Origin of the sequence: Kineosporia sp. NBRC 101731 (assembly GCF_030269305.1) — a bacterium.
Taxonomy (GTDB): Bacteria; Actinomycetota; Actinomycetes; order Actinomycetales; family Kineosporiaceae; genus Kineosporia.
In genome coordinates this window covers 173,015-230,685 of sequence record NZ_BSTC01000006.1, presented here as the reverse complement: position 1 = coordinate 230,685, position 57,671 = coordinate 173,015, and the positions used below count along the sequence as shown (strand labels likewise).

Sequence of the window (57,671 nt, the reverse complement as noted above, 5' to 3'; positions counted from 1 at the left end):
TCGTGCCGACATCGCGGTTGAGCCCGTACCGCACCCGGCCCTGTTCCGGGTCCGGAGCCGTCAGCAGGTCGTCGTCGATCGTCGCGCGGTCCACGATGTGCACGTAGAGGTTGTAGTCCGCGCCTGCCTCGTTGGACGTGAACGTGACCTCGCCGTCCAGGTAGTAGTACTCCCAGCCCCACATCTGCTGCGCCCCGGCCGGCAGAACGGCCTGACCGTGCTCCGGGTCACCCATCCAGGTGTAACCCTCCGGCCGGTCGGGGATCTGGTCGTCGAGACGGTAACCACGACCGGACGCGACATGGAACAGCTTGCCCCGCAACCCGGTCCACGACGGCATGGTCACGGCGCCGACGCGCTCGGTGATCGCCATCGCGGTCTCGACCCGGACGTACCCGCGTCCGCGGAAGGTCACCCACTCGCCCCGGTGCACGAGAGACGTCACGTCCGGCCGGGGGTCGAGGTCGCCGCTGGCCGCGACCTCGAGGGTGCCCTCCGGGCGGACCGGCAGCGGCTGCGGGCGGACGTTCGCCGGCGGTGCCGGTTCGGCGCGGTCCACCGTGGTGCCGTAGAGCGGTAATGGTGGACGCGGGTCACGAGCCGTGGTCGTGCGGCTGGGTGACGGCTGCGCCGTCGTGGGCGTGATGGATGTGGCCGCCGTGACCGGCGTGGCCGTCTGGGTCGGCGTGACCGCCTGGGTCGGCGCGACGGCGACCGGAACCCGGTCGGGCCGGCCGGTGGTGGGCGGATCCCGATGCGTGACGACAGCAGCCCCGCCCGCGACCACCGCCGCCCCGGCGACCACCGCCACGAGCTTCCCGACCACCGAGCCGCCCAGCCAGCCCCCGGCTGCCCCGGTTGATGCTGCCCCGGTCATGGACGAATCGGCCAGGATCGCCGGCACCGAGGGCAAGCCGGTCAGCGAGTACGCGAGGGGAAGCATGACCAGCCCGGCCAGGAGCCGCTCCGGCGGTACCAGCGCCGGGCGATGACCCGTGCAGTACCGGCAGTCCCGCAGATGCCGGGCCAGCCGCTTGCGCCACACCGGACCGGGTACGCCGTCCCAGCCGTCCAGCCGGGCCGGCAGGTCCGGGCATCCCGGCCGGGTCTGCAGCGCGCCGACGATCTCACGGGAGGTCTCCAGTTGCTCGCGCATGCGCCGGACCCGCACGGCCGCGTGGCCCGCGCTCGTGCCCAGCGCCGTACTCAGGTCGGCCCGGGTGATCTGCCCGATCAGCTCGAGCCACCACAGCGACAGCACGAACCGGGACTCCGGGTCCAGCCAGTCCGACGCCTGGGCCACCTGCCGGCGCTGGCCGGTCAGGCCCAGCCGCAGAATCGCCAGCTCGGTGAAATCCGATCCGGGATCAGCCACCGGTGCGGCCTCGTCCAGCACCTGGCCGCGCTCCGCCGCCACCCGCCGGCGCCGGAGGTGGTCGGCGATCTCCCGCCGGGCGATGGCCAGCACCCATCCGGAGAAACGCTCGGGCTCCCGCAGCGACGGCAGGTTCTCGACCACGCTGATGAGCGTGTTCTGCACCACGTCGTCCACGTCGGCGTGCCCGCGCAGGGCCCGGCCGGCCACGTTGTAGAGCATGACGAGGTGCTCCCCGATCAGTTCCCCGAGAACGTCCCGGTCACCCCTCTGGGCCGCCCGTACCCGGTCGGCCAGGAGGAGTACATCCGAGGTCGGTGCCCGCTTCGTCATCTCGTCGAACCAATCCGCAGTCGTGGTGATCACCGTGGTGGGCCTGGTGCCCGTGCTGATGACTCGCCCGAAGGCGCAAGAATGACGGAAATCTCCGGCCCGGAATCCGGGCAGGTCCCGGGATTTTTCCTGGATGCCCCAGACGCAACTTAAGCTCACGCGTGTGGACATGGCGCACGACGGTAGACGTGAAGGGGTCAGACCGGGCATCACGACGCCCTCGGCACAGCGCATGCTGATCGGGAGCGCGCTCGATCCGATGGGCGCCGGTGTGATCGCGCTCGCCGTCCAGCCCCTGCTGCGGACCGGTGAGAGGATCCGCGCCATCGTCCCGGAGGACTACTCGCAAAGCCGTTTCCACGTCGTCACCCAGCAGCGCTGCATCTGCTTCGACCGCCGGCAGAACACCATCGCCGCCGCGTTCGAGGTCCGCACCGTGGTCCGCGCCGAGCTGGCCCAGGACGACCTCAGCCACCGGGCCGACGTGGAGTGCTCCACCGGCAACTTCGTCGAACTGCGGACCCAGGGGCCGGATGACGCCCGGATCCTGGGCACCGCGGTGCTGCGTGCCGGGCAGGAGGCGCTGCACGATGTCGAGACCCTGGCGCCGGCCGAATCCTCCGACCGGCGGGCCGACTCGATGATCGCCTCCGGCCCGGGACGCTGGTCGGTGGTGGTGACGCGCGACCAGGTCCGGGCCCGCGACGTCTCCCGCGTGCTCCAGGCCCTCACCCCGATGCTGAGGAGTCCTCTGCTCGCCCGGCTCTGTCTGGAATCGGTCGTCATCACCGTCGACGGATACGACGAGACGGAGCAGGAACTGTGGGAGATCGCCGAGGTGCGCACCTTCGTGCAGCACCTCGATCTCCAGTTCCCCTACTGGTTCTACTTCCTCGACAAGGAGGAGCCCGGCCTGCTCGCCGTCGTCCGCAGCGTGCTGCCGGTCGACTTCACCGCCGACGAGATCGGCGAGCGCCTGACCAGCTGGTGGGTGCCGTCGATGAAGCAGGTCACGCAGTTCGCCGGCCTCGACGAGGGCGACACGGACATCACCGATGTGATGATCCAGCGCAGCCTGTCGTACCTGCGCCGCGCGCCCGGCGAACCGGTGACTCCCCCGCTGCCCGCACTCGCGGACCCGCTGGACGAGCCGGTCCCGGACGACGCGCCCGAACCCCTCGACCCCGTCGCGGTGATGGGCGACCTGGCCGGGCTCCTGGCCGGACTGCCGTCGGCCCGGTGGCCCCAGCAGCAGAACGACCTGCTGGTCTTCTTCTGGTCCGTACTCAAGGAGAAGGGCCGCCTGCGGCAGCAGACCCAGGTCGAGCACGTCCGGGCCGTGGCCTCGCTCCTGGCCCTGCACAAGCTCAGGGCGCTGTTCCGGTTCCAGGCGTTCGGCGAGGGCGGGTCCGAGGAGGCCTACGCGTTCCCGTCCGCCGACCTGGTCGGTGCCTACCCCCGGGCCGAGCCGTTCTGGATCGGGGTCCACGCGGGGGCCGACGCCACCTTCGACGCCCGGATCGACACCCGCGACGGCACCTCCTGGGCGGTCGAGGCGCTGAACGATCTGGCCGACGGCCAGTACGACGAACTGGTCTCGGCCCTGCGCCGAACCCTCAAGGAGAACGCCTTTTTCGTCACCCTGTGGATGTCGGGCGACCAGGACGCGGTGTACCCGGTGCCCGACGCCGTGGTGAGCGAGGTGGCGGACGGCGACCTGGACGGCAGCATGGCCGACGCCTGGGACTGGCTGGTCGACCAGGGACGCTGACGGTCCCGGCGCCGACCCGGCGGCCGGTCGGCCCGCGGCCTTCTGCCAGGAGTACCCGGTCGGCTCAGGCCATCAGGCCGGCGAGCGCGTCCCGGACGGTCGCCGGCTCCCGGCCGATCAGCGTCTTCAGCAGGGGGTCGGTACCGGCGAAGAAGCCCTGCTGGGCCGCCTGGTACATGCCGAGCAGGAACCGCACCATGAATTCCGGCTGCCCACCGGCGGTCCGGGCGGCGACCCACGCCTCCGGGTCGATCACCTCGCAGGCGATGGCCCGGCCGGTCAGCTCCGAAGCGATCATCGCGATCTCCTCGAAGGTGGGGGCGGCGCTCGCCGTGATCGTGGTCGGGCCGTCGTAGGCCGTGCCCGAGGTGAGAATGACCGCGGCGGCCTCACCCTCGTCCTCACGCGAGGTCCACGACACCGGACCGTCGCCCGGGACCGTGATCCGGCCGGTCTCCTGCCACTGCCCCAGCAGCCAGGCGAGACTGTGGGCGTAGAAGCCATTGCGCAGCGAGGTCCAGGCGACCCCCGAGTCGGCGAGGATCTGCTCGGTGGCGAAATGGTCGCGCGCGGGGGCGAAGGGACTGTCCGGCGCGGCGCCCTGGTGGCTCGTGTACAGGATGCGACCCACCCCCACCCTCACGGCCGCCTCGATCGCCGCGCGGTGCGCAGGGACGGCGGGGCTGGCCGGGTCGCTCGAGGAGACCAGCAACAGCTGGTCGGCACCCTCGAAAGCAGCTGGCAAAGAATCCGGTTCGTGGTAGTCGCCCGGGCGGACGGCGACTCCCCGCTCGGCGAACCGCTGGGCCTTGGTGACGTCGCGGGCCACCACGGCGATCTCCTGGGCGGGAACGCGGTCGAGCAGGTGGTCGACGGTCGAGCCGTTCAGGGCGCCGGTGGCCCCGGTGACGATGATCATGATCAGCCTTTCGTTGATATCAGCGGTAGCGACATGACAGTAACGCTGGAATCAAGTCGATAGCAAGGCGTCGTTATCGTTGTTATCATCGGTACGTGACCGAAGCCCCCAGCCGGCGTAACGACCACCGCGCCAAGATCGTCGAAGTGGCCGCACGCCTCCTGCGCGAGCACGGCGCCGCGGCAGTCACCACCCGCGGGGTCGCGGAGGAGGCCGGCGTGCAGGCTCCCGCGATCTACCGGCTCTTCGGCGACAAGGACGGCCTGCTCGACGCCGTGGCCGAGCACGTCATGGCCACCTTCGTGGCAGCCAAGGCCGCGCGTGTCGAGGAGGTGTCGGCGGCCAATACCGATGCGCTGGAAGATCTTCGGGCCGGCTGGGAGACCCAGATCGACTTCGGTCTCACCAACCCGTCCCTGTTCCGGCTCCTCAGCGACCCCGACCGCGTCCTCCATTCGCCGTCGGCCCGGTCGGGCCGGCGCGTCCTGGAGGCACGGGTGCACCGGGTGGCCCTGACCGGGCGGCTGCGGGTCAGCGAGAACCGGGCCGTCGGCATCATTCAGGCGGCCGGGATCGGCACCATCCAGCTACTCCTGACCACACCGCCCGAGCAGAGGGACGAGGGTCTCGCCGGGAGCATGTACGAGGCGGTGCTGCGGCAGATCCTCACCGACGCGCCGGCTCCCCCGGAGAACGGGCCCCTGGCCACGACGGTCGCGTTCCGCGCGGTCGCTCCCCAGCTCGGCATGCTCAGTGACGCCGAGCAGCGACTCCTGGGCGAGTGGCTCGACCGGGCGGTGGAAGGGCTCGGCTCCTTGTCCCAACCCTAAAGCTGCCCCAAATGAATGCCCTCTGATTCTCCGGCCGTTCCCACGGCCCGGGCTCGGGGATACCCTGACGCGCCGCCACCCCGAAAATGGCGGCGCATCCCGGTTCCCCCTGACGTCCGGAGATCAGATCATGCGCCCACCCCTGGGTTTCCTGAAACGCCGCGCCTCGAGGAGAGTGCTCCCCCTCGTCGCCGTCGCCGGGGCCGTTGCCCTCGCCGCCGCGTTCACCGTGTCGCAGAGCGCCAGCGCGACGGTGCCCGCCACCCCGTCCGGCTTCACGCTCACCTGGAGCGACGATTTCGACGGGGCCGCGAACACCGGCCTGGACCAGAGCAAATGGAAGTACGACACCGGCCCGGGCAGCAGCTTCGGCACCGGCGAGATCGAGACCATGACCAACAGCACGTCGAACGTGTACTACGACGGCCAGAGCCACCTGGTACTGAAGGCGAACCACTCCGGCTCAGACCCGGCCTCCGGCTGGACCTCGGGCCGCGTCGAGACGCAGGCGGCCACGTTCGGCGCCGCCCCGGGCGGTGTGGTCCGGATCGAGTCCCGGCTCCAGCAGCCCGATGTGACCACCGCCAACGGTGCCGGCTACTGGCCGGCGTTCTGGATGCTCGGCGCCCCGCTGCGTTCCGGGGTGACGTGGCCGAAGTCCGGTGAGATCGACATCCTGGAGAACATCAACGGCCGCCCCTCGGTGTTCTCCGCCATCCACTGCGGCGTCAACCCGGGTGGCCCGTGCAACGAGTCGACGGGGATCACCTCGGGCGAACGTTCCTGTGCGGGCTGCTCGACCGGGTTCCACAACTACGCCGTGGAGATCGACCGCTCGACCTCACCCGAGCAGGTCCGGTTCTACCTGGACGGCAACAACTTCTACACGATCAAGGCCAACCAGGTAGACGCCACCACCTGGGCCGACGCCATCGATCACCCGTTCTTCATCATCTACGACCTGGCGATCGGCGGTGGCTTCCCCAACGCCTTCGGTGGTGGGCCCAACGCCTCCACGGTCTCGGGCGGCAAGCTCGTCATCGACTCGGTGGCCGTCTACAACAAGGGCGCTTCCGGCGGCGGCACGGTGACCGGCAAGACCATCAAGGGCCCCGGTGGCAAGTGCGTGGACGTGGCCGGTGACGACACCGGGGGCGACGGCACCGCGGTACAACTGTGGGACTGCCAGTCCGCGGCCAAGGACCAGCACTGGACCGCCGGCGGTCAGACCCTGCAGACCCTGGGCAAGTGCCTGGACATCGCGGGCGGAGCCAGTGCGGCGGGCACCAAGCTGCAGCTCGCGAACTGCAACGGCGGCGGCTACCAGAACTGGGTGGCGCAGTCCGACGGCTCGATGAAGAACCCGACGACCGGGCGCTGCATCGACTCCCCGTCGGGAGCCACGGCCAACGGCACCCGGCTCCAGATCTGGGACTGCAACGGCTCTGCGGCGCAGAAGTTCTCCCTGGTGTGACGAAGAGCTGTGGCCCGGTCCGCCGGGGCCGGGCCACAGCTCAATCCGCTCCCGGCTCCGTGAGCAGCCGGTGAGCGAGATCGAGCCGGGCCTGTACCTGCCCTTCACGTAGGCGTCCGCCGGCGTGAAGGGTGGCCAGACCGTGAAGGACCGACCAGGCGACCTCCGCCCGGGTGCCGTCGGCATCCGGAAATGCCTCACGAATGACCGAGAAGGCCCGCCGGAGCGGCGCCGGGGTGTCGTCGGCCGCGAAGGGCAGGCCTGAGGGCAGGGAGAACATCGCCTCGTAGACCCGCGGGTGGGCGGCGGCGTGGTCGAGGTACGCGCGCATCCGCGCCCGGGGCGAGGGGTCGACCGCCGCCAGGGCCGCGGCCAGGTCGGCGAATCCTTCGAGCGCCACGGCGTCGACGAGTGCCTGCCGGGAGGCGAAGGCCGAGTAGAGCACCGGCTGGGTGACCCCGAGATCCCCGGCCAGACGGCGCATCGTGACGGCCCCCCAGCCCTTCGACTCGGCGAGGGCCCGGGCGAGCTCGATGACCTGATCACGCCGCTGCTTCAGGTCCGGAGCCGGTCGAGGAGACATACCCGTAATCTAGCATGGTTAGATAACGTTGCTAGATAACTACGGGAAGGACCCCTCATGCATGTCACCGCCCTGGTGATCGCGATCCTCGGTTGCGTCGCCATCATCGTCATCGGCACCCGGTTCCTCCTCCTGCCCCGGCAGACGACACTCGACTTCGGCGTTCCTGCTGACAGCCTCCGGGCGCTGACCGCCATCAAGGGCGCCCGCGACATCACCTCCGGCGTGGTGCTTCTGGTGATCTGGGCGGCCACCGGCAGCACCCCGTTCGGCTGGGGCCTGATCGCCGCGGCCCTCACCCCGGTCGCCGACGCCGTCATCGTGGTCACCAACGGCGGAAAACTCTCCACCGCCCTGGGCATTCACGGGATCACGGCCGCCGTGCTCGTCGTGGCCGGCCTGGTACTGGCGCTGGGGTGAGCGAAGAGAACCCCACGAAAAGAGCCAGACCCTGAGGTAGACCGGCAAAATGCGGGAAGCTCGAAGACTGGGCTTCGAGCTTCCCGCATGTTGAGCGGACGGCGAGGATCGAACACGCGACCTCCACCCTGGAAGAGTGGCGCTCTACCAACTGAGCTACATCCGCTTGCACCCAAGAACCAGACCGGCGAACCGTTCCCGTCCTTCGACGTACGGAAATCTAGCAGACTTCCGGAGTGCTGCGCACATCGGTCAATGGTGGCCGATGCGGGCCCGAGGGCATCCCAGAAGAACTGACGCTCAGTACGTTTCGCTATGGCCAGGACGACAGTTCCGTCAGCGGCCGGAATACGGCCAGGTCAGGTCGATCGCCCGGCGCAAGGCCACCATGGACGCCGACTTCACGGCCGCCGTCCGGATCACGGCGTCCCCGACCCCGGCCCCGGGGTGGTCCCTTCGGTGAGCCACGTCAGGCCGTGGCACCCGGACCCGCGTCGCCTTCCATCGCGGGCACCAGCGCGCTCAGCCCGGTCGCGAGCGCCTCGACCTGGACCTCGCTGAGACCGCCCAGGAGACGCTGGTGACGCATCCGGTGCGTGGCGTCCACCCGCACCGCCACGGCCTGCCCGCGCGAGGTCAGGAGCAGCCGGACGAAACGCTGGTTGGAGGGCCGGCGCTCGCGGGACACCAGCCCTCGGCGCTGCAGCCCCGCGACCAGGCGGCTGACCGAGCTCTTCTCCAGACCGAGTCGCACGACCAGGTCCTGCTGGGACATCTCACCGGCCGTGTTCAGCTCGACCAGGGCGAACCCCTCGGACAGGGTCAGTGGGTCCCCCTCGTCGTCCACCTCGGTGACCGACAGCTGCATGCGCCACGACGCGCGGACCAGGCGGCTGAGGAGATCGTGGACGACGACGGCGTCGCCCGCCGGGCGGGCCGCGACGGCGTCCGTCTGCTGTGCGTCCATCCGCTCCCCTGATTCCTGCCCGATCGGGCGACCATAGTTGCACGGCTCAACTGTACGGAATAAGCTGGGCCGACATCCTAACCCAGCACATTTCTGGGGCGATGCGCGGCCCTGCCGTGCGTCCATTCTCGCGTTCTGAAGTGCATTTTCCGCGAAATCTGTCCGCTCCTCGGGATCCCGGTCCCGGGCCCTGCACCGAAGGACTGCCGTGTCAGAAGGATCCAGCTCCTCGGCACCGACCCCGCGCGGCGCCCCCCACCGCTGGTGGGCCCTGGCCACCCTCAGCTTCAGCCTGCTCGTGGTCATGTGTGACACCAGCGTGGCGAACGTGGCCCTGCCCGCCATCGTCCGCGGCACCGACGCGACGTCGGCCCAACTGCAGTGGATCGTCAACTCGTACGTGATCGTGTTCGCCGGGCTGATCATGACCGCCGGCGCCCTGGGCGACCGGTTCGGCCGCAAGGGGGTGATGTTGATCGGCTACGGCGTTTTCGGCGTGGCCTCCGTCGTGGCCTCCGTGGCCGACGGCGCCTCCCAGATCGTCGTGGCCCGTGCCCTGTTGGGGGTCGGCGCCGCCCTGATCCTTCCCGCCACGCTCTCCATCCTGCCCACGATCTTCCCCGACGAGTCCGAGCGCGCCCGCGCTTACGGGGTCTGGGCCGGGGCCTCCGGTGTCGGGTCGGTCCTCGGGCCCACCCTCGGCGGATTCCTCGTGGACAACCTGGGCTGGCGCGCCATCTTCTGGATCAACCTGCCCTTCCTCGCCCTCGTCGTCCCGGCGGCCCTCCTGCTCGTCCCCCGGTCGCGCGCCGACCACCCGGTGCCGCTCGACCCGTTCGGGGCGCTCCTGTCCACCGCCGGCCTGGGGGTCACCCTGTGGGGGGTCATCGGCGCGCCGGGCCGCGGCTGGGCGTCCACCACCACGATCGCCACCCTGATCTTCGGGTTCGCCCTGCTCGCCGCCTTCGTCGCCCATGAACTCCGCACCCCGGCCCCGATGCTCGATCTGCGGGTCTTCCGCAGCACGGTCCTCGGGGCGGCGGTCATCGCCATCGGTATCGGCTACCTCTGCCTGGGGAGCTCGCTCTTCTACACCACGCAGTACCTCCAGTTCGTCCTGGACTGGCCGGCCATGACCGCCGGGGTCGCGGTGATCCCGTTCGCCGTCGCCGTGGGCATCAGCGCGCCGGCCAGCGCCCGGTTCAGCCGCCGCTGGGGACTGCGCATGGTCACGGTCACCGGGCTGGCCCTGATCACCGTGGGGCTGGGTCTGCAGGCCGCGCTGGCCGACGGCAAGACCTACACCTCGACGTTCCTGCTGCTGGTGTTCGCCGGGGTCGGCATCGGCCTCGGGACCGCGCAGGCCACCCGGGTGATCATCGCCTGCCTCCCGGAAAACCGGGCCGGGGTGGCGTCCGCGATCAACAACCTCACCCACGAGGTCGGCGTGGCCATCGGGATCGCCGCTCTCGGAACGCTTCTGGCCACCGGGTACCACACCCGGCTCGACCTCGACACCATCGGTGCGGCGCTGACGCCGGAGCAGGCCGAGCGCGCGCAGGACGGCATCTCCGGGGCCCTGCGCACGGCCGACCAACTCGGCCCGGCCGGAGCCGGTCTCGCCGATGCGGCGCGCAGTGCGTTCGTCGACGCGATGACGTCCGGGCTGTGGGTGGCCGCGGTGGGCGCCCTCCTGGCCACGGTGCTGGCGTTCCGGCTCCCCCGCCGGGCCCCCGGCGACGACCCGGTCCTGGTCGTCGAGGAGCCCGTCACCGAGGACACCGAGGACACCGACGCCGGGCGCCGGAAGGTCCAGGCGGACACCGCCTGACCACCGCCTGACCACTACCCGATCAGCTGCCGGAGGCCTTCACCCCTGGAGGGCCTCCGGCAGCGGACGATGGTGGACGACGGTCAGGGTGCTCACGGCCCGGGTCAGGACGACGTACAGCCGGCGCAGGCCGGTCCGCAGGTCCGGCTCGGCCTCGGCGATGCCGGCGGGTTCGACCACGATCACGTGGTCGAACTCCAGCCCCTTGGCCACCGAGGCCGGCACGAGACTCAGCCGCGGCGACTCGGCCGCCAGCGCTTCCAGCGCCTGGAGGGCATCCTGCTCCGGATCATCGCCACCCACCGGGCCCGGTTCCGGACTCCCGGCGGAATTCCTGCCCGGACCGAGGGTTACGAACGCCTGCGACAGACCGGCCAGGGCGATCTCGGCCGCATCGAGCTGGTCGTCGGCGACGATGAGACCGACCGACCCGGCCCGTTCACCCACACGCCGGAGGGCCGCGACGGTCTCGGCCCACACCTGGGAGCCGTCCAGCACCGCCAGGAGGTCGAGACCACCCGGGTCGTCGCGGACCGATTCGGGTGCCGTCAGGCCCGGGGCGATCAGGGGCAACAGCCGGGCGGCGAAATCGATCACCGAGGAGGGGACTCGGAATCCGCGGGTGAGTTCCTCGATGTGGCCGTCGCCGTGCCCGAGATGGCTCAGCGACTCCTGCCAGGAGGAGGTGGCCCACGCGGTCGTGCCCTGGGCGATGTCGCCCAGCACGGTCGCCGAGCCGTTCTCACAGCGGCGCCCGACAGCCCTCAGCTGCATCGGTGACAGGTCCTGGGCCTCGTCCACCACCACGTGTCCCAGGCTGGGAAGACGTTCGATCAGGCCCTCGATCTCGTCCAGGAGAACGCTGTCGGCCAGTGACCACCGGGCGGAGCCGGCACTGCGCGGCGGCTTCTCCCAGCCGAGCGTGTCCAGTTCGGCGCCGGTCAGCACGCCACCGGCCCACTCCGCCCGGGCGGTGGGGTCGGACAGCAACTGGTGCAACACCTTACGTGGCACCAAGGCCGGCCAGACGGTGTCGGCGCAGCGCCGGACCTCCCGGGAGCGGGCCACGGCATCCTGGACCCGGTCGTCCGGTGCCTCGCCGGCCTCTTCCATCAGCGCCAGCAGGGCATGAGCCAGACGGTGCGGGAGCATGTGCCGGGCGGAGCCGTAACGCACGCCCCGGCAGGTCAGTTCGGCGACGATCTCGTTGATCTGGGAGGCCGGCAGCCGCCAGCGGCGTGAGCCCCGGGGCAGGATCAGCGCCTCGGTCGCCCTGCCCACATGCGACCAGACCGCGCGTCGCAGCACCTCGGCCATCCGGGCGTCGCCCTTGAGCACGGCCCGGGCGACCGGCTCGACGCCGCGCACCGGCACGGAGGCGGTGAGCCGCTCGATCGTGGTCTGCCGGACCTGCAGCTCACCGAGACTCGGCAGTACAGCACTGATATGGTCAAGAAAGGCGCTGTTCGGGCCGACCACCAGGACGCCACTGCGACTCAGCCGCTCGCGGTAGGTGTACAGCAGCCAGGCGGCCCGGTGCAGGCCGACCGCCGTCTTGCCGGTACCCGGGGCCCCCTGAACGCACACGGTGACATCGCCTGCTGAACGGACGATCTCGTCCTGCTCCGGCTGGATGGTCGAGACGATGTCACGCATCGGGCCGACCCGGGGCCGCTCGATCTCCTTCTCCAGGAGGGCGCTGTGGAACCCCGCGGTCGCCTGCCGGCCCAGCCACTCGTCCTCGAAACCGGTGATCCGGCCACCGTCGAGACCGAACCGGCGTCGCCGGTCGATCCCCAACGGCTCACGACGGCCGGCCCGGTAGAAACCGAGAGAGACGTCGGCGCGCCAGTCGACCACGACGGGATCACCGTCCTCATCCGCCACATGGCGCCGCCCGACGTACCAGTGCTCGCCGGACGCCGTGTCGATACGACCGAAAAACAGTGGCGTCTGAGGGTCGTCGAGGAGGAGCTCGGCCCGGCGCCGCAGCACGGAAGCCAGCAGACGGGAGTGCGTGCCGTCGACCCCGTGCGCCTCCAGGGACAGTACGTTCTCACGCATCCTGGCCAGGTGGCCCCGGGCCACCGCCAGGTACTCCTGTTCCGCCTTCAGGACGACATCGTTTTCCCCCGGCACGAACACTAAGCCTACGGCACCCGCTCCCCCTCCACCGGGAACTCTCCCCAAAAGGAACCGGGGGTTGACAGGTGGACGTACCGGTGATGCCATGCTTTTCGGCTCCAGTCAAGGATTCTCCTGCTCAAAGCACCAAAGATTGCGTTCTGGTTGAGGACTCATCCATCAGCATCAGCGCCCTGCCTCGCCGAGGAGGACCAGCGAATGCTCGCGAGCCGATCCCCTGGACCGGACGATGCCGGCGGCCCCGCCGTCATCGTCGACCCGTACTCCTCCGGAGCTCTCCTGGCCGGCGAATTCCGCGCCGCAGGGGTCCCGGTGGTCGCCGTTCTGACCGCCCCACAACCCCCGTCGGTGTTCGCCGGTACCTACCGGCCGGACGACTTCGTCGATAACATCTATTCCAGTGGCGACGATTTCGACCTGACGGCCCAGTTACGCAGATGGCGCCCCCGATGCGTACTCGCCGGTTGTGACACCGGCGTCGAGCTCGCCGACACCCTGGCCGCCGAGCTGCTGCCGGACCTCGCCCACGACCCGCGCCTGGCCTTCGCCCGTCGGCACAAGGGCCGGATGGCGGGCGCACTCGCCGCGGCCGGGGTGGCGGTACCGCGGCAGATCACCAGTAACTCGATCGACGAAGTCGAGAAATGGTGGACCGCGTCCGGTCTCGAGGGCAGTGACCTGGTCGTCAAGCCACCCGAGGGGGCCGGTACCGACAGCGTGAACCGGGTTGCCGCGGGCACCGACTGGCGTCCCGTGTTCACCGGCCTGCTGGGCACGGTCAACCAGGTCGGCATCGTGAACGAGACCGTTCTGGTCCAGGAGCACCTGACCGGGCCCGAGTACGTGATCGACACGGTGAGCCTGGACGGCCGGCACTCGATCGCCTCGGCCGGGCGTTACCGCAAGGCGGACAACGGCCCCTACATGGCGGTCTACGACTTCATGGAGTGGCTACCCCCGGACGCCCCCGAGGCCGAGGAGGTCTTCGGGTACACCCGCTCGGTGCTCGACGCGCTCGGCTATCGCTACGGTCCGGGCCACGCCGAGGTCATGCGCACACCGGCGGGCTGCCGGCTGATCGAGGTGGCCGCCCGGCCGCACGGCAGCGAGCACTCCCACCTCTGCCGCGTCGCCAACGGCGACAGCCAGATTGACCGCCTGGTGCGGTACTTCACCGGTGGCGGGCCGGCCCCCGACGGATATGTCCTGCAGCGGCCCATGCGCATCGTCTTCCTCCGGGCCCGGGGCACCGGCATCCTCGGGAACACCCGGGTGATGAGTGGCCTGCGCGACCTGAAGAGCTTTCACGCCGGCGGCCTCCGGGTCCAGGACGGCGCCCGGGTCGAGACCACCCGCGGCCTGTTCCAGAGCCTCGACATCGGGGTCGTGGTGCTGTCCTCGCCCGACGCCGCGCAGGTGGAGGCCGACTACGAGACCGTGCGCGAGCTGGAGGGCCGGCTGCGGATCGCAGCGTGACACATAGCGATGCCAAGGCCCGTGCGGCCGGACCACGAGCGGGGAGAGACGATGGCGAGAACGCAGGACGAGCGGCCGTGGCTGATCGTGGTCGCGAGCGGCGGACGCCCCTTCCGCGAGTACCTTTTCCGATCGATCGCCGCCCGGTACCGGATTCATCTCCTGGATGCCGGGGAACCCGGCTGGCAACAGCCCTACCTGGAGGACTGCACCGTCCTGCCCGACACCGGCGCCGCGACGGTCAGGGAACAGACCCGCACGATCGCGGCCGGGCGGCCCGTCGCCGGGGTGATGACCTGGCACGAGGAGCATGTGCTCCAGACCGCGCTGGCCTCGGCCGACCTCGGGCTGCCCGGGGCGGACCCGGGCGCGGCCGCCCGCTGCCGCGACAAGTTCCAGACCCGCACCACCCTGACCGGCCTGGGCGTCCGGCAACCCCGCTTCGCGCTCGCCGGCACCCTGGACGAGGCCCGCGCCGCGGCCACGCAGATCGGGTACCCGGTGGTAGTGAAACCGCGGGCCCTGGGCGGCAGCATGGGCGTCGTCCTGGTGCACGACGAGGTCGAGCTGGCCGAGCACTTCCCCCAGACCCGGGCGATGCCGTTCCGGCACACGCCGGACTACGAGAGACCGGTCCTGATCGAGGAGTACGTCACCGGACCGGAGATCAGCGTGGACTCCGTGGTCCAGGGCGGCCGGGCCACGCCGCTGTTCGTGACCCGTAAACAGACCGGTTTCGCCCCCTGGTTCGAGGAGACCGGGCATCTGGTCGAGTTCCCCTCCCCCTGGCAGGCCGATGCCGGCCTGATCCGGGAGATCGATCGGATCCATCGCGGCGTAGGATTCGTCGACGGCTGGACCCACACCGAATTCCGCCTCACCCCAAGCGGTCCCGTGCTCATCGAGATCAACGGACGGCTCGGCGGCGACCTCATCCCCTATCTGGGGCGCCTCGCGTCCGGGATCGATCCCGGGCTGGTGGCCGCCGCCGTGGCGACCGGCCGCCCCGCCCCGGTGACACCCAGCTCGGCCGGCTGGGCCGGGATCCGGTTCTTCTACCCGCCCGAGGGTACGGTGACGATCAAGGACATCTCGATCGCCGGGGAGGGTTTACCGGAAGGGACCGACCTGCTCACCCCGCTGGTGGAGGCCGGTGACGTGGTGGACGCTGCCCGAAACACCCGCCTGGACCGCCGGATCGGTCTCGCGACGGCGTTGGCCGCAACACAGGAGGAATGCGTGGCGGCGCTGGACGCCGCGGGTGCGGCCCTGCGCGTCACGCCCTACGTCACGAACAACCGACTGTAATGCACTCGAATGGCACTCTCCGGCAGCGTAAAGACCACGAAAAGGACTTCTTGACCTGCCCATATCGTGGTTGTATCATTCAACTCTAGTACGCAGTCGGCTGTAACGCCCTCCAGCACAAGGCCTACAGCCCATTCAACCGCTTTCGAATTCCGGTCGGAACCACCGCGGCCGGAGTCTGCCGGTGCCTGGAGTGATGCGGCGGGGGTATGCCCCCGAGGGGCCCGGTGGCGACGGCGTTCATCGAAAATAGCCCGAAACTTGCGGCCTCACAGCATCTTCGAGATACCTGAGCGCCGCGGCTTCGCGCCGTCCATCGCCGGGCAGTGGCCGGCGATGCCCGTGACCATGCCGTGGCTGATCGATGGACCGAGAGGCTGATCATCTTGGCTCAGTGGCAAGAGAACCCCCGTCCGGCAAAGCTCTCCGAAGAGCTCGAGAATGGCATCGTGCGGTGCCATCTCAGTCCCCGAAACTGCAAGATCCGGCCCGGTAAATACGGTTTCTGCATGGTGCGCGCCAATCAGAACGGCAAGCTGGTCACCCTGAACTACGGGCGATCGGTGCACGCCACCGAAGAGACCATCGAGACCGAGGCGGTTTTCCACTACGCACCCGGCGAGCCGATCCTCTCCATGGGAAACATCGGCTGCATGCTGAACTGCGATTACTGCCACAACTGGAAGACCTCCCAGGCCCGCTTCGTCGCCGACGGAGACGTCTGGAACTACACCCCCGAGCAGGTCGTTGAGATCGCCAAAAGCCACGGAATCCGCGTTATCTCGTGGACCTACAACGACCCGGTAGTCTGGCACGAGTTCGTCACCGAGACCGCAGCCCTGGCCCGGCAGGAAGGCATGATCAACCTCTTCAAGTCGGCCTTCTTCATCTCGCCGGAGGCGATCGAGGAGCTCCTCCCGGTGATCGACATCTTCTCGATCTCGGTGAAGTCGATGGACCCGAAGTACTACCGTCGCCTGACCAAGGGCTGGATCGAGCCGGTTCTGGAGGGCACCAAACAGGTCTACGCCGCCGGCAAGCACGTCGAGGTGTCCACCCTCATGGTCACCGACCTCAGCGACAACGACGACACCGCCCGGGCGATCTCCACCTTCGTGGGTGAGCAGCTCGACGCGACCGTCCCGGTGCACTTCGTCCGCTTCCACCCCGATTACAAGATGACCGACAGCCGGCGCACCCCGATCGACCGGCTGGAGTCCGCCCGCGCCACGGCTCTCGACATGGGTATCCGCAACGTCTATCTCGGTAACGTCTACGACAACGACGCCACCAACACGACATGCTGGAACTGCGGCATCCTGCAGGTCACCCGGTACGGGCTGAACGCCCGGCTGGTCGGCGTCAACTCCACCGCCGAGTGCACCTCGTGCGGCGCGCCGACCGGGATGAAACTGCTCCCGCCCGCGCCCCGGCCGACCACGGTGGACAGTCTTCCCGACCAGTACCAGGTGGCCGACTTCACGTGGCACGGTGATATCCGGTCGCTGCACATCCAGCTGCTCAACGAGGGCACCGAGAGCCAGGTCGTCTACCAGCGCCGCTTCGGCGACCCGGCGGCCGGCACGGCCTGGACGCCGCTGCCCCTGGCCCCCGGCGAGAGCTACCGGTTCGCCGCGGCCAAGGCCACCCCCGACGAACACGGCGTTCAGGTCGCGATCTCGCCGGAGGGCGTGAAGTGCAGCCTGCACGAGGTCTTCGACCGGGCTCACTTCCCCACCGTGGAGGTGGCCACCGGCGCCCTCAACGAAGACGTCACCCCGTTCCCGAGCTATGCGGTCACGGCCCCCAACCGCGGCGCCACGTTCCTCGACATCACCGAGGCGAGCCCGTCGTGAGGCCGGACACCGACTACCGGGTCATCGATCTGGAGGAGCACACCAGCCTGTTGTTCCTCACCGGCAACCACCGGTCGTTCGTCGTCCCCCGCGAGACCGGCGAGCGGCTGCGGGGCGGTCTCGACCGGCTGACGCCGGCCGAGCGCGAGGAGTGGGAGCGTCTGGGCGAGCTCGGGCAGATCACCGAGGACAACCGGAACGTGCTGGCGACCAGCAGCTTCGAGGACGGCGCGGACCTCGCGGTCAACGTCAACCTGACCAATGTCTGCAATCTGGCCTGTACCTACTGTTTCGCCGAGGGCGGCGACTACGGGCGGATCACCGACGCCATGGGCCAGACCTCCGTCGACGACATCTTCACCTTCATCGACGAGAACCTGACCGACAGCCAGTCGGTGCGCTTCGAGTTCTTCGGCGGCGAGCCGCTGGCGAACTTCGCGGTGATCAAGGAGATCTGCGACCGTTCCGTCCGGCACTCGACCGAACGCGGCATCACGTTCGTCTACCGCATCTCCACCAACCTGACCCTTCTGCCGAAGGGCATCCTCGACATCTTCGCGCGGCACCGGTTCATCGTCTCGGTCTCCATCGACGGAGGCCGCGAGGTACAAGACCTGAACCGGCCGGCCAAGGGCGGCCGCGGATCGTACGACCGGGTCATGAGCAATGCCGAGAAGGTGCGGGCCGCGAGTGATTCCATTTCCATGGTCGCCCGGATGACCGTGGCCCAGCGCGAGCCGTCGCTGATCGACAACATGCGTCAGCTGTACGACACCAACATCTTCGACTACTTCCAGATCTACCCCGGTGTCTTCCCGGTGGACGACGACCCGTCCGCGTCCTCCACGCCCTCCACGTCCTCCACGCCCTCCACGCCGGAACCGGCGCCGACGGGCCGCGCGCCGGTGTTCCTCACCATGCCCACCTTCCCCGGGCAACGCACCGATGACCAGGAGACACCCCCGGCGACCACCTCGTCCTGTGCTACCCCGGCAGTCACGCCCGGACAGCACTTCATCAACTTCTTCCTCCAGGACGGGATGGTCGAGCAGTTCCGCGACTTCCTCGCCGAGTACCCGCGGCTGTTCTCCCCGGACAACCGGTTCAAGGGGGTCCTGGAGTACGAGCGCACGGTCCAGCTGGCCATGGAGGGCCAGCTCGCCCTGGCCTTCTGCTCGGGCGGCCGCACCTACTTCACCCACTCCCCCGACCGCTCCGTCAGTCCCTGCCACCGCCTGGTCGGTGACCAGGCGTTCGACGTGGGCAACGGGGCCGAGGGGCTGACGGTGGAGCCGACGCAGTGGCGCCTGCCGGTGGACGACCACCCGGTGTGCAGCGGCTGCTGGGCCCGGTACATCTGCGGCGGGGGCTGCAAGCAGGAGAACTTCGTGGCCACCGGCGATCTGAACGTGCTGAACCAGGAGTCCTGCAACTACCAGCTGCTGCTGGCCGAGGAGGTCCTGCGGATGATGGCCCGCTCCTCCGAGGAGTACCGGAGCACGGACCGCTCGCAACTCTCCGACATGTTCGTCTCCTGCGGCCGGCCCGTGCTGCCGAACAGCCGGACCGCGCCGCCCGACGCCCACGAGGCGGCCGGCTTCACGTACTTCCAGCAGCTGAACGGCGTCGAGCACACCACCGTCTGATCAAGGGGACCCGAGTGATCATTCGTCGGAACATCCACACCTACCCGTTCAAGTACCAGTACGTCGACTACGACGAGTACTTCCGCCCGGAGAGCGCGGTCCTCTACCTGCACGTCCCGTTCTGCCTGCAGAAGTGCGGGTTCTGCGACTACACGGTGTACATCAACCGGGGCGCGGAGGTCCGGGAGAAGTACGTGCAGGCGCTCGAGAAGGAGATCCGCACCTATCCGCAGCACGGTGTGTTCCCCCGGTTCAACGTCGACGCCATCTACTTCGGCGGGGGCACCCCCGGCCTGCTGGAGGGTGAACAGCTGGCCCGGCTGCTGACGGCGTGCCGTGAGACGTTCGAGGTCAATGCCGACGCCGAGATCTGCCTGGAGTTCGACCCGCCGACGGTCACCGCGGAGAAGGTCGAGACCATCCAGGAGGCCGGGTTCAACCGGATCAGCCTGGGCATCCAGGCCTTCGACGACGAGCTGCTGCGGATCTGCAACCGCTCGCACGACGTGGCCACCGCCGAGCGCGCCTACAAGATCATCAAGGATGCCGGGTACAGCCACATCAACCTGGACCTGATCTTCCCGCTGCCGAACCTGACCATGGACTCCTGGCGGCGGGCCGTCGACCGCGGCATCGAGCTGGAGCCCAGCTGCCTGACCACGTACGGGCTGGAGATCTGGCCCAACACGGCCTTCCACCACCAGATCATCAACGACAAGCTCACCCTGCCGACTCCCGACGAGGAGCTGGCCATGTACTCCTACGCGCTGGACCAGCTGGAGGGCAACGGTTTCCAGAGGGTCAGCTCGACCGGGTACTTCCATCCGGATCGCGGGCCGGGCTACTCGAAGTTCCTGGAGTACTACTGGCGGACGTGGCCCATGCTCGGGTTCGGGGTCTCCTCGAAGAGCGTGGTGCACAACCGGCTCTACACGAACGTGAAGGGGCTGAAGCAGTACCACGAGCTCATCGATCAGGGCCGCATCCCCCTGGACTTCGCCACCTACCTGACCAAGAAGCAGGAGATGCGCCGGGTCGTCATCCGGGGGCTGAAGATGTGTGAGGTCTCGCGCACCGACTTCATCGACCGGTTCGGGGTCGACATCGACAGCGTGTTCGGCACCGAGATGGCCGAGTGCTTCGACGAGGGGCTGCTGGAGAACATCGAGGACCTGATCGTCCTCACCCGCAAGGGCCAGCTGCACTCGACCAACGTGTACGAGAAGTTCTACGCCGAGGACGACCTCACCCCGCCCGCCCCCGGTGAGGTGCGTTTCGGCATCTCCGAACTCGTGCACTGAGGGGTGATCCCGATGACCCACGACGACGGTTCCGCCGGCTCGACCCCTCCGCTGGACACCACCGGCCTGACCCCCGCCGCGGCGGGTGAGGTCGCGGTGTTCTACGCCGCGGCCTCCCTCGTCGACGTACCCGGCGGCTCGGTGACGGTGATCCGTAAGGGGAGCGGGCCGCCGGTTCTGCTGCTGCACGGCATCCCGCTCTCGTCGTTCACCTGGCGGCACAACATCGATCACCTGGCCCGGCAGGCCGATGTGATCGCCATGGATCTGCGGGGTTTCGGGCAGTCCGGCAAGCCGGCCGGGGCTGACTACACCCTGGCCGGGCACGCCGCCGTGGTCATCGCGGTGCTCGACGCGCTCGGGGTGCCGGAGGTGACCGTGGTCGCCAGCTCGTTCGGCGCCGCGGTCGCCATCACCCTGGCCGACCTGGCCCCCGACCGGGTGCAGGGGCTGGTGCTGATCAACCCCGTCTGTTACCCGGGCGGGCGGCACAGCGCCGCGAAACTCTCGCGGATCGGGCTGCTCTCGGCCCTGGCCGGGCCGGTGCTGCGCTCCCCGCGGCTGGGGCGGCGGCTGGTGCGCTCCCGGCTGCGCCGCTCGTACGCCCTGCCCGAGCAGGCGACGACCGATGTGCTGGAGGTGTACCAGCAGCCGCTGCTGACCGATCCGGGCTGCGCTCCCGCCTATCTGGCCACATTGAGAGGGCTGGACGAGGACGCCCTGGCGGCCCGGGTTCCCGGGCTGCGCCAGGAGGTCCTGCTGCTGTGGGGGGAGAAGGACTCGGTCCTGCCCGCCGGTGACGCCGACCGCTTCGTGCGGGAGGCGCCACGGGCCCGGCGCGAGGTGCTCGCGCACGTCGGCCATCTCCCCCAGGAAGAGGCTCCCGAACTGGTGAACCAGTTCGTCACGGGCTTCCTGAACGCCAGCCGCGACCCGTCGGGAGCCCACCGGCCCCCCGCATGAGGCCCACGATTCGGTGAGGAGACACGCTCATGGTGCTGATGTACGGATGGATGGTCTGGGTCGAGCATGCCCCGGAACGCTACGACTGGGCGGTCCGGCTGATGACGTTCGGCCGGATCGACCGGATGAAAGCCCGGATCGCCGAGCAGGTCAACGACGGTGACCACGTCCTCGACCTGGGCTGCGGCACCGGCACCCTGGCCATGCGCTGCATCGAGCGGGGCGCCCGGGTGACAGGGCTCGACGCCGCGGAGTACATGATCGGCGAATCTGGACGGAGGGCCCGTGAGGCCGGCGTGTCCGACCGGCTCGATCTGGTGCACGACAGCGTGACACAGACCCACAAACACTTCGCCGACGAGTCGTTCGACGTCATCACCGCGACCATGGTGCTCGGCGAGTTCCCGCCCGACTACCTGCACTACATCCTGCGGGACTGCCGGCGCATGCTGCGCCCCGGTGGCCAGGTGCTGATCGGTGACGAGTGCTGGCCCCGCACGCTCGTCGTCCGCACCATCTACCGGTTCATGATGACGATCTTCTGGATCCCCCAGTTCCTCTTCCTGCGCCGTCCGTTGTTCCCCATCCGTGACCTGGACGGGATCATCGCGGACGCCGGATTCACGGTCGTCTCCAGCACGGTGTTCCCGGGCACGTCGTTCCGGCTGGTGCAGGGGATCAAGGAACCGGGTCCGGACGACGACGTCCGCCAGCAGGAAGCCAGCCGACGGCCGATGGTGAGCGAGGGATGATGTTCCGGATCAAGCTCTGGTTCTGGCAGGTCTTCCATATCTTCTTCCGGCACTACAACTTCCCCTGCCCGCTCGGCCTGCGGAAGGTCGGGCACCCCGATCGCAACTCCCCCGTCCTGATCAGCGGCAACTACACGCTCACCGTGTACCGGCTGCTCAAGGTGCTCCGTGGTTTCGACGCCTGGCTGCTCGTGGCCAACTCCCGCGGGTCGAACGTCTGGTGCGCGGCGGGGATGAACGAGTACTCCGAGCACGACGTCATCGACGCCGTGAACGTGGCCGGCCTGGCCGACGTCGTCGACCACCGGCGGCTCATCGCCCCGCCGTACGCGGCACCGGGGGTGGACGCGCACGCCGTGAAGGAGCAGACCGGCTTCCGGATCATCTGGGGGCCGACGCACCTGAACGACATCCCGCGGTACCTGACCAACCGGAGCCGGCGCACGCACGACATGGTGCTGGTCCAGTTCGGTTTCGCCGACCGGATGGAGCAGGCGCTGAGCACCGCCTGCGCCTACTCCCTGACCATCGCGGTGGGCGCACTCTTCTGGCCGCGCTACGTCTTCGGGCTGATGGCCCTGATCCTCACGGTCTACGTCTTCGGCTTCGCCACCTGGAACGTGCTGCCCAGCGAGAGGCGCTACCGGCGCACGGCCCTGATCGCCGTGATCCTCGGCACGCCCCTGGTCGCACTGGGCCTCTGGCGCGGCTGGTCGGCCGGTGAGATGACCCTCTGGCTGGTCAGCCTGGTCGCGGTGGTGCTGCTGATGGCGATGGACGGGTGCGGCAGCTCCCCGGTGTACAAGAGCACGGTCGCCCACTGGATCAAGAAGGGCGACTACCACAGCGATTTCAGTCCCATCATCGATCCGGAGATGTGCACGAACTGCATGGACTGCCAGGACGTCTGCCCGAGCGACGTGTTCGCCCGGCGGCGCACCGGTGACCACCGGATGGTGGTGGTCAACCCCGGTAACTGCATCGAGTGCATGGCCTGTGTCAAGCAGTGCGACGACCTGGCGATCTTCAACCGCACCGGTTCGATCAAGGGCGATGTGAAGAGCATTCGCAACCTCGACCTGCTGATGACCCGGGACTGGTCGCACATCGCCGGTGAGAACAGCTGGATCGGGATGCCGACGACGATCATCAACGGCAATCAGGTCGTGGTCGAGGGCGCCATGCCGGGGCCGATCTCGCTCCCGGTCCCGGTGCCCGGTGAACGGTCCGAGCCGCCGGTCACCGGGAAGCGCCAGTGACGGGCCGGCTGTTCCCGGCCGGCATGTGCGCGTCCCACGAAGACCTCGAGATCGAACTGGTCGCCGAGAACGTCCACCAGCACACCGATCTCCTGGAGTCGATCCGCGATCAGGTGGTGCGGCTCGCGGCCCTGTCGCGAGGCTGGGACTCCGCCGAGCAGCTGGAGCACTTCCACCAGGTGTTCAAGCTCGAGTCGCTGTTCCACGCCGACTCCCTGGCTCTGCTGCGGCAGGAGGGCACCCTGGTCGGGCTGGCCGGGGTGGTCCGCGACCGCACGCCGTCCGGAGCCTCGATCCTGCATGTCGGCAGCCTGGCCCTGATGCCCTCGGTGCAGCGGCGGGGAATCCTGCCGGTGCTGTTCGGCGTGCTCTGGGACTTCCTGCTCGAGACGCCGGAGATTCACCGCAACGTCCGCGACGGGCATGCCTACCTCACGGCGATCACCCAAAGCCCTTACATCATGTCGTTTCTCGGGGCCGTGTGTGACATGTACCCGGCCCCCGACAGCCCGGCGCCGGACGACGAGCAGCGCGAGGTCGCCCGGCTGGTGGTGGAGCGCTTCGACCCGGAGGTCGAGTTCGACCCGGACACCTTCATCCTGCGGGAGGAGGCCCAGTTCTTCTACCGCGAGACGCCGTACAGCTCGAACCGCGCTCTCAACGAGTACTGCGACAGCCGGCTGCGCTACTCCGCCGGCGACACGTTCGCCCTGGTCGGCCGCATGCGGGCGGAACCGCTCGACGCGTTCCGGGACTACTGCGAAAAGGCCTACGCCGACCTGTACGCCACCCTGCGGGCGACGGCCTCCCTGACCGCGCCCCGGGCCCAGGACACGACACCACGGGAGGCCGCACGATGACGACGACCGCCGGCACGGCGTGGGACGCGGGGGTGTCCTGGGCCCAGGTCCAGGACGAGGCGCTGGAACGGTTGCGCACCTATGTGCGCTTCCCCACGGTGAACGACCCGAACGCGCTCGACGGCGCCGATCCGGCCCGCTCGGCCGACGAGTCCCCGGCCGCCGGGTGGCTGGCCGGGCTGCTGGAGGCCGAGGGGATCGAGCACGAACTCCTCGAGGCCGCGCCCGGCCGGGTCAGCCTGATCGCCCGGTTGCCCGCGGCCACGCCCGGGAACGGCTCGATCACCCTGCTCAGCCACAGCGACGTGGTGCCGGTGGTCCGCGGTGACTGGGACCTCGACCCGTTCGCCGCGGACGTGGTCGACGGGTATCTGTACGGCCGCGGGGTCCTGGACCTCAAGGGCCTCGGCATCGCCCAGCTCACGACGATGATCCTGCTGCACCGGCTGCGGGTGCCCCTGGCCCGTGAGGTGCGGCTGGTGGTCGCGGCGGACGAGGAGACCGGGGGCACCTACGGAGCTCACTGGCTCCTGGAGAATCGCCCGGAACTGCTAGCCACCTCGCTGGTGCTGGGCGAGGGCGCGTTCTCCCCCGTCGACGCGGTGCCCGGCGGCGGGACGCTGCACACCCTGGCCGTGGCCGAGAAGGGTTATCTCGAGCTGGAACTCAGCGTCGACGGAACCCCTCACCACGCCGGTATGCCTGATCCGGACTCGGCCCCGGCGTTGTTGGTACGCGCCCTGCAGCGCATCCTGGACCAGCCGGAACCGGCCCGCATCACCGAGCCGACGGCCCGGCTGTGCGCGGTGCTGGCCGAGTCCGAGTCGGGCCTGCACCGCGCGCTCCTGCGCCGGCCGGCCCTGCTGCAGCGGATCGGGGGCGGCCCGCTCCGGAAGAACCCGCTGATCGCGGCCATGATCACCCAGACCTGCGCGCTGACGGTGCTGTCCAGCGGGTACAAGGCGAACGTCGTCCCGGGACGCGCCACGGCGACGCTGAGCCTGCGGCTGCTCCCGGGCGGCACTCCCGAAGCCGTCGTCGAGCGGCTGCAGAAGGTGGCCCGTGAGCCACGCCTGCAGATCCGAACCGTCATGCACAAGGCCCCGTACGAGTCATCCTTCACCACAGCAGATTTCGAGCTCCTCACCGGCGCCCTGCACCAGCTGGACCCGTCGGCCCGGACCGCGCCGATCCTCTCCCCCGGCGCCAGCGACGCGCGGTTCTGGCGGGCGGCGGGGGTGCCCGCCTTCGGCTGGGTCCCGTTCCCCCTGCCCGCCGCCGACATCCACGGCATGCACGGCAGCAACGAGCGGGTGGCGCTCGACGCGTTCCGCGACGGACTGCGGTTGTACGCCGGCGTCGTCGCCGCTGCGGCCACTGCCTCCCCGGATCGCTGAACATCCGCTCTCTCCCACAGCTATCCCGTCCATCACGGCCAGCCAGGAGGACCAGTATGAGCGTGCGCCCCGAGACCGGCGTCCAGGACCGGCAGGACTTGCAGGATCTGGACGCAGACACCGTGTACGCCCGGTCGTTCAGCCGGAACCAGGGGATCCTCACCGGCGGTGAGCAGGAGCGGCTGGGCGCGAGCACCGTCGCGATCGCCGGCCTGGGCGGGATCGGCGGCAACGTCGCGGTGATGCTCGCCCGGCTGGGTGTCGGTGGGTTCCGGCTGGCCGACTTCGACCGGTTCGAGCTGGCGAACATCAACCGGCAGTACGGGGCGAGCACCGAGACGGTCGGGCGGCTGAAGGTGGAGGTGATCGCGGAGGAGATCCACCGGATCAATCCGCTCGCCCGGATCGAGGTCTTTCCCGAGGGTTTCACCGACACCACGGCCGACGGTCTCTTCCGCGGTGCCGACGTGGCCATCGACGCGGTCGATTTCTACAGCATCACCACGCACGTCGCGCTGCACCAGAAGACCCGCGAGCACGGGCTGTTCACGCTGATGGGCTCGCCGATCGGGTTCAGCGCCTGCCTCCAGGTGTTCGACCCGGAGGGGATGGGTCTGGAGGAGTACTGCGGGATCGAGCCGGACATGGACCCGCTGGAGATGCAGATGCGGTACGCCTGCGGGATCGTCCCGGAGCTGGCCCAGATCGAGTACTACGACGTGTCCCGCCCCGAGTCGAACACCGACTTCTCGGCCGGCACCGGCCCCTCGCTCTCGTGCGCCTGCGGGCTCGCCGCGTCGCTGGTGGCCACCGAGACCGCGATCCTGCTGCTGGATCGGCGGCACGTGCGGTCGATCCCCCACACCACCCAGTTCGATCCGGTGATGTACCGCTACGCGAAGACTTTCATCCCCGGAGGGATGCGCAACTACGACCCGGCACCGGTGATCCGCCGGCTGGAGAACTCACCGGGCTCCCTGGTGCCCCAGGTCCTCGACCACCTCTTCGGCAAGCCGAAACAACCACGCGCCGACATCAACGGGGCGAAGCTGTTCTGGCGCTCGGAGACGGCCGACGGGGTGGACCCGGCCCAGGCCCCGGTGATCGTGCTGCTCAGCCCGCTCGGGGGCGACTCCAGCTTCTGGGCCCGCCAGGTGGCACCGTTCCGGCAGGCCGGCTACCGCGTCATCACCTTTGACGCCCGCGGCACGGGGATCAGCACGCCCAGCCCGGACGGCACCTCGGTGCAACTGCTCGCCGACGACCTGATCGAGCTGCTCGAGAGCACCGGGATCGGACCGGCGCACCTGGCCGGTGTGGCCCTCGGCGCGGCCGTGGCCGCCGAGGTCGCGGCCCGGCGCCCGGACCTGGTCACCGGGCTCGTCCTGACCTCGGCCTACGCCCAGGCCGACGAGCAGATCCAGCAGACCACCGCCGCCTGGCGCGAGCTGGCCCGCACCCGGGGCATGGAGGAACTGCTCGAGACCTGCCTGGAGCACCTCTTCACCCCCGGCTACATCGACGACAACCGGATCGCCCTGGACAAGCTGAAGACGTTCTTCCGGCTCACCACGCAGGACCCGGACAGCTTCTGCCAGCTCAGCCTGGCCGGGGTGCGGTACGACGCCGGCCCGGCGCTGGCCACGATCACCTGCCCGACCCTGGTGCTGCACGGTGCCAAGGACACCCTGGTGTCGGTGCAGCTGGCGGAGGACGTCGCCGCCCGGGTTCCGGGGGCCGAGCTGACCGTGGTCCCGGAGTCCGCGCACTTCCTGCCCTTCGAGCAGGCCGACGCGTTCAACGAGGCGGTGCTGGCCTTCCTGGGCCGGCTGGTGCCCCGTCCGGACTGAAACATCAAAAACCCCAGGTCAGGAATCTGACCTGGGGTTTTTCCGGGTGGGCGATACTGGGTTCGAACCAGTGACCCCTGCCGTGTGAACGCGGTTCCGACGTCTTCCAGCTCTTCGGCCCGCGATCATCCAGATTGATAAAGTGCAGGTCATAGGGCATTTCTGGTTCGCAGGCGTCCGGTCCCATTCGGAGGAGTCCGGCAGCGTCTGCCCCCAAATTGCCCCCAGGCCGATCTTAGGGATGAGCATGGCGTGGGTTGAGGAACGAGTCGGCCGGAGCGGGAAGATCACCTACACGGCTCGCTACCGTGATAAGAGGAACCGCCGTCGGGTGGCCGGCACCTTCTCCTCCTACCGGGCGGCGGAGCGCGCCGGGAACGCTGCGGAGAACAGCACCGCTGCGGCACAGGTCGGCGATCCCCGCCGGGGTCGGCAGACCCTGGAGGCCTACGTCGAGACCCAGTGGTTCCCCAACCACGTCATCGAGGCCAGCACCCGCGAGACCTACCGGAACCGGCTCGACCTCTATGTGATCCCTGAGCTCGGGACGATGCGGATGCAGGAGATTCTCTCCAGTGACCTCCGGGCGTGGATCACGACCCTCCAGGGGCAGGACTACGGCGCGTCCCCTGCCACGATCGCCAAGTGCAAGGTGATCGTGGACGCCATCTTCACGACGGCGTTCAACGATCAGATCGTTCCGGTCCACCCTGGCCGTGGAGTGAAGACCCCGCCGGTCCCGACCCGGCCGCGCCGCATCCTGACTCCGGAGATGTACGACCGCGTGCACCTCGCCCTGCCTGGCGAGACGATGCGTCTGCTGGTCGAGACCGACATCGAGTCGGGGCTCCGCTGGGGCGAGCTGACCGAACTCCGGCCCAAGGACCTCGACCTGCAGACCAGGATGCTCGTCGTCTCGCGGGCTGTCACCGAGCTGACATCCAAGGACCGGCCCGACGGTCAGCGCTTCATCGTCAAGGCTTACCCGAAGGACCAGGAGTACCGGTCGTTCAAGCTCAGCCAGCACCTCGTGGACAAGATCGCCCTACACATCGAGGCGCGAGGGGTCGGAGCCGACGACCTGCTCTTTGAAGCGCCCGAGGCCACTACCGCCCGACGGAGCCGGCCGGAAGTCCTCCCCGATCCCGAGACCCTCGGGCGGACCGAGCCGAATGCTCAGGGACGCACCTTCCTCCACGGCACCACGTCCGCTTACGGCCCGGGCAAGTGCCGATGCCAGTACTGCAAGGACGCCGTCGCGGCGTACCGGGCGCAGCGTCGAGCCGGAGGGAAAGATGCTCCGCGGAAGCCGCGGGCGGTGGCCACCGACGGGCACATCGGCCGCGGGTGGTTCCGGACGAACATCTGGATGAAGGCGCTCGCCAAGGCCGAGCTCGGCTTTCATGTGACGCCGCACGGACTGCGCCACGCTCACGCTTCATGGCTGTTGGCCGGCGGGGCTGATCTGCAGGTGGTGAAGGAACGGCTCGGGCACGCGTCGATCAGCACGACCGAGCGGTACCTGCACACTCTGCCGAACGCTGACGAGACAGCCCTCGACGCGTTGGCGGTCATGCGGCATGGCGCCCGGCCTGTGACCGAGCCCCAGACTAGCCAGGAGCGTGAGGCCGAACTCGCTGAGCTGGAACAGCTTCGGGCGACAGTTGCGAAGGTTAGGCAGCTCCATGAAACGCTTGGTCTTGCGATTTGATCCCTGATGCTGGGCGGACGCTGGTGGCCATGGGACATCCGCCACAACCACCAGCTTCCGCGTATGTCGAAGAACCAGATGTATCGTCTGGCCACGAACGCCCATGCGACTTAGTCCGCTCGCGGCCAGAAACTACCTCCCGCTAAATGCTTTCCTGGGAATGGCCTTTGGCATCTAGCGCTCCGCCAGGTCAGATGTCCAGTTCAAGCTGCACCTCTGGATCCGACTCCTCCTCGTCTTCCTCTCCATCATCTTCGATTGTGTCGTCCGCAGGCAGCGCGTACTGATTGGTCAGCCGAGCCAGATGCAAGATCAGTGGCCTACCAAGAGATTCCCGGTAGTCGTCCGAGCAGTGACGTTGCTGATGAAGGAAAGTCGCCCACGTAGAGGCCTTCTCGGCATCGGGTTTAGCCACTACGACAATCTCGAGAAGTTCGGCATTCCAAGCGTTTTTAGAGGGATCCAAATGGTTTCGGGCCTCACTCTCAGCACCGTCGACGCCGGACTCCGCCTTCTCCTGGTAGTGCGGTGTGAGCTTGGAATGGTCGACTCTGACCTTGTTATGAGTCCCCGGCTTATCAACAGTGCTGTAGAAGACCCTAGAGCCATCGTCAGCCTCTCCTCCGCTTGCCCTTTGCCAGAGCCCGTCGGAGATCCCGATGCGTTCATCTGCGTAGGCCCACGCTTGCGGCGTCTCCAGGCGATCGTTACCACCGACCCTGACGAGTCTCAGCTTCTTCCCGAAAGCAGTGATCCGTTGGGGTTTCAGGCCGGCGAGCTGCAGACGGTCCGGAATCATGTCCGAGTTCAGCATGGTCGGCAGTCGGTAGCGAATGTTATGTGTCTCTGTCACGACCAAAGTTTCGGTGCTCCGCAGGCTGGTCAAAGTTCTGCGAATGAAGGCAGCAAGCTGTTCCTTCTGTTGGTCTTCATTCGCTCGCGCAGCATGAAAATGAGCACCAGCAAGCCGCTTGAGGAGTTCAGGGTAAGGAACCCATTCATCCATGTCGCTGGTCTTGCCCATTACGCACTTCTCGTCAGGCTTAATAAGAACAGCGATTGGGGCAAAGACCTGATGACTGTTCGTGTCATCGTTGCGTCGCTTGACGACCCAGAATGCCAACTGGTGGAGAGATTCTGGCACTTCGTCACCGAGACGGTGTCGCGGGATGAATCGCTCACCCAGTTGCCGAAAGCCGTCCAACCAAGCCGCTTCAGCCCGAAGATTGTTGTTTTCGTCGGCGGCTTTCGGATCTTCCTCGTCGACCTTATCCGGTTGGACGAACTGGCTGACCATGCCAGCATCGGCACAGCCGATGCGAACAGCGAACTTTGGGTCGGTCGTTCGCTTATCGAAGTCGTCCCGTCCATCAAGCTCGACGAGAACGAGCTGGGGCGTATCGCCCGCCTCCTCGGCGATCTGAGCAACAGTCGAGGCGACAACACCACGTCGGATCTTGATCTGCTCGTCGTGCTTCTTGCCCTTTTGGGGAGTCGTCCCATCGCCGAGCGGACCACCCAGTTGGCCGAGTGGTCGCGAGTGTACGTTGAGCGTGAAACCGTCGACAGACCAAGTCCAGGAGCCGCGCCCGCTGGCGGTCCGGGCGGGGAGGTCCAACAGCCTCTGGACGGTGCCGAGTAGTCGACTCTGCATGCCGTCGCCCTCGCCCTGGAAGAGCAACACGACGCCAAGCGTTCCGCCGACAGCCTCGGCCAGTTGCTGCCTCCTCATCCTGGCATTTCCCTGTGCGATGGTGGCGTTCATCGCGCGCACATCTGCCTGGCGAGAGGTCACCTCCTCAATCTCGCTATCGGTCATGGAAGCCTTGGTCTTAGGTACCGACTTGAGTTTCGTGAACGACTGAATTCCTTTACCAGCTGGCATAACCCGGACGAGGGGCTCGTCGAGCCTAAAGCTGGGTTCCAAGCAGCGCCCGATCCATGACGTGAGCCTGCTGCGCTCCGCGGGCATGAGTCCTGGCCCCACCGGGTGACTCCGCCCCTTCATGGTCGTGTGGTAAGTGACCGCAGCAGTAACTCCGTCGCGGCCGTAGATCCAGGCTTCCGACTTGTGGGCAAGCTGATCGGGAGCGGGGAGATACTCCAAGGCACCTACGCGCGGAAGGATCTGTCCAACCCCTCCCTGCTTCCAGCCCATGTCCTTGGACTGCTTGTTCCAGAGCAGTTGAGCAACAGCAAATCTCTGCGGGATCGGAGCTCCGGCGACGAACGGGTTGCTGGACAGCATGTAGGTCGATGCTCCGTAGCGTCCCCGCGTACGAACTTCACCCAGAGTCCAACGACGAATGCCGGTGTGCACGTGCAGTCTCATCGCCGGATCGAAAGGTGTTGTTCGCAAGCCAATTTTGATTGTCGCGCTGTAGTACCAAGTAGTCTGATTAACGCCTCGCCCAGTGTGGTGCTGCAAGGGTGGCCAGGAGATCAGCTCCGCATACCCATTGGCGGGGTTGAGAGCCGTCTGGTGAAACTGGACACTGCCATTGTGATGCTCGTAGGCGGATCCGGCGATAAGACTTGCTGCATAGTCAGGGAGCAGACTGAAGAGATGCCGCTCCGGAACCGGAGTTCCGCCGGCGGAGAGCGTGCGTTCAGTGAGGCTGATCGATCGGGGTTCCCACTGGAGTGTGCCTGCTGAGTTAAGACGATCTATCGTCGGCAGAACAAGGGCTTTGCCCTCCTCACTCTTTGGCAGGTCATGGAGCCAGGCGTTAATGAAAGTAGCGAGTACCGGTTCAGGGAATGCCGCTGAAGCGAACAGCCAGGGGTGTTCCTCGCCAAGCTGAGCGCGGGTTGCCGTGGAAACAAGGTCCGGTGCCGCTGCTCGCAGAAGTGCGTTCAACCGTTGCAAGGGAACCTGTTTAGCGCGTGCACGCCACTCTTCGCTCCAGCCCGCGGTAAACAGGTCGAGGATCGGCCGACGCCAAGAAGTGGGGAAGGACAACGTCTGAAGGGGCAGGACGAGCTCGCGATCCGCGACGAACGCTGCGGGCTGTGTGTAGTCGTACCGCATGAGTGCCTCTCTGAGCGATGAGGTTTCGGACTTAGACCATGTCGTTGAGTGCGCGGTAGAGCGGGTCGTACAAGGCGTTGACCAGTGAACGATCGATAGGACTCTTCGTTGACTCTGGATCGAAGTACGGCTTCAGCTCCTCGAGCATGCTCAGTAGGAGGCTGGTGGCCGGAGTATCTTCCCCGGAAAGTCGAGCTTCACGTGGGGAAAAGGCACCGTCGACAAAGTAGACGCGCGCCGCGACCCCTCCACGGACGAGACGGCCGATGACTTGCCAAATGACGACGAGCTGATCCCAGGTGAAGGCGGACTTCTCTGTGTCCGGCAGGCTGGTCCAGGACATCCGACGAGTAAGGAATCGATGCCACTTCTTGGCCGCGGCGGCACGGAACTTGCGGCCGGCTTGGTCTGGACTGGCCGTGGCAAGGGCGGATTGGGCAAAGTGGCGCTCGGGTCCTCGGACCTGTCGGACAGCCCAGTCGTTGATCGACTGGGTAGCGAGGGCAATATCATCGGGCCGATGGTGCGGTCGGGCAAGGAAGTAGACACTGCCGATGGCTGCCTTTCCACCGGGCACGACGATGTTGTGGCCTCGCTCCACTGCCAGCAACGGAGCGATGAGCAGTTGCCCTCCGATGTCGGGGAACTGAGTGAGTTCGCCTCGGCGGAGATAGAGCTGGCCTGTCTCGGTCGGTAGGTTCGACCATGAATGGTCGAGATCCGTATCGTCCGACACCAAAATTGTTACGTTGCCGGTCCATTCGTGCTGTCGATTGAGGAAGTGCCCGGCCTGCTGAGCCTCTGCATAGCTCCCGACAAGCAGAAGAATGCGGCGGCGTTGAGGGTCCTCAATGTCGTCTAATTCCTGTTGCAGAAGCGATTTGGTTGCGGCCAAGCTGCGATCGGGAACAGCGAGCTGGTGAAGCATCTGTTCCAGCTCCTTGGGACGTTCCTCCGGGCTTGCCCCGGAGAGGCGCAAGGCGGTGGAACTCCCGGGCTTGGTCAGGAAGAGAGTCTGGAAGGTACTCTCCTTGATAGCCTCCACTTCGCTCTCATGGGGGCGCAAGATCGCATCGACTTGGGCGTGGATCTGGTAACGGCTCGATGTACCGGCCCAGCTGGTGGCCGACATCAGCAGGACGTTAGGGCCAGGACGGTTGTCGACCCGGGGAATGTTGTTGAGTTCCAGCAGTAATTCGCGTCCGACCCCGTTACACCGGAAGAAGCGAAGCTCGCCGCTCTGGTCGCCCTCTTCGTTACGGTCGCCGGCCTGGAACTGGAAACCCAAGACGTTACCCATAGGCGATTCGGGGACCACCGGCATGTAGTCGCGTGGAGGCCGACGAGATAGAGCGTTCGAGGTGGATTCGAGGTTGAGCGCAGCCTCGACTCGGGGCCAGAACGTGGTGACATGGTCGAGGCGGTCATGGAGGACCGCGAGAAGTAGGGTGAACTCGAACCGGTACAGGTTTGCGTCGAGATCGCCCGCGACAGAAGGGTTGTCCGGGACAAGTTCTTGGAGAAGCTTCTGAAGCCGTTCCCGTTGGAATTCCCGGGCAGCGCCACGGGTGATGTGCAGAAGCTCGGCCGCCATCGCTACGAGAGCGTTGACCAGATCCACGTCCGTATCGTCTGGTTCCCTGGCCCGCTGTGGCGTAAGGGGGGCGTCCCGGAAGCGGTCCAAGATGTTTCCCACCCGCAGGAGCTGTTCCCGATCGGAGCCTTGCGGGACCTCGTCGACCTCGGCTCCAGTGGAATGGCTTTCCTTGCGCGCCTTTCGCTGTTCGGGAAACCACTCATTGAGGAGCCATTGATGCATGGTGACCGCGCTGAAGTAATCCTGGACTATCCAGCGCCGGAGGGGGCCGTTGTTGATCAACATCGAGTAGATGCGGTCGGTTGCCGAGATCACGGTGTTGAGCGAGTTGGTCCAGTCATCGATCTCGGCGCTCGAGAGCTGCAACCGACCTTGGTTGGCCAACTCCGTGAGTTTGTGTTTTCCGACCTCGTCCAGCCATGACTCAGTCCCTCGGGCCACCAGCGTTGCTGCTGGTGCGAAAGCTGAATCGAGCTGCATCTGAACGCGGTCTGCTTCATCCACGATGATGAGATCGCTTCTTCGGCAGGCAAGTTCGAGGTATCTAAGATTCTCGCCGTTCAGGTGATTTGGCACTCGACTGTGCACAAGAGATGCCGGCGTAGCGACCCAGATCTGTGCCTCCACCAAACTGCGAGAGGCGCTGTGGCGTGGGCACGCGGACCACAGCGGGCAGCCGTGGCGCTTCGCCTTACGCACCCTTCGCCTCTTCCTTCCCGGTGTCGGCTCAGCCTTCGCGAGAGCCTCGCGTCGCTGCTCCTCTTCCTCAACCGCCTCGGCTGTGTATAGGCCTGTGCAGGGAGCTGCATTGATGGGGAGGGAGCGTCGAGCCTCGAAACCCCGTAGGGCATCGAGAGGGCAGGCGCTCGAAAGATGCTCGAAACCGGGGCTGTTGTGATTCAGCATGGTCTGGGTCGGGGACTCACTGCGCCTATGGACGCGATGAATATTTCGTTCCAGCGTCGATTGCCCCAGTACGGGGGATGCTTTCACCCCAAGGCGCCGAAACTGCTCGGTAATTGTGAGGACCTCGGCCACATCCCCTACGACGATGGTCGTCCTGCGCCGCTGTTCCCTCTTGGGGTGCTTCGCAAGGTGGTAGGCCAGGATGTCGCGAACTGTCGACTTGCCAGCGCCGACCATGCCCACCATGTTCATGAGGTGCTCGATGCGTAGCTGAGGCTGGGAGCGGAACGTCTGTGCCTGCTCGTCCCGCATGAGAACCTCGACTCGCTTGAGCCTTCGAGCCCAATCATTCTTCTTGCCATTAGTTTTGGACTCGGCTTCGTCCATTGCGCTGGCGGCATCTTCGAGTTCTGCGATGGTCACAGTGATCGGTTCGCCACCGCCCAACGGCATGTCGTCGAGAGGGTGCCCTACCAGTGGTTCGATGTCGAGCAGCTCAGTTGGAATGTGAACTGAGTGGCGCTGGTCGCGCACGTGGAAGATGTGATCGCCTGATCCTGCGATGGGAAGACTCCGCTTTTCGACAGGCGGTGCTTCGGTAAGTAGCCGGAGGTAGGTCGTTTCGCGGTCGTGAGCCCGGGCCGGTTGCAGCTTGCGTGGTAGATCGTCGACGCTGTCGAAAGCGTACTGACGCAGCCGTATGTCGACATCGAGATAGGCGCTCAGCGCGTTTCGCCAGGCGTAACGGCGGCTCCGGTCCCAGAGAAAGTGGCGCCCGCGGCGGATCATCATGCGGGCTTCGGCGGTACGAACATCCCCGAAGACTTCTTCGTAGGGATAGCCGCTGAGTAGCGTCCAGAAGTCGCCGACCGGCCGCTTCGGGAGGACGGTAATTCCGAGGAACAGGGCCAGCTCGATGTCCAGCATGTCTCCGACGTTGAAACCTGCTCGTGTTTCCCATACCTCGTTGAGCTCGCCAGAGAGCTCCTGGTGCCAGCTGCTGCGGTCACGCATCTCTCAGGCCCCCCTCGGAGATCTTCTTCAACTGGGTCAACCTGTTGGACAGTTTCCTGAGGAAGGCTCTGTCGCTGAGGAGAGTCACACGATCCTTGACCTCGGGTGGGCAGTAGTGATTGAAAGTGATCCGATAGCCGTCGCGGTCGTCGAATCGATACTGGGGGACGACAAGGAACGCGTGGTTGTACGGCGGGTCGGGCCTGAACACAGTGGCGGTGTTGCCCAGTAAAGCGGGATTGGCGCGATCCTTGACATCGATCGCCCAGACTTGGCGATCAGGGAGAGTGATTCTGAGGTCGTAAGCGTCACAGCCCGGCCACATCTCGGGGATGAGACCTTTAGCGATCAGCTTCTTCTCCAAGTCGATCTCGGCGATCCCCGGTCCGGTAATGAAGGTTCGTAATGGTGCCCTCAGCTGGTAGATGCCGTTGGTCTCCCGGCCGTCGAGAAGCCGACCCGGCGTTGCGCTCCCCTCTCGCCGACAACGGTCCAGCTCACACCGCCAAGACGATCCGGAAGGTTTCAGCAAGCAGCTGCAGCGGGAGCAGACGGCGAACCGGCCATCATCACCGCGGTAGGCGGCCGGTGCCGGCTCGTAGCAGCGGTTGACCGTTTCCATCACCACTCCCAGTTCGGGCCTTGTGCCCAGGAGCGTGGCCTTCTCATGGCCGGACAGGACTGGCTGCTCGATCAGCAGGCGCCGGAAGGCCGTGTATGAACGAGGAGAGCGGGCCGCCTGACAGGTGGCAAAGACTTCACGGATGATGTCGTTCTCGAAAATCTCCGCCGCCGTGTCAGGAGCGGTCACCTCCCATTCGCGACACAGCTGTGTGGGAACACCGGTTTCCGGGTCGACGAGGAACTCATCGAACTTCTCCGCGTCGGCGGGCAGGTCGAAGGGCCATTGTCCGATGGAGCGCTTGGTCGCCCAGCTCGACATGTCCGCGACGCTGAAGGGAGGTGCGACCCGCTGTTGAAGGCAGCGGAGCACGAGGTGGTTGTATGCCTTCAGAACCCGGTCCGAGTAGACGGGGTCGGGTGAGCGGTTATGCCGCGATAGCTCTACCAGCGCGGTGGCGACCATGTGCAGCAGCATCACGCCGGTGAAGACGGATAGGTCAGGTGCTCGGCTTTCGGTAGGCACTGGGTGTGGTCTCCTCGGACAAGCTCGGCGGATCCGGAACCTCCGCGCTCGGACACCACTTGCTTACAGGACAGGTCCGACAATCTTGGCTCGGAGTGGGAGCGAAGGATGAGTCACTTCGCCAAGGGCTTGCCAGGTCTCTGATGACCGCCTCGGCCTGCGCGAAAGTCTCGGTATCGGCCGGATCGATGGGTATGAGGTCAGAGTGAGTTGGACGGAGGATCTCGAGTTCGACTCTCGATCCTTCAACAAAACCGCCGAGCAGCCCCCGTCCGAGAATGCCGACTGCGAGCGCGACCTGCGGGTATTCCGCAATGACATCGTCGCTAGCCTGCTCACGGCTAGTAGTCTTTGTCTCCCGCCAGACCCATGAACCGTCGTCCTGGTAGACGAGGTCGCACTTGGCCGCCACGAGTACCTGAGCAACCGTGTCGTGCAGCATGAAGGTCTTCTCGAGAGTCAGGTCTGAAATTTCCCGCCTCAAGGGGCAGACCTCGGGATGATGGCTGAGCATGCGCCGCCCGGTTTCATCGGCTCGTGAGTCGAGGTCCCAACGAGCGTCCGACCAGCCTGGGGTTGTCGGCATGTCCGCGGCCAGGCACGGGCCGTTCTCCTCGCGATGGCGGTTTTCCAGGTACTCGTGAACGGCCTGCCCGAGCCGGGCTGCCATGGAGTACTCGTTGAAACGAGGAAGATGTGCGGCACTGCTGAGAAAGTACTGAGCTGGGCACTTGGCGTAGTAGCGCAGATCGCTGATGGACACTTGCCGCAGGCGTTCCTGAGAACGAATTCCCAAGAGGCCAGGGGCCCGAACGACCTCGTCGCATGAGGTGAGCAGCCGACAGTCGAAACACTTTCCAGGTTCGCGATGGTGGCCGTACGCCAGTCGGCCAGCGGCAGAGCGCCCTGCATGATCGTACGTGGTCGTCGCATCGTCCACTGATCCGGTGAACCACACATGCTGGGTGCCCTCGACCAGATCGACCTCCACTACCTTGACCTGGCTCACGTTCTCAGCCTCACGCACGGCAAATTTCTGCTGCCACTGGCCGAACCGGAGCTGAGGAGCGGGCGAGCCGACGGCGGTCGTGTACGCGGCTACTGCTCGTTCGCCGTCGCTTCGCTGACGAGTGCCACCCCGCCCCTGCCGGAGGAGCCGGACTTCCCGCGTGCCTCCGTCCCGGGAGCGGTAGCGACGGCCCCAGGTCCAGAGTTCCCTAACGCCGGCATCGCGGTGCTGAACGACCCACTGGTCATGCACAGGCAGCAGTTGCTCGGAGCTGCCGGTCGCGTCGAGGTACTTCTGGACCGCGCTGGCGACGAATACGTGCACGCCTTCGTGCAAGGACTTTCGCTCGAAGACTTCGGCAAGCGCTACTTCCACGGATTGATGCTTGAACTCGATTTTGTCCAAGACCTCCATGACGACACCGATAGGGAGCGGCTGCTTTTCCAGCCTCGGCGGCACGTGAGACCACAGGGCAGGGCGTGCCTTGACGGCCAAGTAGAGATCGCAACTTCGGTCCACACGGTCCATAGCGCCGGCGGAGATACGGATCGGCGAAACACTGCCGGTAAGAGCCGGAGGCGCGACCCAGGACGAGGGCTGACGCGCGGACGTTAGTCGCCCGTCGGCATTCTCGAGTTGGTCACCGGCGCCGGACTCGGTCCCTGTTCCCTGGGGTATCGACATTCCATCCCGCGATGAGAAGTGATGCTCGGGTCGACATATTCGCCTGGGTGGTAGCTCCCGGTACTATATGCCTGACATTGAGTGAGAATCGTACATAGATCCTCTCGGGTACCGAAGACTGATCGCCTATACCCGCAGTTCGGTAGGATCGGGAGGGGATCTTCATGATGACCACGGTGGCCAGCGCCCGGTCACTTGCGGAAAGTCAGCTAGGAGAAGTGCTTCCGCGTCGCTGGGCTCACTCGTTGGGAGTTGCCGACCGGGCGCAGCAGTTGGGACCCCTGCTGCAAGATCGGGCCGATGTTCTTGAAGCTGCAGCGGTGCTGCACGACATCGGGTACACACCGAACCTTGTAGCCACCGGCTTTCATCCGCTCGACGGGGCCCGGTTCCTTCAGTCAAATGGAGTCGATGAGCTGGTTGTTCGTCTTGTGGCGAACCATTCCTACGCGCTCCTCGAGGCCGAGGAGCGTGGCCTGCGTGATGTGCTCAGTTCCGAGTTCCCGCTCGTCGACCAGCCGTTGCTGGTGGACGCGCTGGTGTTCTGCGACATGACCACCACGCCCGACGGCCTGCCCACCAGCACTGAGGAGCGGGTTGACGAGATCTTGTCCCGCTACGGGCAGGAGAGCATCGTCGGCCGGTTCATCCGCCGGGCCGCGCCGGAGATCCATGCCAGTGTGGATCGGATCCGGACGGCCGCCGCAACCGCGGGCGTCGTGCTCTGAGGCCTTACCCGAGGTAGGGGTAGGTGCCGGCCAGGTAGTGGCCGATCTGCTCGTGCATGCTCGGGTGGATGTCGAGGTCGGTCAGGTTCTCGGGGTTGACCCAGCGCACGCCGTCGGCTTCGTCGTTGATGGTGGGCTCGCCGCCGATCGGGCGGCCGATGTAGGCGACCTCGAACTGCTGGCGGACTTCGCCGTCGGTGTAGGCGACGATGTGGGACGGGTTGGAGTAGACCCCGAGGAAGCCGGTCACCTCGGCGATGATGCCGGTCTCTTCCTCGCACTCGCGCACCGCGCACTGGGCCGCGCTCTCGCCGATGTCCTGCGCGCCACCGGGGAGCGCCCACTGGCCGGTGTCGCGGCGTCGCTGCAGGAGGATCTCGCCGGCTTCGTTGACGACGAGCAGGTTGCTGGCCGGCACCAGGGAGTTGGCCTTGGGGGCGGTGTTGTCGTAGTAGTACTCGGTCCTGCCCATGATGGTGCTCCTACTTCTCGGGCGCCCAGGGACGCGTGGTGCTCCAGATGGCGTCGAAGCTCTGCTCGTACCGGTCGAACCATTCGGCGTCGGTGCCGTCGTTCCGTCTCAGCTGGAACAGCGGGTTGGCGCTGGCGGGCTGCCCCCAGATGTGCGGGTTGACCAGGAGTTGGTCGTCGTACCGGAAGAGCGAGTTGTACAGCGTGGTGTCGTGGAGGTGAACCTCGCAGCCGGGACGACCGACGAGCGTTCGGTAGTACGTCAGCGAGGCGCGGATCTTGGCGGCCAGGCTCTCACCGATTCCCTCTTCCTCGCCCCTCAGTCGGACGGCCTGGCCCTCCGGGTCTCCGAAGCACAGCCGGATGCGGGCACCGGCCTCGGCGCGTTCCTGCAGCATGCGGGCGATGTGCGGGTTGGTCTGGGCGAAGAAGGTGCCGGAGAAGACCAGCACGTCGATGTGCTTCGAGGCCCCTCGCAGCAGCTCCAGCCACAGGTCACGTGGAACGCTGGCGCGGTTGGCGAAGGCGGCCACGATCTCGCTCGTCGCGGTGGAGGCTCCTGCCGCGTTGTCCGGTGCTTCGGGCCAGAGGTGCTCCTCGTCCAGGCCGAGCAGATGAGCGATGCTCCAGCGGTGCCGTCGTTGGGGCACACGTCCGCTGACCCATCGGCTGGCGGTCTTGGGATCGACGCCGCACTCGGCCGCGACTTCTGCCACGGTCAGCCCCCGCTGCACCAGAGCGGAACGCAATCGCTCGTTCACTCAGCACAGCAAACCCGAGGTCTGGTATCGGGCGCAAGAGCGCATTTCAACCATGGTGCACTCTGCCTTCGCCCCCTGGCGTCCTACGCTGGGGCAGCGTGCCGCTCATCGTGCTCTGGGACATCGACCACACGCTGATCGAGAACAACGGCGTGAGCAAGCAGATCTACGCCGATGCCTTCACCCGCCTCACCGGCCGACCACCTCTTCACCGTGCACGGACGGAGGGGCGAACCGACAGGCTCATCTGCCGACAGATGTTCCTCGACCACGGCCTTGAGCCTCCGGGCTGGAACGTCGTGGCTCCTGCCCTGAAGGCTGCTGGGGCCGGCATGGAAGCCGAGCTGGCTCGCAGGGGCGAAGTACTTCCCGGTGTTCGAGACGTCCTCATGCTCGCGGCTGCGGAACGGAACTTCGTTTCGTCCGTCCTGACGGGCAACATCGCAGCCAACGCCCTGGTCAAGGTTCGGGCCTTCGGGCTCGATGGCCTGCTGGACCTGGAGTGCGGGGCCTACGGCGAGCATTCCGAAGATCGCGGGGCGCTGGTCGAGGTTGCGAGGAGACGGGTCCACCAGCATCACGGCTTGCCCCTCGCTACGCCGGTCGTGCTCATTGGAGACACTCCTCGTGATGTGCAGGCGGCGAAGGATGCTGGGGCTCACGTCATCGCCGTCGCGACCGGCGTGGACAGCGCTGAAACGCTCCGTTCGGCCGGCGCACCCTTGGTGCTCAGCGACCTCCGGGAAGGTTCCAGCTTGATCGACTACCTGCACTCGCTCAGCCACTGAGAACCCGGGGGACGTTCCGGGACGTCCCCGAAACGTCCCTCGGCGAGGTTCGTCGTCCCTGCCTTCTCAGGCATTCTCAATGAGGTCGCCGGAGGCCGAATCCCTCCTCGGCCACCGGTACGCAAACGAACTCGGCTCTGATTGGTGAGGCTGTCGTCGGAGCCGAGTTCGTGTCCGGTTCGACCGCCGCTCGCCTCAGGATTCTGCTTCGACGGGAGGAGGTTCGTGATGTCCTACGACCACTGATTCTGCGGCCGGCCCGGAGCGCCTCAATCTCCGGGCCGGGCGAAACCCCGCCCACATCAGCCAAATCCACGGGGAGGCGAGCCGTGCTTGTCGTTGATCGGTACAACCCGCTGGACGCCAGCACCTTGGCGAACCCCTACCCGCTCCTGAGCGACCTGCGACGCGAAACTCCGGTCTTCTGGCATGAGGGAATGCAGTCTTGGGTGCTGACACGGTACGCGGATTGCGTCCGGGTCCTTCGCGATCATCAGACCTTCGCCCGCGACCCGCGTCGCAACGGACGAGACGTCCCGGCCGAAAGCCAGAGCGTCCAGACCCTCGACCCTCCCGAGCAGGGTTACATCCGATCGCTTTTCATGAATGCCCTGCACGCCCAGCCCTTGTCGGCGATGGAGGAGCGCACGCGCCGGTTCGCCAAGCAGCGATTGGACGAGCTCACGGACAGGGACGAGTTCGACGTCATCGCGGAGCTCGCGGTGCCCCTGTCCCTGTCGTTGATGGGAGATCTACTGGGGGTGCAGACCCCTCCGTACCAAGAGTTCGCAGAGATTTCGGACGCCATCATGCGCAGCATGGACGGCGGACTGAACCCCGCTCTGATCGAGCCAGGGCGGAAGGCCCGCCAGGAACTGAGCGACCTGGTCGATGGCTGGTACGCCGGGCAGCGAGGTACGGGGCTCCTGGCCCAGGTTCGTCGAGCGACCAGCGATGACAAAGAACTCGTCCAGCTGTACGTGAAAAACACTGCCCGCGTGATGTTCCAGGGTGGATACAGCACCATGTCCGCGGCCATCGGCAACTCCATCGGGGTCCTTCTCGCTCACCCTGAGATCCTGGAAGGGCTTCGAGAAGGTGGTCTCTTGGGCACCGCCGTTGACGAACTGGTCCGGTTCGACGGTCCAGTGCAGGGAACGACTCGCGTCGCGCTGGTTTCTGCCCGCATCAGTGGAGTTCAGATCACGCCAGGGCAGAAGATTATTCCGTTGTTCGTCGCGGCCAATCGCGACCCGGATGCCTTCGCGGAGCCGGACCGTATCCTTCCTGAGCGCTCCCCGAATCCTCACCTCGGGTACGGCTGGGGAACCCACGCCTGTATCGGGACGACCGCCGCTGCCGCGGGATTGCGCGCGCTGATCTCTGCCCTCGCTGACCATCCAGCCCATTTGGAGCCGGTGAGCACAGGGAAGCGGCGTCCAACAGCAACGATGCGAGCCTTCGACGTCCTACCGGCAGCACTCCGCATCTGATCTCAATTCGAATCGATTTCAGCGCTATTGGGGACTCCATGAGAATCCTGATCGGCAACCACATCGACCCGTCGATCCGCGAACGCACGGACATGAGGGCCTGGACCCAACGCGTCCTCTGGTTCGCTCACCCGGGAGACCTGATCCTGCTGTGCTGCCAGCCTGACGCCGGTTTCCTCGAGTACGCCCTCGTCCATACCGGCGTTCCTCGTGCTGAACTGACCATCATCGTCGCTCCTGCTGGAACTTGGGGCAACAAGGTCCTCGATCCGATGTCTCTCGAAAACCCCGATCTAATAGCAGAGGTCCGGGCCACGCTGGGGCCATCGGGAACGGCGACAGTCGACGAGATCTTTGCTCTGTGGCCGTCGGCATCGGTAGCGCGGTTCGCTGACGCGATCGGTATCAGCGCCCAGTTTCCCGGCGCTGCCTTCTTCGCTCAGGGAGGAGGCGAGCTCGGCAACAACAAGGCCAACTTTCGAGCACTGGCCGCCGCAGCTGGAGTCCGGATCCCCGTCGGCCGGGTCTGCCGAAGCCAGGTCGAAGCCGTGGCCGCCACGAACGCACTGCTGGAACGGTCGGGCGATCGCGCCGTCATGGTGAAGCAGGCACACAACGGCGCCGGCGTCGGCAACCAGTTGCTGGTCCGCGACCCGCGCCTGCTCGTGGACCACGTCGGCGCACGCCACCTTCACCATCTAGCGCCCGGAACGAGCGGTGTCGAAGCGTACTGGCGCGAGCGATGGAGTTGGGCCAGCACCAACGGCCGCTGGCCCGTGGTCATCGAGGAGTTCGCGGTGAACGCATCCGCGGTCTACTCCGAGCACTACGCCTCCGACGACGGCACTCACCCGACAGAGACAGGGCACCTGATCTACGTGGCCCGCCGCCTGAGCCATCAGGTCGTGCCGCTGTCTCCCGACGTGCCCGAGCAGACCCGAACCGCACTCTTGGACGGCGGCGCTCGCCTGGCCGAGGCGTACCGCGCCTTCGGCTACCGCGGGTACCTCAGCGCCGATGCGCTGGTGCTGCCCGACGGCCAGGTGGTGTTCACCGAGGTCAACGCCCAGGTCTCCGGGTCGCTGCACATCTACCAGACGATCGCCCACCAGATCGTTGACGTGAACGCCGAGCCTCGGCGCAGCGTCGTGGAGTATCACGTCCCGCCCACGTGGGTGGTCCCCAGCTTCGACACGTTCCTGACTGCGCTGGACGACCTGGATCTGCGCTACGACGACGTGACCCGGTCCGGAGTGATCGTGTCCATGCCGGCCATTCCGCTGACACCAGGAGCGCCGGTGCAGTTCGTCTTCTGCATCGCCTACGACCCTGCCGTCGGCTACGAGGAGTCCTTCGGGCGCCTCGACGAACGCTTCGCAGCGATCCCCGCCGACGCGATCGACCCCAGCCAGCACGTGGGAACCACTGTGCTGAACTTCTCGTCGTAAACCCTCTTCAGATCAGGAGGATTCATGAGTACCTACGCCGCGACCCGGCTGACTCTCGATCTCGATGCACGCCGTCTGCAGGACGAACTCTCGGGCGTCACCGGCCACACGTGGGACCTTCAGCGTTCGCACACCGTCCACGGAATCAGCAAACCGGCCGCCATCGACTGGCGCATCCTGCCGCTGCACAGCCCGGGCGGCGACTCCGAGCGCACCGACCCAGGCGGACCCGGCTGCGAACCGTTCGCGCCGACCTTCTGGCTCGGACAGTTGCCGTACCTGGCGCAGGTGCTGGAATCAATTCCCTCTCCACGCAACGCAGCACGACTGATGGCCCTGGGACCGGGAGCCGTCATCGCCCCGCACCGCGATCTGAAGTACCAGCTCGACCGAGGATTCATGCGCCTGCACATCCCTATCGTCACGACACCCGAAGCGGTGCTGACGCTCGACGGAGTCGAGCACTGCTGGCAGCCGGGAACCTTTTGGTACGGCGACTTCTCCCGCGAGCACTCCGTCCGCAACACCAGCACGACCACCCGCGTCCACGCCGTCATCGACGTCCTACTGACACCAGAACTGACGCGGCTCTTCCCGGACTCCTGGCAGGATCTGCTCCACAGCGACCAAGTACTGCTGAACCACCACAGCTCGAAAACGCCACGGGCTTGGCCTCACTCATCCGCATTCGACTGCCTCGTGCCTACCCATTTCATCGACTTCCAGTCGGACGACTCGCTGGAAGGCCCGCTCGTCCTGGCGCAGATCAAGCACACCGAGAGGAGCCTGAGTCTGACCGTGGACGATCGCGTCCTCGCTCTGGTGCCGGCCGGAGCAGACGGCGAATGGCGTTTCTCAGGCTGGAGCGAACAGCGCACCGTGCAGATCATCGGCAGCGGCGTACTCCTCCTCCGGACCCGCCAAGGTGGCAAGGTCAGCGAACGACTCGTCCACCTCGTACCTGATGACGGGTCGGTGGACGTCGTCTCGGAGGGGGCCGGTTCAGCATGCGCCTGAACAGTTACGACGACTTCACCCCGCTGCACGAGGTCATCGTCGGGTCAGCGGCCAACTACATGGGGCACGACCGCGACCTCTCCTTCGAGCTCTTCCATCACGAGAGCATCACCGGGTTCCGTTCCGACTGGGCCTACCCTCGGCTCACGCGCTCGAACGGCATGAACGCGGAGACGTGGAAGATCAATCAGCGCTACGCCGACGAACTGCACGAGGACGTTGAACAGCTCGCGCAGACCCTCGCCACGTTGGGCGTGACCGTTCACCGGCCGCTGCCCCTGCCCGAGGACGCGACGCCGATCGCGGGCCTGGGCTGGCAGGCCGCTCCGACACCGGCGCTCAACGTCCGCGACAACACGCTCGTCATCGGCGAGCAGATCATCGAGACACCACCGGCGATTAGATCCCGCTACCTGGAAACCCAGCTGCTGCATGGCGTCTTCCAGAACTACGCGCGCTCCGGCGCACAGTGGAACGTCATGCCGAGGCCGACGCTCAGCGACGCATCCTTCGACCTGTTCTATGCCCGCGACTCCACGACCACGTTGGGCGGTCCCACCGAGTCCATCGCTGATCCCCGGTCCGGACCGTACGACGTCGGTCACGAGATGATGCTCGACGGTGCCCAGGTGCTGCGGCTGGGGCGCGACCTGATCGTCAACGTCGCTCAGGACAACCACGAGCAAGGACTGCGGTGGCTCAGAACCCACCTGGGGAAACGGTTCCGACTCCATCGAGTCTGGAGGATGGCCGACAACCACATCGACTCGATGATCCTCGCCCTGCGCCCCGGGGTCTTCCTGGCCCGCCACCACGGCATCCGCGACCTCATGCCCGAGAGCTTCCGCTCCTGGCGCTTCATCGTTCCGCCAGAGCCCGACCACGGCGCGTTCCCGGTTTACGACGATTACGACGACCTCGTCCTGACCAGCCCGTACATCGACCTGAACGTCTTCTCGATCAACGAGCACACCGTCCTGGCGAACGAGCAGTGCACCGGCCTCATCAAGGCCCTCGAAACCGAGGGCTTCGACGTCATCCCGGTCCGGCACCGCCATCGACGGCTGTTCGGCGGCGGTTTCCACTGCTTCACCCTGGACACCCACCGCGACGGAGGGCCGGAGGACTACATCTGATGACGGCTCCCGCTGTGCTTCTGATCGACGCCACGGGCCCAGACGCCGAGCGACTGATGAAGGCGGCCGCAGATCGTCGGTTCACCGTCCACGCGGCCACCAGTCACGATCACGAACAAGCGGCTCGGCTCGTCGGGGTGAGCGGGGCCATCGCCGTTGACTTCGCACAGCCCGACCGCGCCGTTGCCGAGATCGTCGAATACGGCCGCCGACACCGAATCGAGGCGGTACTGACCTTCAACGAGTACCTCACCGTCGTCGTCGCGCAGGTGTGCGCCGCCTTGGGGCTCCCAGGGAACGATCCGAACCGTGCTCCCGCTGCCCGTGACAAGGAGGCAATGGCCACCGCACTGACCAGGGCCGGGGTGCGCGTTCCCGCGACGGTCGTCCTCCACGACCAGCACGATCTCCGTGAGAGGCAGGTTGCGACCCCGTGCGTCGTCAAGCCGGCCAGCGGGGCCGGTTCGGCCGGGGTCACTGTGGTCACGGCATCCGCTGATTTGCCCGCAGCTGTACACGCCGCGCGCTCGGCACGAGGTATGTACGGAAACCAGGATCGGCGCGTACTGATCCAGCCGTTGATCATGGGGCGTGAGTACAGCGTCGAATCCGTCGTCCAGGATGGCGTCGCGCGGCACCTGACCGTGACCCGCAAGACAGTGACCGGCTACCCCCACCGGGTGGAGACCGCGCACCAGGTCCCAGCCGTCCTGGCTTTCGACCAGCAGAGAGTGCTGGACCGCGAAGCGGAACGCGCTATCCGTGCGGTCGGCATCCGCAACGGGGCAGCGCACACCGAGCTCATCCTCGGCCCCGACGGAACATGCACGGTGATCGAGATCGGTGCGCGACTGGCAGCCGGCCAGATCGGGCTCCTGCTTCGCCACGCCTTGGCCATCGACATCTACACCGTGCTGCTCGACATTGCGCTCGGCCGTCCCGCAGCCGTTCAGGAGGCCAGAGGCGGTCACGCCCTGGTCCGCTCCGTCACAGCGCCCGAAGCTGGCCGCCTCATCGCCGTTGAGGGCCTGCCGGCGGTCGGTCCCGGCGTCCCCTATGTCCGGCAGCGCTTCAACCCGGGAGACCGGGTCACGACCGCCGTATCGAACCGCGACCGGGTGGCAGAGTTCGTCGTTGCCGGAACCGACCCCGTCGAGGTCGAAGAACGGGCTGAGAAGCTCGCCGATCAGATCCGTGTCATGGTGCGACCGGAGAGCGGTCTCGCTACGTCAGCTGGTTGAGGATTGCTTCCATAGCCGGGTAGCTGTCGGCGACGAGATCGTCCTTTCCGAGCCGGAGCCGTTCCAGTCGGATCCCGCCCAGATGACGTGCCTCGTAGACCAGCCCTCGCCAACGCGCCTCGGGCGTCTCTGACACCTGGCCGTAGGTCTCCCAGAAGGCCTGACGCTCGTCCTGTTTGGCCTTGGCCATGCGGATGGTCCAGTCAGCTGCCGGGTCACCGAACCAGGTCCGATCGAAGTCCAGGACGCCGGTGATCGTCGGCTCCGGCGCTCCGGACGCCAGGAGGCAGTTGATTGTCCACAAATCACCGGTCAGCAGCATCGGGTCGGTGATCACGTCCAGCACAGGTCGCGCATCGGACACGATCGCCATGACCTTCTGGAGGTCGGCTGAGTCCAGACCCGCGGTGTCGAGGTCGAAGGCGATCGAGTCGAACGACGCCAGCAACGCGTCACTCCAGGACCCGTAGGCGGGGCCAGCCACAGGCCCGAAGTGATCACCGCGCACATCGTGCACCGAGCGGGTGATCGCTCCCATCTGCCGGAAGTACCCCGGGAAGGTTTCTCGTGGGTAGGTGCTCAGGATGTCGGGGGCGGGGACGCCGTCGAGGTAGGTCTGAATCATCCAGTCCCGCTCGATCACGGAGCCGGTCCAGTCCGCGGCGACGACCTGCGGCATGAACTGAGCGATGGGCGCCAACCAGGGCTGGCTGGCGAACTCGTTGCGCATCAGATGACGCTCGCTACGGAACTGACGTTCCGCAGGCGGAGCCGCCCGCAGAATCAGAGGTTCGCCCTGCCCGGTCACCTTGACGCGGTAAACGTTGTTGTACAGGCCAGTGCCCAGCTCGACCACGGCAGTGGGTTCTGCGTCGCCAGGGAAGACGTGAGCGAAGACCGCCCGCACCTCATCAGCCGTCAGCGACTGCTGAAAGGCATCCGCCGGCCGTTCGACAGGACGGAAATCCACTGCAACCCCCTACACCGCAGAACCTTGATCCTCGGCAAGATCCTACCGACCGAAGCGCCATGTCCAGCCATCCAGGCGAGCGCCTCGTCAGGTAGTTGAGGCCCATGCCTCGCTCGCACAGCATTCGACGCTAGTGGAAGTGGAAAACCAGAGACACCTCTTGCACGACATATACTCTGTGCTCACGAAAACAATTGCTAATGAGTTCATTTCAAGTCGCACTGGTTCGGAGAGTATCAGGAGAGGTCGGTGAAGTTCATGAGCGTCCACAGCAGTTCAGGGACGGATCCGGCGACTGAACTTGCCGACCGAAAGGACGCTCTGGTGGTGGGCAGCGCAGCTTGTGGGGCCGCTTCTCACGCCTCAAGAGCCCTTCGGGTCCCTGCGGGACGCCCCTTCGGGCCGCTCTTGACCCGTGAGCCTCGGCGGCTCCCACGGCCAGTCCGTGACGGTCAGGCCGGAGGCCTGACCGCTGCCCGCACGGCCCACCACCAGAGCTCACGACCAGACCCGAAAGCGTCCCCAAAGCCGTTCGAAAACCGAGCAATCGTTGGCTTCGGCCATCGCGCTCACGACATGGTCAAGGGCTGACCGCCGTGGTCATGACGATTGCGAAGCTGACCGCTGGAGACGGCTACCTGTATCTGATGCGGGACATCGCCACCGCCCACGTCGATGCGCGGGCCAAACCGGGCCAGGACGTGAGCGCGTACTACGCGGCCGAAGGCAACCCGCCCGGCATCTGGATCGGCCGAGGACTGCACCTGCTTGGCCTGGCCCCGGACGAGGGCCAGCCCGCCCGCATCGTGCAGGCCGAGCAGATGCAAGCGCTGTTCGGGATGGGTCTGCACCCCGACGCCGACGCTCGAATCCGGGCCTACCAGCGCGAGCGCATCACCGCCGGCATGGCCCCGGATGAGCTGAAGAAGGTCAGCGCCGAGGCTCTGCGCAGCGTCACTCTCGGACGTCCGTTCGCCGCGTACACGCCGCTGGAGCCGTTCGAGGAGCGGGTCCAGGAACGCTTGGCGGCCGTGATCGAGGAGATCGGACGCCCACCGACTCCGGCCGAGGACCAGCGGATCCGAGTCGAGGAAGCCCGCCGCCACCGCGGGTCCGTCGCCGGGTACGACCTCGTCTTCGCCCCGGTCAAATCCGCCGCTCTGCTGTGGGCTCTGGACGAACGAGCTTGGGTTCGCGACGCGGTCATCGCAGCGCATCACGAGGCCAAGGACGCCACTCTGGCAATGCTGGAGCAGCACGCGGCGTTCACCAGGACGGGCACCGGCGGGGTGGCGCAGATCGAGACCAAGGGCCTGATCGGCGTCTCCTTCGACCACTACGACAGCCGCGACAGTGACCCCAACCCCCACACCCATATGGCCATCAGCAACAAAGTCCAGGGCATCGACGGCATCTGGCGAACCCTGGACGGACGCGCGTTGTTCCGCCTCACCGTGGCCGCCTCCGAGCACTACAACACGGCCTTCCAGATCGCCCTGACGGCCAGAACCGGTGTGCGGTTCGAGGCGAGAGAGGCAGACCGTGGCAAGCAGCCGGTGTACGAGATCGCCGGCATTGACCCGGCCCTGATCAAGGACTTCTCCCGCCGCCGCAGTGCCCTGGCGGCCCGGTACGAGGAGTTGACCATCGCCTACCGCTCCGAGCACGGACACGACCCGTCTGCCTCCGTGGCGCACAAACTGTCCCGCCGCGCGAACCTCGACACCCGCCGGGCGAAGCGGGCTCCTCGATCGTTGCCCGAGATGCGCGCAACCTGGCGAGAGCAGGCCCTGACACGCCACGGCCGCGATGCCGTCACCCAACTCATGGCGGTCGTCCAGGGCCCAGAGAACCGCGCTAGTGCCAACGTGAAGCCGATCTCCGTCCAAGCTTTGGCGGCTCAGGTCGTGGCGAACGTCGCGGAGAAGCGCTCTATCTGGACCGTGTGGAACCTGCGGGCCGAGGCCGAACGCCTCGTGAAAGTCACTGCCTCCCGGAACCAACCGATCACCGGCATCAACCTGACCAGCATCGCTCCAGGCATCGCGTGGGAAGTCGACGACGCCCGTCCTGTTCAGTCGGCCGCGTTATCCGTTGCTGGTTTGAAGGAGCACCGAGCCGCCGTGACGGCGGTGGTCGAGCGGGCGATTGCACCGGGCCACAGCATCAGCATCGAGGCTCCCGTTCTTCTGGCCGAGCCCGAGAACCTGAAGCGCTCGGACGGGTCGTCGGTGTTCGTGCAGCATGGGGCCGGCCGCTACACCAACCAAGCGATCTTGGACGCTGAACATCGCCTCGTGCACGCCGCCACCAGCCCCGCTGCCGAGACCAATTCCGTCCCCTCCTCAGCGTGGATGAGCGCCACACTGGACGGATTTGAGGCCGTTCACGGGCGCGCGCTGGATGCCGGTCAGCGGGCGATGGTGACCGCCTTCGCGACCGACGAGCGCCTCCTGTCCGTGGGGATTGGCGCGGCCGGTACCGGGAAGACGACGGCGATGGTCGCTTACCTGCACACCCTGCAAGCGCAGCAGCGCAGACTCATCCCGCTGGCCACGTCCGCGGCCTCCGCCGCCGTACTCGCCAACGACTTGAACGTCCCGGCCGAGAACGTGCACAAGTTCCTGCACGAGCACCTGTCCGGCCGCCATAGCCATGCCCTCGAGACCGGCCGCACCCAGAATCTGCCGCCGGACTTGCGTGCGCTGGCCGTCCGCTCAGGGGACGTCATCCTGGTGGATGAGGCGGGGATGGCTGGCACGTTCACCCTGGACCGGATCACCGCGATCGCCGCTCACCATGGCGCATCCGTGCGACTTCTGGGTGACTACCGGCAGTTGTCCGCGGTGGAGTCCGGCGGCGCGCTGCGCCTGATCGCTGCCGAGGCGGGCGCAGTGGAACTGTCCACCCTGCACCGCTTCCACGACCCGGACGAGGCCGCCGCGACCCTGCAGATCCGCACCGGCGACACGACCGCCCTCCGCTTCTACGAGGAGCATGAACGGATCCGCGGAGGCTCGGTCGAAGCAATGACCGACGCCGCCTACCGAGGCTGGTGGGCAGATGTTCAGGCCGGAAAGGTCTCGGTCATGGTGGCCGCGACCAACGCGGACGTCACCACCCTCGCTGCCCGAGCCCGCGCAGACCGCGTCAAGGCCCGGCAAGTCGAAGCTGAGGGCATCGAGCTACACGACGGGAACCTGGCCGGAACCGGGGACTGGATCGTCACCCGCCAGAACCAGCGCCGCCTGTCCACCCATCGGGGCAAGGACTTCGTCCGCAACGGAGACGCCTGGCACGTCCTGAAGCGCCACGACGATGGTTCGCTTGAAGTCCGCCTCCTGGAACACAGCGGCCAGATACGACTGCCGGCCGCGTACGTCCGCGAGAACGTCGAACTGCTCTACGCGTCCACGGTCCACCGCACCCAGGGCTCCACCGTCGAGACCACGCACGCTCTGATCAGCGCCGGAATGCTCCGCGAACACCTGTACGTCGCTCTCACCCGCGCAGCAGCGGCGAGCTTCCTTTACGTGGCCACCCACCATCTGCTCTCGGTCGACGAAGACCACCGCACCGACGCCACCGGCCACGACCCGAACGCCCGCGCCGCCCTCGAGGTCCTGCACTCGGTACTGAACACAGAAGGGACCGAGGTTTCCGCGACGCAAGCCATCCGCGATGCCCAAGCGGAAAGCGAGTCGCTGGCCACGCTGATGCCGCGCTACGTACATGCGGTCGAGCGCGCGAACGCCGCCGAATACCGGCGCTACCTCAATCAGATAGTCGGGAAGAAGGCCGCGTCGCCGCTCCTGAACGACCCCGCCTGGCCCGACATCGCTCACGCCCTCAACCATGCGGCCACGGCCGGATGGAACCCCAAGGAGATCCTGAAAGCCGTCACTGATGATTCAATCTGGAAGGACATCGTCACCGAACCTAGCCCGTCCGGCAGGCCTGGCGAGGCACCGTCCGCCTCGTCCTCGTCCGCTTCGGCAACCATGTTTACCCAGATGACTTTGAACCTGGGCCCACCGAGCCGAGCCCAGATCCTGGCCGAGCGAATCTCCATCCTGACCGACCATCATCACGCCCCGGCGCCGCTGGCCCAGCCCACCCCTGAAGACGTGGCGCGGTACTCACGACTGATCGCCGGAGTCATCGATGCGGGGACCGTCCTCGATCCTGCGGCTGCTCTGAAACGCCCAGCAGACCCGAGCCCGTTCGCGCCAATCCGACGTACCGAAGCCGTCGCCAGCCGAACCGTTTACAGCGGACTCCTCAGCCCAGCGCTCGGCTCCCGCCTGGCGGAGCGAGCCACCCGCGAAACGGCCTGGCCCGCAGTGCAGGCCGCTTTAAGGCGACTGCACGAGGCCGGTCACGACCCCGCCTACGTCCTCCGGCAGGTCAGCAACCGCCGCGACATCACGAGCGCCCGCAGCATCAGCAGTGTCCTGGCCTGGCGCCTAGGCGAGTACGGCCACAGCCACCCCGTGCCCAAGCAGGTCACCTCACCGGTGAGCAACTCAGCCACCTCAAAGGCGCAGAGGGACAGGACCGCTGGCGAAGAATGGTCGAGGCTCACGTGGCTGCTGAAAGCTCAGGAGAACGCGGGAACTGACGTCACCCGGATCCTGCCCCGCGACTGCCTCGGAGCTACTGCCGACCTGGGAGATCTGATCGCTCATGTGCGCCGATACGCGACGACGAACACCCAACTCACGCCCGCCGAGGCTGGCCTACCGCCGTGGGCGCCAGCTGTCTCCGTGCCCGGCCCGTACATCCAGGCGGCCTCCAGTCAACTCCGCCGACGCGTCGGCCAGCTCGCTCAGCACGTCATCGCCATGCAGCCTGAGTGGCTCCGGCTCCTCGGTGGCGCGCCCGCCGACCCGCACCAACTGGCCCTTTGGCGAGAACAGATCGCCGTGGTTGCTGGCTACCGCGATCAGCACGAGATCACTGACCAAGATCCCTACCGACCGCTCGGCCCGTACATCGAACCGGGCGATCCTAATCATCGAGGCTACTGGCAGGCCTCCCACGCGCTCCACGCAGCTCAGCAGCTCGGTCGTACGCATAATGATGGATCAGAGCGCTCGCGGCGGAAAACGATGAACAGCCCGAGCACGTCCGTTGCCGCCCCCCTGCAAGCGGCCAAGCCGGCTGATCATGAGCGTCTGCAACAGCAGATCGCTGTTGATCTATTCCGGGTGCTGCCCGAGGCGGAACGCCTCGCCGTCAGCGCCGACATCAACGTCAAACTCGGCCGCAGTTGGTTGGGGCCGATCTCAGACTTCGTCTCGAACCTAGATGTCTCTGACCAGGACGCCTTGGTCCAGCACCCCGCCTATGTCGAACAGTTGCACCTCATCCTTCAGGAGCGTGGGCACCTCACCAGCTCCATCCGTGGTTCGAAGGCTTCCAGCGCGGGGGCCGACCAGCAATCCCGTCGAACCACGGCACGCCGCAGTAGTCAGACCAGATACTCGCGTTCGAACCAGGCCGCAGCGCGCGCACCACGTCAGGATGCAACGCCATCGGCCGCTCCGCTAAGAAGACCCCAGGACCCCCAGAGGTATCAGGGGCCGCGTCCGAGGTTCTGAACTGGGAGATTCACTTGGCTGCTTCGGCGACTTCCGGTGAGCGCCATGAAAGCTACCGTGACGAGGTCATCGGAGTGCTGGCCGATCGCTGACCCCGGCCTGAATGGGTGCGGCTGGCAGCCCAGGCCGCCGGTCACACGCACGTGATCTGAAGAGCACCCGGCCTGTGACAGCTCACTTTAGAGGCGTTCGTTTGCTTCTTCATCGGCGAGCGTTCCGACGAGCTCAGCGATCTTTACGATGACGTCCTCAATGGGCTCCTCCGCCGTGCTGAAACCACCACGCGACGCGAGCATGGGGCTCACCTGGTCAAGATCTTCGAACATCACACCGTGCAGGACCGGCACCAGAAGGTTGCGGCGCAATAAAGCGCTGAGCTCAGCGTTCGCGATGCTTCGGTCGGTGCGCAGCTTGTCGAGCATGGCAGGCGTCACCAGGACGATCCCCATACGCGAAGTCACGAGTCCTTTTTCGATCGCCACTCGCATGTCCGTACCAGGCCGAAGGCTCACCTCGCTGAACCACACCGAGACGTTCTTCCCGACGAGCAGGTTGTAGGCATCTTTCGCCGCGGCCTGGCGGTCGGGCCAGGCGTGGCAAAGGAACACGTCGTGCTCCTGGGTTCGTTCCACGGTCGCCGCGCGGACAGGCTCGAGGTCGCGCACCTGCTGCGGCGTGTATGAGACGGTCGACCCGCTCGGCTGCCATGCTGGCCGGGCGCTGCGACGTCCCCCGCCCCCGCTGCTGCTCGCCGGATTTCCGCTCCGACGTGGAGCCGAGGTTGGCGCGGGGTAAGACGACGTCCGCGCGTAGTCATACCCCCCGCCCCGTCCGTGAACCGGGCAGTCAGCGCCGCCACCCCTGATGTGGCCTCGTACGGGCGCAGTGCATTCAGGCATGTATCTGATGCTAGAGCCAACTGTCTCCCTCCCTAAGCATTGCTCCCAGCGCGGCGACGGCCTGGCAGATCAATGACAGGAACGGGCCCACATCCGCGCCGAGAAGGGCCACCACTGGGGCCGACCCCGAAGCCAGGCCCTTCCGCGGCCTGCCCCGGCAAAACGTTCGTGATCATCGCACCGGCAACCAGCCTGTGGAAGGAGCAACCAGAAGACTCCACCACTGCCATCTCGTCGTCAGACACATCCCCTGGCGATCACGCCAACCCGTCGCCGACCGGTGCAGAGTTCGGGCAGGATGCTGGGGTGTCGACGACCATCTTCGAACTCCTGGACAACCTTCGCGCCACCGCGCTCGACGAGCGGGACAAGGGAGACAAGTTCGAACGCCTGATCAAGGCCTACCTAGAGAACGATCCGGAATGGGCCCAGAAGTTCACGGACGTCTGGCTGTGGTCCGATTGGCCGGGGCGCAAGGGACGACCGGACACGGGCGTCGATCTGGTCGCGGTCAACCGGGACGATGATGGACTGACCGCAATCCAGTGCAAGTTCTACGCTGCTGACTCAACGGTGTCGAAGTCCGACATCGACTCGTTCATCAGCGCCTCCGCCGTGGAGCAGTTCACGAGCCGACTGATCTTCGACACCTCTGCGGGCTGGTCGGGCAACGCTGAGCAGACGCTCGTCGGGGTGGCGCAGCGGATCGATATTTCCTACCTTGCTGACGCGGCCATTGACTGGGGGCAGTTCTCTTGGGAGACCCCGCAGATCGTCGTCCCGACCAGTCGTAAGGCGCTGCGCAAGCATCAGGAAACAGCACTCAACAAGGTCTCGGGCGGACTTGCGGTCCATGACCGCGGGAAACTGATCATGGCTTGCGGGACCGGGAAGACCTTCACCAGCCTGCGCATCGCCGAGCATCTGGTGGGAGTGGGCGGCAGTGTCCTGTTCCTGGTGCCGTCCATCCAGCTACTGTCCCAGTCGCTGCGGGAGTGGACAGCGAACGCTGCCGTCGACATCCGTCCCTTCGCGGTCTGCTCTGACGTTCGTGTGGGACGCACGACTCAGATGTCCGAGGACGACAGCGACATCCTCACAATCGACCTGGCCGAACCGGCAACGACCAGTGCACCTACTCTGCTGACCCGGATAAACAGGGGCAAGCACGCGCTCGAGCGGATGACCGTTGTCTTCGCCACCTATCAGTCAATCGACGTGATCATCCAAGCCCAGGAGGCTGGGCTCGCCAGTTTCGACCTGGTGATTTGCGACGAGGCACACCGGACCGCCGGCTTTACCTTGGCCGGCGACCCTACCTCTGCCTTCATGAAGGTCCACGACGGGGAAGCGTTGAAAGCGGCGAAGCGGCTCTACATGACCGCCACCCCCAAACTGTTCGCCGAGGATGCCCGCCGAAAGGCCGACGAGGCTGACGCGGTGATCGCTGACATGGGCGACGAGCAGATCTTCGGCCCGGAACTGCACCGGCTTGGGTTCGGCGAGGCGGTCGAGAACGATCTGCTGACCGACTACAAGGTGCTGGTTCTGGCTGTTGACGAAGACTACGTCGCCGAGAACTTTCAGCAGGTGATGGCAGAGTCCGGTGAGCTCAGGCTGGACGAAACGGCGAAGCTTCTCGGCTGTTGGAACGGGCTCGCCAAGAATTTCACCCCGCAATCCTCTCCGAGCAGTGTCTTCGAGGCCGCGCAGAGCGAGATCACAGACGGTGATAGCCCGGTGAGGCCTTCTCCGATGCGGACCGCGGTTGCCTTCGCTCGGAATATCAAGGAATCAGAAACAGCTGCCAGGGAGTTCCCGGCGGTTGTCGAGCAGGCGCTGGGCGACCTGCCCGACGACCGGGCGCCCCTCTACGTCGAGGCACGGCACGTCGACGGGACGATGGGAATCCAGGAGCGCAACGCGCATCTCGCCTGGCTCAAGGCTGAACCGGTAGACGATACGTGCCGCATCCTCACGAACGCCCGCTGCCTTTCAGAAGGTGTGGACGTGCCCGCTCTGGACGCGGTGCTCTTCCTGACCCCTCGCGGGTCGCAGGTGGACGTGGTTCAGTCTGTCGGGCGGGTGATGCGGAAGGCCCCGGGCAAGGAACTCGGCTACATCATCCTGCCCGTTGTGGTTCCCAGCGGTGCGACCCCCGAATCTGCCCTGGACAGCAACGAGCGATACAAGGTTGTCTGGCAGGTGCTTCAGGCTCTACGCGCTCATGACGACCGCTTCGAAGCCATGATCAACCAGATCGAGTTGAACAAGAAGAAGCCCAGCAAGATCGAGATCATCCCGGTGACCACTCCTCCGGAGATCGAACGCCCTCAGGGCGGTGACACCTCGGCTTCTGATGGCACGGAACCGGCGGTCGAGGGCAGCGAGGCACAAGGCAGCGACGAAGCCGGCACTGGCCAGTCGACGGCTGAACAGACGATGTTCCGGTTCCCGGCCGAACAGTTCCGTGACGCGATGTACGCGAAGATCGTTGCCAAGGTGGGCGAACGGCGTTATTGGGAGACCTGGGCCAAGGGAGTCGCCGACATTGCGGCGGCACACATCACCCGCATCCGGGGGCTGCTGAGCGACCCGTCGTCGAACGCGGCCCGCGAGTTCGACGAGTTCCTGACTGGTCTGCGGGGCAACCTGAACGAGGCGATCACCACCGATCAGGCAATCGAAATGCTCGCCCAGC

General features: G+C 66.7%; 40 protein-coding genes and 1 tRNA gene (2 of these 41 running past the window's edge). 26 read left to right on the top strand and 15 right to left on the bottom strand.

The window, feature by feature from the left end:
• On the bottom strand, positions 1-1,741 hold the 5' portion of the coding sequence (locus tag QSK05_RS18850; protein WP_285598554.1) for an RNA polymerase sigma factor. The gene continues 86 nt to the left of window position 1, outside the view; 1,741 of the gene's 1,827 nt are visible here — the first part of the coding sequence; its start codon is at positions 1,739-1,741; its stop codon lies beyond the left edge, outside the window.
• Positions 1,742-1,940: 199 nt separating this feature from the next.
• Here QSK05_RS18850 and QSK05_RS18845 point away from each other — a divergent pair, with 199 nt between their 5' ends.
• Positions 1,941-3,479, top strand: coding sequence for a hypothetical protein (locus QSK05_RS18845; RefSeq protein WP_285598553.1), 1,539 nt, complete (start codon positions 1,941-1,943; stop codon positions 3,477-3,479).
• 64 nt (positions 3,480-3,543) lie between these two features.
• Here QSK05_RS18845 and QSK05_RS18840 read toward each other — a convergent pair whose 3' ends face one another.
• Positions 3,544-4,398, bottom strand: a complete 855-nt coding sequence (locus tag QSK05_RS18840; RefSeq protein WP_285598552.1) for an SDR family oxidoreductase — start codon at positions 4,396-4,398, stop codon at positions 3,544-3,546.
• A 95-nt stretch (positions 4,399-4,493) separates the two neighbouring features.
• Here QSK05_RS18840 and QSK05_RS18835 point away from each other — a divergent pair, with 95 nt between their 5' ends.
• Positions 4,494-5,228, top strand: a complete 735-nt coding sequence (locus QSK05_RS18835) for a TetR/AcrR family transcriptional regulator (protein ID WP_285598551.1) — start codon at positions 4,494-4,496, stop codon at positions 5,226-5,228.
• 130 nt (positions 5,229-5,358) lie between these two features.
• Positions 5,359-6,702, top strand: a complete 1,344-nt coding sequence (locus QSK05_RS18830) for a ricin-type beta-trefoil lectin domain protein (RefSeq protein WP_285598550.1) — start codon at positions 5,359-5,361, stop codon at positions 6,700-6,702.
• A gap of 40 nt (positions 6,703-6,742) precedes the next feature.
• Here the strand turns inward: QSK05_RS18830 and QSK05_RS18825 are convergent, their stop codons facing one another.
• The gene (locus QSK05_RS18825) at positions 6,743-7,285 is read right to left on the bottom strand and encodes a TetR/AcrR family transcriptional regulator (RefSeq protein WP_285598549.1); all 543 of its coding nucleotides are present in this window, start codon (positions 7,283-7,285) and stop codon (positions 6,743-6,745) included.
• A gap of 57 nt (positions 7,286-7,342) precedes the next feature.
• Here QSK05_RS18825 and QSK05_RS18820 point away from each other — a divergent pair, with 57 nt between their 5' ends.
• Positions 7,343-7,705: a DUF4267 domain-containing protein gene (locus tag QSK05_RS18820; protein ID WP_285598548.1), complete on the top strand. Its 363-nt coding sequence runs from the start codon at positions 7,343-7,345 to the stop codon at positions 7,703-7,705.
• Positions 7,706-7,798: 93 nt separating this feature from the next.
• On the opposite strand, the gene QSK05_RS18815 is transcribed toward QSK05_RS18820, so the two are convergent.
• The 3 genes from QSK05_RS18815 to QSK05_RS18805 form a co-directional block, all read right to left on the bottom strand.
• Positions 7,799-7,871: transfer RNA gene (locus QSK05_RS18815), tRNA-Gly, on the bottom strand.
• Between the two features lie 170 nt (positions 7,872-8,041).
• A complete protein-coding gene (locus QSK05_RS18810) occupies positions 8,042-8,173 on the bottom strand; it encodes a hypothetical protein (RefSeq protein WP_285598547.1) in 132 nt (43 codons plus the stop codon).
• A gap of 1 nt (position 8,174) precedes the next feature.
• Positions 8,175-8,672 carry a MarR family winged helix-turn-helix transcriptional regulator gene (locus tag QSK05_RS18805; protein ID WP_285598546.1) on the bottom strand — a complete coding sequence of 166 codons (498 nt, stop codon included), beginning with the start codon at positions 8,670-8,672 and terminating at the stop codon, positions 8,175-8,177.
• A gap of 208 nt (positions 8,673-8,880) precedes the next feature.
• Here QSK05_RS18805 and QSK05_RS18800 point away from each other — a divergent pair, with 208 nt between their 5' ends.
• Positions 8,881-10,503, top strand: coding sequence for a DHA2 family efflux MFS transporter permease subunit (locus QSK05_RS18800; RefSeq protein WP_285598545.1), 1,623 nt, complete (start codon positions 8,881-8,883; stop codon positions 10,501-10,503).
• A gap of 39 nt (positions 10,504-10,542) precedes the next feature.
• On the opposite strand, the gene QSK05_RS18795 is transcribed toward QSK05_RS18800, so the two are convergent.
• Entirely contained in the window at positions 10,543-12,642 is a 2,100-nt protein-coding gene (locus tag QSK05_RS18795; RefSeq protein ID WP_285598544.1) for a HelD family protein, read from the bottom strand.
• Positions 12,643-12,846: 204 nt separating this feature from the next.
• On the opposite strand from QSK05_RS18795, the gene QSK05_RS18790 reads away from it, so the two are divergent.
• The 12 genes from QSK05_RS18790 (at position 12,847) to QSK05_RS18735 (ending at position 29,027) form a co-directional block, all read left to right on the top strand.
• Entirely contained in the window at positions 12,847-14,124 is a 1,278-nt protein-coding gene (locus tag QSK05_RS18790; RefSeq protein WP_285598543.1) for an ATP-grasp domain-containing protein, read from the top strand.
• Positions 14,125-14,175: 51 nt separating this feature from the next.
• The gene (locus tag QSK05_RS18785) at positions 14,176-15,432 is read left to right on the top strand and encodes an ATP-grasp domain-containing protein (RefSeq protein ID WP_285598542.1); all 1,257 of its coding nucleotides are present in this window, start codon (positions 14,176-14,178) and stop codon (positions 15,430-15,432) included.
• A 380-nt stretch (positions 15,433-15,812) separates the two neighbouring features.
• Positions 15,813-17,288 carry an AmmeMemoRadiSam system radical SAM enzyme gene (amrS, locus tag QSK05_RS18780; RefSeq protein WP_352301905.1) on the top strand — a complete coding sequence of 492 codons (1,476 nt, stop codon included), beginning with the start codon at positions 15,813-15,815 and terminating at the stop codon, positions 17,286-17,288.
• On the top strand, positions 17,285-18,934 hold the full coding sequence (locus QSK05_RS18775; RefSeq protein WP_285598540.1) for a radical SAM/SPASM domain-containing protein: 1,650 nt from the start codon (positions 17,285-17,287) through the stop codon (positions 18,932-18,934). Before amrS ends, QSK05_RS18775 begins: the two co-directional genes overlap by 4 nt.
• 14 nt (positions 18,935-18,948) lie before the next feature.
• Complete coding sequence (gene hemW / locus QSK05_RS18770) at positions 18,949-20,235, top strand: radical SAM family heme chaperone HemW (RefSeq protein WP_285598539.1); 1,287 nt, start codon at positions 18,949-18,951, stop codon at positions 20,233-20,235.
• Between the two features lie 12 nt (positions 20,236-20,247).
• On the top strand, positions 20,248-21,198 hold the full coding sequence (locus QSK05_RS18765; protein ID WP_285598538.1) for an alpha/beta fold hydrolase: 951 nt from the start codon (positions 20,248-20,250) through the stop codon (positions 21,196-21,198).
• 29 nt (positions 21,199-21,227) lie between these two features.
• Positions 21,228-21,950, top strand: coding sequence for a corrinoid protein-associated methyltransferase CpaM (cpaM, locus tag QSK05_RS18760; protein WP_285598537.1), 723 nt, complete (start codon positions 21,228-21,230; stop codon positions 21,948-21,950).
• Entirely contained in the window at positions 21,947-23,209 is a 1,263-nt protein-coding gene (locus tag QSK05_RS18755) for an HgcAB-like fusion protein (protein ID WP_285598536.1), read from the top strand. Before cpaM ends, QSK05_RS18755 begins: the two co-directional genes overlap by 4 nt.
• Positions 23,206-24,069 carry a hypothetical protein gene (locus tag QSK05_RS18750; RefSeq protein WP_285598535.1) on the top strand — a complete coding sequence of 288 codons (864 nt, stop codon included), beginning with the start codon at positions 23,206-23,208 and terminating at the stop codon, positions 24,067-24,069. Before QSK05_RS18755 ends, QSK05_RS18750 begins: the two co-directional genes overlap by 4 nt.
• Positions 24,066-25,466: a M20/M25/M40 family metallo-hydrolase gene (locus QSK05_RS18745; protein WP_285598534.1), complete on the top strand. Its 1,401-nt coding sequence runs from the start codon at positions 24,066-24,068 to the stop codon at positions 25,464-25,466. The genes QSK05_RS18750 and QSK05_RS18745 overlap by 4 nt, the downstream gene beginning before the upstream one ends.
• 56 nt (positions 25,467-25,522) lie before the next feature.
• On the top strand, positions 25,523-27,316 hold the full coding sequence (locus QSK05_RS18740) for an alpha/beta fold hydrolase (RefSeq protein ID WP_285598533.1): 1,794 nt from the start codon (positions 25,523-25,525) through the stop codon (positions 27,314-27,316).
• Between the two features lie 247 nt (positions 27,317-27,563).
• Positions 27,564-29,027, top strand: a complete 1,464-nt coding sequence (locus QSK05_RS18735; RefSeq protein WP_352301902.1) for a tyrosine-type recombinase/integrase — start codon at positions 27,564-27,566, stop codon at positions 29,025-29,027.
• A gap of 190 nt (positions 29,028-29,217) precedes the next feature.
• On the opposite strand, the gene QSK05_RS18730 is transcribed toward QSK05_RS18735, so the two are convergent.
• From QSK05_RS18730 to QSK05_RS18715, 4 genes are all read right to left on the bottom strand, one after another.
• A complete protein-coding gene (locus tag QSK05_RS18730; RefSeq protein WP_285598531.1) occupies positions 29,218-32,058 on the bottom strand; it encodes a pPIWI_RE module domain-containing protein in 2,841 nt (946 codons plus the stop codon).
• Positions 32,059-32,089: 31 nt separating this feature from the next.
• Complete coding sequence (locus QSK05_RS18725) at positions 32,090-35,488, bottom strand: pPIWI_RE_Z domain-containing protein (RefSeq protein ID WP_285598530.1); 3,399 nt, start codon at positions 35,486-35,488, stop codon at positions 32,090-32,092.
• A 79-nt stretch (positions 35,489-35,567) separates the two neighbouring features.
• Complete coding sequence (locus QSK05_RS18720) at positions 35,568-36,722, bottom strand: pPIWI_RE_Y domain-containing protein (protein ID WP_285598529.1); 1,155 nt, start codon at positions 36,720-36,722, stop codon at positions 35,568-35,570.
• Entirely contained in the window at positions 36,697-38,145 is a 1,449-nt protein-coding gene (locus QSK05_RS18715) for a PD-(D/E)XK nuclease family protein (protein ID WP_285598528.1), read from the bottom strand. The genes QSK05_RS18720 and QSK05_RS18715 overlap by 26 nt, the downstream gene beginning before the upstream one ends.
• A 434-nt stretch (positions 38,146-38,579) precedes the next feature.
• On the opposite strand from QSK05_RS18715, the gene QSK05_RS18710 reads away from it, so the two are divergent.
• Positions 38,580-39,143 carry an HD domain-containing protein gene (locus tag QSK05_RS18710; RefSeq protein WP_285598527.1) on the top strand — a complete coding sequence of 188 codons (564 nt, stop codon included), beginning with the start codon at positions 38,580-38,582 and terminating at the stop codon, positions 39,141-39,143.
• Between the two features lie 4 nt (positions 39,144-39,147).
• On the opposite strand, the gene QSK05_RS18705 is transcribed toward QSK05_RS18710, so the two are convergent.
• Complete coding sequence (locus tag QSK05_RS18705) at positions 39,148-39,615, bottom strand: NUDIX hydrolase (RefSeq protein ID WP_285598526.1); 468 nt, start codon at positions 39,613-39,615, stop codon at positions 39,148-39,150.
• Positions 39,616-39,625: 10 nt separating this feature from the next.
• Positions 39,626-40,375, bottom strand: a complete 750-nt coding sequence (locus QSK05_RS18700; RefSeq protein ID WP_285598525.1) for a DUF5919 domain-containing protein — start codon at positions 40,373-40,375, stop codon at positions 39,626-39,628.
• 98 nt (positions 40,376-40,473) lie between these two features.
• On the opposite strand from QSK05_RS18700, the gene QSK05_RS18695 reads away from it, so the two are divergent.
• The 6 genes from QSK05_RS18695 to QSK05_RS18670 all read left to right on the top strand — a co-directional run bounded on the left by QSK05_RS18695 (position 40,474) and on the right by QSK05_RS18670 (position 47,498).
• Positions 40,474-41,163, top strand: coding sequence for an HAD family hydrolase (locus QSK05_RS18695; protein ID WP_285598524.1), 690 nt, complete (start codon positions 40,474-40,476; stop codon positions 41,161-41,163).
• Between the two features lie 329 nt (positions 41,164-41,492).
• Entirely contained in the window at positions 41,493-42,656 is a 1,164-nt protein-coding gene (locus QSK05_RS18690; RefSeq protein ID WP_285598523.1) for a cytochrome P450, read from the top strand.
• A 38-nt stretch (positions 42,657-42,694) separates the two neighbouring features.
• Positions 42,695-44,104: a preATP grasp domain-containing protein gene (locus tag QSK05_RS18685; protein ID WP_285598522.1), complete on the top strand. Its 1,410-nt coding sequence runs from the start codon at positions 42,695-42,697 to the stop codon at positions 44,102-44,104.
• 24 nt (positions 44,105-44,128) lie between these two features.
• Positions 44,129-45,121 carry an aspartyl/asparaginyl beta-hydroxylase domain-containing protein gene (locus QSK05_RS18680; RefSeq protein ID WP_285598521.1) on the top strand — a complete coding sequence of 331 codons (993 nt, stop codon included), beginning with the start codon at positions 44,129-44,131 and terminating at the stop codon, positions 45,119-45,121.
• Positions 45,112-46,257 carry a hypothetical protein gene (locus QSK05_RS18675; RefSeq protein ID WP_285598520.1) on the top strand — a complete coding sequence of 382 codons (1,146 nt, stop codon included), beginning with the start codon at positions 45,112-45,114 and terminating at the stop codon, positions 46,255-46,257. The genes QSK05_RS18680 and QSK05_RS18675 overlap by 10 nt, the downstream gene beginning before the upstream one ends.
• Complete coding sequence (locus tag QSK05_RS18670; protein ID WP_285598519.1) at positions 46,257-47,498, top strand: ATP-grasp domain-containing protein; 1,242 nt, start codon at positions 46,257-46,259, stop codon at positions 47,496-47,498. Before QSK05_RS18675 ends, QSK05_RS18670 begins: the two co-directional genes overlap by 1 nt.
• Here QSK05_RS18670 and QSK05_RS18665 read toward each other — a convergent pair.
• Positions 47,482-48,468: a phosphotransferase family protein gene (locus tag QSK05_RS18665; protein WP_285598518.1), complete on the bottom strand. Its 987-nt coding sequence runs from the start codon at positions 48,466-48,468 to the stop codon at positions 47,482-47,484. The genes QSK05_RS18670 and QSK05_RS18665 overlap by 17 nt on opposite strands.
• Before the next feature lie 602 nt (positions 48,469-49,070).
• Here QSK05_RS18665 and mobF point away from each other — a divergent pair.
• Entirely contained in the window at positions 49,071-54,071 is a 5,001-nt protein-coding gene (mobF, locus tag QSK05_RS18660; RefSeq protein WP_285598517.1) for a MobF family relaxase, read from the top strand.
• 179 nt (positions 54,072-54,250) lie between these two features.
• Here the strand turns inward: mobF and QSK05_RS18655 are convergent, their stop codons facing one another.
• Positions 54,251-54,736 (bottom strand): toll/interleukin-1 receptor domain-containing protein, encoded by a 486-nt coding sequence (locus QSK05_RS18655; protein ID WP_285598516.1) that lies wholly within the window; start codon positions 54,734-54,736, stop codon positions 54,251-54,253.
• Positions 54,737-55,276: 540 nt separating this feature from the next.
• Between QSK05_RS18655 and QSK05_RS18650 the strand changes: the two genes are divergently transcribed.
• A protein-coding gene (locus tag QSK05_RS18650; protein ID WP_352301899.1) for a DEAD/DEAH box helicase crosses the window boundary here: on the top strand, positions 55,277-57,671 show its 5' end (the start). It continues 2,480 nt past the right edge of the window; the window shows 2,395 of its 4,875 coding nt (coding positions 1-2,395); it begins with the start codon at positions 55,277-55,279; its stop codon lies beyond the right edge, outside the window.

Excerpts from the sequence above, each read along its gene's own strand:
- QSK05_RS18670 (WP_285598519.1), top strand. The coding sequence starts at position 46,257 with ATGACGGCTCCCGCTGTGCTTCTGATCGACGCCACGGGCCCAGACGCC.
- QSK05_RS18735 (WP_352301902.1), top strand. The coding sequence starts at position 27,564 with ATGGCGTGGGTTGAGGAACGAGTCGGCCGGAGCGGGAAGATCACCTAC.
- QSK05_RS18705 (WP_285598526.1), bottom strand. The coding sequence starts at position 39,615 with ATGGGCAGGACCGAGTACTACTACGACAACACCGCCCCCAAGGCCAAC.
- QSK05_RS18790 (WP_285598543.1), top strand. The coding sequence starts at position 12,847 with ATGCTCGCGAGCCGATCCCCTGGACCGGACGATGCCGGCGGCCCCGCC.
- QSK05_RS18730 (WP_285598531.1), bottom strand. The coding sequence starts at position 32,058 with ATGCGGTACGACTACACACAGCCCGCAGCGTTCGTCGCGGATCGCGAG.
- QSK05_RS18680 (WP_285598521.1), top strand. The coding sequence starts at position 44,129 with ATGAGTACCTACGCCGCGACCCGGCTGACTCTCGATCTCGATGCACGC.
- QSK05_RS18675 (WP_285598520.1), top strand. The coding sequence starts at position 45,112 with ATGCGCCTGAACAGTTACGACGACTTCACCCCGCTGCACGAGGTCATC.
- QSK05_RS18710 (WP_285598527.1), top strand. The coding sequence starts at position 38,580 with ATGATGACCACGGTGGCCAGCGCCCGGTCACTTGCGGAAAGTCAGCTA.
- QSK05_RS18820 (WP_285598548.1), top strand. The coding sequence starts at position 7,343 with ATGCATGTCACCGCCCTGGTGATCGCGATCCTCGGTTGCGTCGCCATC.
- QSK05_RS18825 (WP_285598549.1), bottom strand. The coding sequence starts at position 7,285 with ATGTCTCCTCGACCGGCTCCGGACCTGAAGCAGCGGCGTGATCAGGTC.
- QSK05_RS18740 (WP_285598533.1), top strand. The coding sequence starts at position 25,523 with ATGAGCGTGCGCCCCGAGACCGGCGTCCAGGACCGGCAGGACTTGCAG.
- QSK05_RS18715 (WP_285598528.1), bottom strand. The coding sequence starts at position 38,145 with ATGGAGGTCTTGGACAAAATCGAGTTCAAGCATCAATCCGTGGAAGTA.
- QSK05_RS18765 (WP_285598538.1), top strand. The coding sequence starts at position 20,248 with ATGACCCACGACGACGGTTCCGCCGGCTCGACCCCTCCGCTGGACACC.
- QSK05_RS18745 (WP_285598534.1), top strand. The coding sequence starts at position 24,066 with ATGACGACGACCGCCGGCACGGCGTGGGACGCGGGGGTGTCCTGGGCC.
- QSK05_RS18755 (WP_285598536.1), top strand. The coding sequence starts at position 21,947 with ATGATGTTCCGGATCAAGCTCTGGTTCTGGCAGGTCTTCCATATCTTC.
- QSK05_RS18840 (WP_285598552.1), bottom strand. The coding sequence starts at position 4,398 with ATGATCATCGTCACCGGGGCCACCGGCGCCCTGAACGGCTCGACCGTC.
- mobF (WP_285598517.1), top strand. The coding sequence starts at position 49,071 with ATGACGATTGCGAAGCTGACCGCTGGAGACGGCTACCTGTATCTGATG.
- cpaM (WP_285598537.1), top strand. The coding sequence starts at position 21,228 with ATGGTGCTGATGTACGGATGGATGGTCTGGGTCGAGCATGCCCCGGAA.
- QSK05_RS18725 (WP_285598530.1), bottom strand. The coding sequence starts at position 35,488 with ATGCTGGACATCGAGCTGGCCCTGTTCCTCGGAATTACCGTCCTCCCG.
- QSK05_RS18785 (WP_285598542.1), top strand. The coding sequence starts at position 14,176 with ATGGCGAGAACGCAGGACGAGCGGCCGTGGCTGATCGTGGTCGCGAGC.
- QSK05_RS18845 (WP_285598553.1), top strand. The coding sequence starts at position 1,941 with ATGCTGATCGGGAGCGCGCTCGATCCGATGGGCGCCGGTGTGATCGCG.
- QSK05_RS18805 (WP_285598546.1), bottom strand. The coding sequence starts at position 8,672 with ATGGACGCACAGCAGACGGACGCCGTCGCGGCCCGCCCGGCGGGCGAC.
- QSK05_RS18685 (WP_285598522.1), top strand. The coding sequence starts at position 42,695 with ATGAGAATCCTGATCGGCAACCACATCGACCCGTCGATCCGCGAACGC.
- QSK05_RS18830 (WP_285598550.1), top strand. The coding sequence starts at position 5,359 with ATGCGCCCACCCCTGGGTTTCCTGAAACGCCGCGCCTCGAGGAGAGTG.